Here is a 57671-nt window from a genome sequence, read left to right as displayed (position 1 = left end):
GTGCCGGACGCCGGGGCGCAGGCCGCCGAACTCGCCGCGCGCCGCACGGGCCCGGCCCCGCGCGCGGTGCTCGCCTACTGCATGGCGGCCCCGCTCGCGCACGAGCTGGCCGCGCTGCTCAGCCCGCCCGGAGCGCCCGTACCGCTGGTGCTGTTCGACGGCGAGCCGGGCCGGCCGGAGGCGGTGCGGGACGCGGCCCGTACGGTCGCCGGGCAGTTGACCGGCGGGGCCGCGCAGGCGCTGGACGAGGACGCCGACCTGCTCTCCGACGCGGCCCTGACCGGCCGGCCCGAGGAGGTGATGGCGGCCGTCGAGGACCGGATGAACCGGCTGGCCGCCGAGGTGTTCCGGGACGACGGCTTCGACGAGACGGAAGCCTGGAAGGCCGCGACGCAGGTGTCCGGCTTCTACCTGGACTGGATCGCCCATCTGACCGCTTCCCTGCACACCGCCCGGCCCGCCTGGGGCGGCCGCGTCGAGCACATCCGCACCCCCGGCCACCAGGGCCCGCGGCGCTGGCCGGGCGCGGGCACCACCGAGAACCACCTCGTGGACTGCGGCCGCAACGACCTGCTGCGCGACCCCCGCACCAGGGAGCTGGCCCTCACCCTGCTCGGCCCGCCCACCGCATGACGGGCCCGGCCCCGACAACCGAATCCACCCTGCAGAAGAGGAAGTCCGACGTGTCCGATCCGCGTGACCACGACCCGGCGGACCGACCGCTCTCGCTGCTGGACCTCTTCGCCCGGACCGTGGCCCGGTACCCGGACCGCCGTGCGGTGAGCGACCGGGACACCGTGCTCACGTACCGCGGACTCGACCGGCGCGCGGACGCGGTCGCCGCCCTCCTGGCCGCGCGGGGCATCGGCCCCGGCGACCGGGTCGGGCTCTGCACCGGCCGGTCCGTGGACGTGTTCACCGCCGTCCTCGGCGTGCTGAAGGCGGGTGCCGCCTACGTCGCCGTGGACGACCGCTACCCCGACAGCCGCCGTGACCTGATGCTGACCGTGAGCGGCGCGGCGGCGGTCCTCACCTCCGAGGACCGGGCGCCCCGGCTCGCCGGGCTCGGCACCCTGGTCGTCCCGCTGCCCGCCGCGTACGGCGCCGCCCCCGCCGCCGCGGCCCGGCCGGAACCTGCCGACGCGGCCTGCGTGCTGTTCACCTCCGGCTCCACCGGCACGCCCAAGGCGATCGTGCTGGAGCACCGCAACCTCGTCGCCTTCGCGCTGAACCGCGCCCTGGTCCCGCTCACCGCCGAGGACCGGGTCGGCCAGATCTCCTCGCTCTCCTTCGACCTGTTCCACTACGAGATCTGGAACACCTTCGCGGCCGGTGCCGAGGTGGTCGTGCTGCCGCCGGTGCCCGAGCTGCTGGAGGCCGGGTTCCGCGCCGAACTCACCCGGCTCGGGATCACCGCGATGCTGGTGCCCACCATGGTCGTCAACCATGTCGCCACCGAACACCCGGACGCCTTCGCCCCGTTGCGCGTCCTCCAGGTGGCCGGCGACGTGATCCTCCCGGCCGCCTGCCGGAACATCCTCGGCGGCGGTTTCACCGGCAGCCTGCACAACCTGTACGGCCCGGCCGAGAGCACCACCGCCTGCACCGCCCACCGCGTCACCGCCCGCGACGCCGAGGGGGACGCGATCCCCATCGGCCGCCCCCTCGACGGCGTCACCGCGCACGTGTTCACCGACGGCCGCCCGGCCGCCCCCGGTGAGACCGGTGAACTCCTGATCGGCGGGGCCCAGTTGGCGCGCGGCTACCTGGACGCCCCCGAGCTGACGGCGGAGCGCTTCGTCCAGGACCCCCACGGCACCAGAATCGGCCGGGTCTACCGCACCGGCGACCTGGTCCGGCTGCGCGAGGACGGGGTGCTCGACTACGTGGGCCGGGCGGACGACCAGTGCAAGATCCGCGGCTTCCGTGTGGAACTCGGCGAGGTGGAGCGGCTGATGCGCGCCCTGCCGGGGGTGCGGGACGCGGTCGTGGTGTCCGAGGGCGAGGGCACCGACCGGATGCTGGTGGCCTTCGTGGCGGGCGACGGCCCGCTGGAGGAGACCGCGGTGCGTGAGGCGGCCGAGAAGGAGCTGCCGTTCTTCATGGTCCCCGGCTCCCTGGTGATCCTTCCGGAGATACCGGCCAACCACCACGGCAAACGCGACGTGGCCGCCCTGCTCGGCCTCCTCGCCGAACGCCGCCGCGCCCGCGCCGACGAGGCACCGGCCGCCGCGCTGTCACCCACCGAGCGGTATCTCACCGGGCTGTGGGCGGAGCTGCTCGCCGAACCGGAGATCGGCCGCACCGACCACTTCTTCGAGCGCGGCGGCAACTCGCTGCTCGCCTTCCGCATGAAGATGCGCATCGCCCGCGACCTGGGCGCCGACATCAGCCACCGCACCGTGCTCGCCCACCCGGTGCTGGCCGAACTGGCCCAGGCGGTCGACACCGTCCACGCGGCCGCCGCGCAGCGGTGAGGGACGGACCTGAACCGGCGGTGCCGGCGATCTTGGGGGAGCCGATGACGGGGGAAGAGAGCATGACGGAGCCGCCGGTCCCGGTGCACGGACGCATCCTGCGGCAGGCCCGCAGCGAGCCCGGACGCGTCGCCGTGCGGGACGGCGCTCGGGAGGTGTCCTACGGCAAGCTGGACCGCCTCTCCGGCCGCCTCGCCCGGCGCCTGACCGCCCTCGGGGTGCGCCCGGAGGACCCGGTCGCGCTGTGCCTGCCCGCCGGTGCCGACGCGGTGGTCACCGTGCTCGGCGTGCTCCGCGCGGGCGGCGCCTACGTCCCCCTGGACCCGGCCTACCCGGCCGGACGCCTCCGCTACGTCCTCGCCGACACCGGCGCCCGCTGCCTGGTCACCACCCGGAACCTGCTCGCCGCCGTCGACGGCACCCCCGAGCACGTCGTGTTCCTGGAGGACGTCCTCTCGGCCGGACACGGAGATGGCGATGGATACGGGGCCGAGGACCAGCCGGGCCCCGACGTGGACGTACTGCCCGACAACGCCGCCTACGTCATCCACACCTCCGGCTCCACCGGCCGCCCCAAGGGCGTGCTCGTCCCGCACCGCGCCCTGGCCCACCATCTCCGGGCCACCGCCGGCACCTTCCGGCTGACCCCGGACGACCGGGTCATGCAGTGCCGGTCGCTGAGCTTCGACGCTTCCGTGGAGGAGATCTTCCCGGCGCTGGCCCACGGCGCCACCCTCGTCGTCCGCGCGGACGGGCTGCGCTGCACCCCGCGCGAACTCGTCGACTGGATCGAGGCGGAGGGCATCACCGTCGCCTCCCTGCCCACCGCCTTCTGGCACGCCCTGACCGAGGACGCGGACCTCCTCACCCGGCTCGCCGCCGCGCCCCTGCGGTTCGTGCTGGCCGCCGGGGAGCAGGCGGCCCGTGAGCGGCTGGCCGCGTGGAAGCGGGCCGTCGGCGAACGCGTGGAGTTCTGCAACGTCTACGGCCCGACCGAGGCCACCGTCACCACCACCGTCTACCGCACCGGGCCCGGCTGGGAGCGGGACTGTGCCGCCACCGTCCCCATCGGCCACGCCCTCCCCGGCGTCCGGGCCCGCGTCGTCGACGGCGAGCTGTACGTGGGCGGCGGGGGCGTGGCCCGCGGGTACGTGGGCCGTCCCGCGCTGACCGCCGAGCGGTTCCTGCCCGACCCGTCCGGCGAGCCGGGGGCGCGGATGTACCGCACCGGGGACCTGGTGCGCGAGCGGGCCGACGGACTGCTGGAGTTCGCGGGCCGACGGGACTTCCAGGTGAAGTTGCGGGGCTTCCGGGTGGAGCTGGGCGAGGTGGAGGCCGCGCTCGGGGCCGCGCCGGGGGTCGCGCAGGCGGTGGCGGTGGTCCGGGAGGACGAGCCGGGTGACCGCCGGCTGGTGGGGTACGTGGTGGCCGCCGGGGTCGGTCCGGCGGCGGTGCGGGAGGCGGTGGCCGAGCGGCTGCCGTCGTTCATGGTGCCGTCCGCCGTCGTGGTGCTGGACGCGCTGCCGCTGACGGTGAACGGCAAGGTCGACCGGGCCGCGCTGCCCCGGCCGCGGGTGCTGGGCGCGGGCGTGGAACGGGCGCTGACCGAGGACGAGTCGGCGCTGTGCCGGCTGTTCGCGGAGGTGCTGGGCGCGGACGAGGTGGGTCCGGACGACGACTTCTTCGCGCTCGGCGGGCACTCCCTGCTGGCGACCCGTCTGGTCAACCGGGTCCGGGCCGCGCTCGGCCGGGAGCTCCCGATCGCCGCCGTCTTCGAGGCGTCCACCCCCGCCGACCTCGCCGTACGGCTGGCCGGGGCGCCCCCGGCCGGGCCCGGCCTGGTGCCGCGCGAGCGGCCCGCGGAGCCCCCGTTGTCGTACGCCCAGCGGCGGCTGTGGTTCCTCAACAGCCTCGAAGGGCCCAAGCCCGTCTACAACGTCCCCTACGCGCTCGGCCTCACCGGACCGCTGGACGCGTCCGCGCTGCACCGGGCCCTGCTGGACGTGCTGGCCCGCCACGAGAGCCTGCGCACCGTCCTCCCCGGCGATCTGGGCGAGCCCTACCAGCAGGTGCTCGCACCCGAGGAGGTGCTGCCGGAGCTGGCCGCCGAGGACGTGGACGCCGGTCAGGTGGCCGCCGAGCGGGACGCGTTCGCCGGACGTGCCTTCGACGTCTCCTTCGAACCCCCTCTGCGGGCAAGGCTGTTGCGCGTCGGCCCGGAGGAGCACCACCTGCTGCTCGTCCTGCACCACATCGCCGTCGACGGACTCTCCGTACGTCCGCTCGCCGCCGACCTCGCCGAGGCGTACCGCGCCCGCGTCAAGGGTGACGCCCCGGACTGGACCCCGCTGCCGGTGCAGTACGCCGACCACGCCCTCTGGCAGCGCGACGCGCTCGGCGACCCGTCCGATCCCGGCAGTACCGCCGGCCGCTGCCTCGCCCACTGGCGGGACCGGCTGGCCGGACTGCCCGACCACCTGGAGCTGCCCACCGACCGGCCCCGCCCGGCCCGCGCCAGCCACAGCGGCGGCATCGTGCCGTTCGGGCTGGACGCCGGCACCCACCGGCTGGTCGCCGACCTGGCCCGGCGGCTGCGCGCCACCCCGTTCATGGTCGTGCACGCCGCGCTGGCCGCGCTGCTCACCCGTATCGGCGCGGGCACCGACACCGTCCTCGGCACCCCGGTGGGCGGCCGCGCCGAGCACGAACTCGACGATGCCGTGGGCTTCTTCGTCAACACCCTGGTGCTGCGCACCGACACCGGCGGCGACCCGTCCTTCGCGGACCTGGTGCGCCGGGCCCGCGACACCGACCTGGCCGCCTACGCCCACCAGGCGCTCCCCTTCGAGCTGCTGGTGGAGGCGCTGCGGCCGCCCAGGTCACTGGGCCGCCACCCGCTCTTCCAGACCATGCTCGTCTTCGAGGACAGCCGCCGGGCCGTCTTCGAACTGGACCGGGTCCGCGTCGAGACGACCGAACTGCGGCTGCCCGTCTCCCGGTTCGACCTCGTCTTCGGCTTCACCGAGGAGTTCGCCCCGGACGGCGGCCCCGCCGGGCTGCGCGGCACGCTGGAGTACAGCACCGACCTGTTCGACCCGGTCACCGCCGAACGGCTCACGGGCCGCCTGTGCGCCCTGCTGCGCGACGCCGTCACCGACCCCGGCCGCCCGCTGAGCCGCCTCGCGGTGCTGCCCGACACCGAGCGCGCCCTGCTGCGGACGCTGTCGACCGGGGCCACCGGCACCCGGACCACCCCGGTCCTCGACGCGTTCGCCGCCCAGGTCCGCCGACGTCCGGACGCCGTCGCCGTACGCCATGAGGGCACCGCCCTCAGCTACGCGCAGCTCGACGCCCGCAGCAACCGGCTCGCCCGGCTGCTGCGGGAGCGCGGCGCCGGGCAGGACTCGGTGGTGGCGCTGGCGATGCCGCGCTCGCTGGAGTTCGTGGTCACGCTGCTCGCCGTGGTCAAGGCGGGTGCCGCGTATCTGCCGGTCGACCCCGAGCACCCGGCCGACCGCATCCGCTTCATGGTCGAGGACGCCGCCCCGGTGTGCGTGGTGGCCTCGGCCGAGGTGGCGAGACTGCTGGCGCCGGGTACGGCGACGGTCCCCATGGACCCGGACCTGGACGGCTACGACGACGCGCCCGTCACCCACCCCGGCGGCCTCGCCCCCGGCCGGCTGCTGTACGTCATCTACACCTCCGGCTCCACCGGCCGCCCCAAGGCGGTCGAGTTCCCCGTGGACGCGTTCGAGAACCTGCTCGCCTGGCACGCCCGGGTCATCGGGGACCGGCCGGGCGTGGTGACCGCGCAGTTCGCCTCGCTCGGCTTCGACCCCGCGCCGCAGGAGATCCTCTCGGCGCTGGGCTCCGGCAAGACCCTCGCCGTACCCCGCGAGGAGGTGCGGCGCAGTCCGGCCGACCTGGTCCGCTGGATGGCGCGGGAGAACGTGGCCGAACTCTTCGCGCCCACGGCCGTCGTCCACGGCCTCTGCGAGGAGGCCCTGGAGCAGGGGCTCGGCCTGCCCGCCCTCACCGATGTCGCCCAGGGCGGCGAGCCCCTCACCGTCAGCCCCGCCATGCGCCGCTTCTTCGGCACCGGCCGCCGGCTGCACAACCTCTACGGCCCCACCGAGACCCACGCCGCCACCGCCCACCTCCTCGACGGCGACGCCGCCCACTGGCCCGCCACCTCGCCCATCGGGGTCCCGCTCGACCACCTCACCTGCCATGTCCTGGACGCCCGCCTCGCCCCCGTACCGCTCGGCAGCGAGGGCGAGTTGTTCGTGGGCGGCGCCGGGGTGGCCCGCGGGTACGCGGGGCGGCCGGGGCTGACGGCGGAGCGGTTCGTGCCCGACCCCTTCGGGGAGCCGGGGTCGCGGATGTACCGCACCGGGGACGTGGTGCGGTACCGCCCGGACGGTCTGCTGGAGTTCGTCGGGAGACGGGACTTCCAGGTGAAGCTGCGGGGCTTCCGGGTGGAACTGGGCGAGGTGGAGGCCGCGCTGAGTGCCGCGCCGGGGGTCGGCCAGGCGGTCGCGGTGGTCCGGGAGGACGAGCCGGGGGACCGCCGGCTGGTGGGGTACGTGGTCCCCGCCGAGGCCGACGTCAAGGCGGTCCGGGAAGCGGTCGCCGCCCGGCTGCCGTCCTTCATGCTGCCGTCCGCCGTGGTCGCGCTGGACGCGCTGCCCCTGACGGTGAACGGCAAGGTCGACCGGGCCGCGCTGCCCCGCCCGCGGGTCGTGGGCGGCGGACTGGACGCGGGCCGGGTGCTCTCCGGGGACGAGGCCGAGCTGTGCCGCCTCTTCGCCGAGGTGCTGGGCGCCGACCAGGTCGGTCCGGACGACGACTTCTTCGCGCTCGGCGGGCACTCCCTGCTGGCGACCCGTCTGGTCAACCGGGTCCGGGCCGCGCTCGGCCGGGAGGTCCCGATCGCCGCCGTCTTCGAGGCCCCCACCCCCGCCGCCCTCGCCGTACGGCTGAGCTGACTTCCCGCACACCCGCGCCGGGCTCTTCGACGCCCGCCCTTGTTCGACATGCCGTGATTCGGAGGAACTGTGTCTACCATTTCCCGCCGTCGCGCACGCGGTGGCTCCGTCGAGGTGGACGACGCCTGGCAGGGCCGCACCCTCCCCGCCCTGGTGCGGGGCGACTCCACCACCGACCTGACCGCCTGGCTGGCCGCCAACCGGGCCACCGTGGACCGCCTCGCCCACCGGGCCGGCGCCGTCCTCTTCCGTGGCTTCGGCATCGACACCCCGGAGAAGTTCCGGGCGTTCATGGAGGCCCTCTCCACCGACGTACTCGGCTACGGCGAGCGCTCCTCACCCCGGCACGAGGTCACCGAGGGCGTCTACACCTCCACCGACCACCCCGCCGACCAGCACATCGCCCTGCACAACGAGCAGTCGTACACGCTGGACTGGCCGCTCAGGATCGTCTTCTCCTGCCAGCGCGAGGCCACCTCGGGCGGGCGTACCCCGCTCGCCGACAGCAGGCGGATCCTCGGCCGGCTCTCCGAGGCCACCGTCGAGCGGTTCCGCGAGCGCGGGGTGCGCTACGTGCGCAACTACGTGCCCGGCATCAGCCTCACCTGGCAGGAGGCGTTCCAGACCGAGCGGCGTGAGGAGGCCGAGGCGTACTGCGAGCGCAACGGCATCTCCTGGTCCTGGGTCGACGGCGACCAACTGCGCACCTGGCAGAGCAGGCCCGCGATCCACCGCCATCCGCTCACCGGCGACGAGACCTGGTTCAACCACGCCCTCTTCTTCCACAACTCCACCCTCCCCGAGGAGGTCGGCGACGGCCTGCTGTCGGCGCTGGGCGAGGAGAACCTGCCGTACCACACCTACTACGGCGACGGGCAGCGCATCGAGGACGAGGTGGTCGAGGAGATCCGCACCGCCCACACCGGGGAGACCGTCGGCTTCGACTGGCGGCAGGGAGACGTCCTGGTGGTGGAGAACATGCTCTGCGCGCACGGCCGCGAGCCGTTCGAGGGACCGCGCCGGATCCTCGCCGCCATGGCCGACCCCCGCTCCGCCGCGGACGGTGGGCGATGAGCGTGGGACCCGTACGGCGCGCCCGCCGCACCACCGTCGAACCCGTGACCACGTCCTTCCTGGACGGTGACTTCGGGATGGTCGTCGAGTCCCGGTTCCCCGAACTGGACCTGGTCGGCCATCTCACCGCCAACCGCGAGCAGGTCACCGAGCACCTCGACCGGCACGGCGCCGTGCTCTTCCGGGGCTTCAAGGTGCCGGACCCGGACCACTTCGGCCGCGCCGCCCGCGTCGTCGGCCCCGAACTGCTCGGCTACCTGGAGCGGGCCGCGCCGCGCAACGAGGTCGCCGACAAGGTCTTCACCTCCACGGAGTTCGCCTCCGACCAGACCATCCCGCTGCACCACGAGATGTCGTACTCCCACAACTGGCCCAGCAGGCTGTACTTCTACTGCGACCTGCCCGCCGAGACCGGCGGCGCCACCCCGCTCGCCGACGAGCGGAAGGTCACCCCGCTGATCCCGGCCGAGGTCCGCGAGCGCTTCCAGCGGCACGGCGTGCTCTACGTCCGCAACTACGGCGACGCCCTCGACCTGCCCTGGCACGAGGTGTTCCAGAGCACCGACCGGGCCGACGTGGAGGCGTACTGCCGTCAGTCGGCCACCGGCTTCGAGTGGACCGGCGACGGCGGCCTGCGCACCCGCGCGGTCCGCCAGGTCACCGCCCGGCACCCGCGCACCGGCGAGGAGGTGTGGTTCAACCACCTCCACCTCTTCCACTCCTCCAACATGCCGCCCGAGGTGCGCGAGGCACTCCTGCGCGAGTACGGCCCCGAGGGCCTGCCGCGCAACGTCTACTACGGCGACGGCACCCCCATCGAGGACGAGGTCGCCGCCTTGATCCGCGGGCTGTACGAGGAGGCTGCCGTCTCCTTCCCGTGGCGGCGCGGCGACGTGCTGATGGTGGACAACTTCCTCGCCACCCACGGCCGCGCCCCCTTCACCGGCGAACGCCGCACCCTCGTCGCCATGTCCGACCTCTACGTGAATCGAGACGTCCTGTGACCACGGTCGACAGTTACCGGCTCTCCGCCCAGCAGCGGCGGCTGTGGGCCGACGCCCCGAAGGAGCGCGTCACCGCGCGGGTCCGCCTCGCCGGGCCCCTGGACCCCGAGCGGCTGCGCGCCGCCGTCGCCGCGCTCGTCGCCCGGCACGAGACGCTGCGCCTCGACATCGGCGACCTCACCGGCACCGGGCTGCCCGTGCAGGTCGTCCGCGACGACGCCACCGCCGACGTGCACCCGGCCGACGGCGCCCCGGACGGCGAGGCCCCCGACGGCGAGGCCCCGCTGCGGGTCGTGCACGGGCCGGCCGAACTGGTCCTGGACGCCTCGGCGCTGATCGCCGACCCCGAGAGCCTGCGCGTCCTGCTCACCGAGCTCGCCGCCTGCTACGGCGGCGCCGCCCCGGTGGAGGACGAGGACCGCACCCAGTTCCTGGACGTCGTGGAGTGGCAGAGCGAGCAGGACCGCGCCGACCTGCCCGCCGACCCCGCCGCCCTGACCGCGCTCACCCTGCCCGCCCAGGCCCCCGGCGCCGCCGGGAGCGAGCCGGTGGGGGAGTACCGCGCCGAATGCCCCGCCCCCGACGGCGACACGGAGGCCCGCGCCCTGGCCGCCTGGGTCACCGCGCTCGGCCGGTACGCCGACGCCGGGACCCTGGCCCTCGCCGTCGACGACGACGGCCGGTCCGTGGACGGCACCCAGGGCGTCGTCGGCCCGCTCGCCGCCCCCGTCCGCTGCGAGGTCCCCCGCGCCCTCACCGCCGAGGCCGCCGCCGGACTGCTCGCCGCGATCCGTGCCCGCAGCCTGCGGGTCACCCCGCTGGACCACCCCGTGGCCGCGTCCTTCGCCCACGTCACCGCCGCCGACCCCGGCCCGCTCGCCCCCCTCGGCGCCACCGGGGCCACGCTCGACGCGCCCCGCCCCGAGGCCCCGCTGCACCTGACCTGCACCCGCGACGGCTCCACCCTGCGCCTCGCCCTGCACGCCGACCCCGCCGTGGCCGACCCGGCCGCCGCCGCTCTGCTGCTCGGCGCCGTCACCGCCCAGCTCACCGGCGGCCGCCCCGAGGACGCCGAGGCCGCGCTGCTGGCCGGGTGGGAGGGCACCGCCGTCCCCCTCGGCGAGCGCACCCTGCTCGGCCTGCTGGACGCGGGCGTCACCGGCGCCGACCCCGCGCGCACCGCCGTCGCCGCCCCCGACGCCACCCTGACCTTCGGCGAACTCGACGCCGCCGCCGCCTCGGTGACCGCACACCTGCGGGAACACGGCGTCGGCCCCGGTGACCGCGTCGTCGTCCTCGGCGAACGCTCCGCCGTCACCGTCGCCGCCTTCCTCGGCGTGCTGCGCGCCGGAGCCGTGTACGTCCCGCTCGACCCGGCCCACCCGGCGCCCTGGCTGCGCCGCCTCGCCACCACCGTGGACGCGGCCCTCGCCGTCGCTCCCAAGGGCTCCGCCGCCCTGCGCGGCCTCGTCGGCACCCTGCCCACCCTCGAACTCGACGCGCTCCCCGCCACCGGCACCGCCGCCGAACCGCACCCGGCCGGCCCCGGCGACCCGGCGTACGTCATCTTCACCTCCGGTTCCACCGGCACCCCCCGCCCGGTCGTCGTCGAACACGGCAGCGCCGCCCACCTCTTCGACGCCCTCGAAGCCACCGTGTACGCGGACGCCCCCGAGGACCTGACGGTCGCCGTCAACGCCTCCTTCGGCTTCGACGCCTCCATGAAGCAGCTCGTCCAGCTCGCCGCCGGGCGCTCCCTGTGCCTGGTCTTGGAGGAGACCCGGCGCGACGTGCCCGCGCTGCTGCGCGAACTCGCCGACCGGGGCGCCGACGTGCTCGACTGCACCCCCTCCCACCTGCGGCTCGTCCTCGACCACCGGGAGAGCGGCCAGCGCCTGCCCGGCCTGCTGCTGATCGGCGGCGAGCCGCTGGACGCCGAGCTGTGGCAGCGGGCAGCCACGCTGGAGGGCGTACGCGCCTTCAACGTCTACGGGCCCACCGAGTGCACCGTCGACGTCACCGCCGCCCCCGTCACGCCGGACGGGGGACCCTCCGTCGGCCGCCCCCTGCCCGGCTTCCGGGTGCGGGTGCTGGACGCCGAGGGGCGGCCGGTGCCGCCCGGCATGCCCGGCGAACTGTTCGTCACCGGGCCGCAGGTGGCGCGCGGCTACTGGGGGGACCCGGAGGCCACCGCCGCCCGCTTCACGACCGTGGACGGCGTACGCGGCTACCGCACCGGCGACCGGGTGCGCTTCCTGCCCGACGGCCGCATCGCCCACCTCGGGCGCGCCGACGGACAGCTCAAGATCAACGGCTATCGGGCCGAGCCCGCCGAGATCGCCGCCGTGCTCGCCCAGCACCCGGCCGTCGGCCAGGCCGTGGCCGACTGGCGGGTGGACGAGACGGCCGGCACCGGCACCCTCGTCGGCTACGCCGTGCCCCGCCGCACGGCCGGGCGCCCGCTGAACGTCGAGGACATCGCCGGGATCAACCCGCACGAGACCCGCTACCTGTTCGACGAGATCTTCGTCCAGCAGACCTATCTGCGCGGCGGGATCACCCTGCGCGAGGACGCGGTCGTCGTGGACGTCGGCGCCAACATCGGCATGTTCTCGCTCTTCGTGGACCGGGCCTGCCCCGGCGCCCGCATCCTGGCCTTCGAGCCGCTGCCCGAGGCCCACGCCCGGCTCACCGAGAACCTCCGCCACCGCACCGGCCCCACCGAGGTCTTCGGCTTCGGCCTCTCCGACCGCGAGCAGTCGGCCGCGTTCACCGTCTACCCCGGCTACTCCATGATGTCCGGCCAGGCCGAGTACGCCGACCCCGCGGCCGAGATCGCGCTCGTCCAGACCTTCCTGGAGAACCGGCGCGACGACGAACTCCTCGGCGAGGTCTCCGAGATCCTCGCCGAGCGCTTCACCCCGCGCGAGGAACAGGCCCGGCTGCGCCGGCTGTCCGACGTGCTCACCGAGACCGGGGTCGACCGGATCGACCTGCTGAAGATCGACGTGCAGCGCGCCGAGTGGGACGTATTGCGCGGCCTGGACGACGCGCACCTCGCCCGGGTCCAGCAGATCGCCATGGAGGTCCACGACGACACCGGCGCCGCCCCGCACGGACGGCTCGCCGAGATCGCCGGGCACCTGCGCGGACACGGCTTCGAGGTGTTCTGGGAACAGGACGAACTCCTCACGAGCACCGACCGGTTCACCCTGTGCGCGGTCCGTCCCGAGTACCGTGACGACCCCCGCCCGGCCGCCGAACCGCCCGTCGCCGTGCCGGACGCCGCCCTGCTGCGCCAGTGGCTCGCCCAGCGGCTGCCCGAACCCCTCGTCCCGGCCACCGTGGTCCTGCTGGACGCCCTCCCGCTCACCGTCAACGGCAAGATCGACCGCGCCGCGCTCCCCGCGCCCGAGCGGCCCCGCACCACCGCCCAGCCCGCCACCGCCACCGAACGCGCCCTCATCGGCATCTGGGAGGAGGTGCTCGGCCGGGAGAACATCGGCGTCGACGACAACTTCTTCGCCATCGGCGGCGACTCCATCCGCGCCATCCGGATGCGCGCCGCCGCCGTGAAGGCGGGCCTGTCCTTCCCGCTGCGGGACGTGTTCCGCAACCAGACCGTCCGCGCCCTCGCCGCGGGCATCGAGGGCACCCAGGCCGCGGAACCGGCAGCGGGGGCGCCCTTCGCCCTGCTCGACCCGGCCGACCGGGCGCTGGTCCCGGCGGGCGTGAGCGACGCCTACCCGCTCACCGCCCTGCAGCTCGGCATGGTCTACCTCGGCGAACTCTCCGAGGGCGACGGCCACGCCTACCACGTGGTCACCGTCGACACCGTCCGAGGCCCCTGGGCGCCGGAGGCGCTCGCCGCGGCCGCCGAGGACCTCACCGCCGCGCACGACATCCTGCGCACCTCCTTCGACCTGGCCGCGTTCAGCCGGCCCATGCAGCTCGTGCACGAGCGGGCCACCGTGCCCGTGCGCACCGAGGACCTCACCGCGCTTCCCGAACAGGAGCGGGCGCGCCGGGTGCGCGAGGTCGTGGACGCACAGAAGGCCACCCCGTTCGACTGGCGCGCCCCCATGCTGCGCCTGCACGCCCTGCGCACCGGCAAGGACACCTACGAGCTGGTGCAGACCCACTTCCACGGTGTGCTGGACGGCCTCAGCCTGCACCTGATGACCAGCGAACTGCTGGCCCGCCTCGACCACCACCGCACCGGCACCCCGGCCCCCCGGTCCGCCCCCGTGCTGCCCTACCGGCACCACGTCGAGGCCGAGCTCGCCGCCCGCGAGGACACCGGCACCCGCGCCTTCTGGCGCGACACCCTGGACGGCGTGCACCCGCTGCGGCTCGCCGGGGAACACGTCCCCGCCATCGGCGTCTCCCGCGTGCTGGAACCCGCCGGAGCCACCGCCGACGCGCTGGACGCGGCCGCGCGCCGGGCCGGGGTGCCGGTGAAGTCGCTGCTGCTCGCCGCGCACGTCCGCGCCCTGGCCGCCGCCTTCGGCACCGACGGCTCCGGCGAGGTCGTCACCGGTCTGGTGGTCAGCGCCCGCCCCGCCGAGGAGGGCGGCGACCGCACCCTCGGCCTGTTCCTCAACACCCTTCCCGTCCGCACCGACCCCGGCGCCCCCGAACTGGCCGCCCGGCTCTGGGAGTACGAGCAGTCACTCATGGGCCACCATCTGCTGCCGCTCGCCGACATCCAGCAACTCGCTGCCACGGGACCCCTGTTCGACTCCTTCTTCAACTTCACCCGCTTCACCGGCATCGCCCCCGCCACGGACGGCTCCCGCGTGGTCTCCGAGCACGACGACACAGTGGACGTCGGATTCGCCCTCGCCTCCAACGCCGACCTCGGCCCCGCGGGCGCCCGGCTCGTCGTGCAGTACGACGCGGCCGCGCTGAGCGCCGAGCGGATCGACGCCTACGCCGACCGGCTGCGCGCCGAGGTCGAGGCACTGGCAGCACACCGGGACAGCACGGAGGACGCCCGATGACCATCGTTCCGCGCCACACCCGCCGCCGTACCCCCGCCGCCGCACCCGAGGACGCCCACGGCCCGGACCGGCCGCTGTCCCTGCCGCAGCAGCAGCTCTGGTTCATGGACCGCGTCCAGCCCGGCGGCTCGCTCTACAACCTGCCCGTCGTGCTGCGGCTGCGCGGCGCCCTCGACCTCGGGGTGCTCCAGCGCTGCCTGCGCGACATCGTCACCCGGCACGAGGTGCTGCGCACCCGCTTCCCCGACCGCGACGGTGTCCCCGTGCAGGTCACCACGGCCGGCGCCCATGTGCCGCTGCCCGTGCACGACCTGTCCGCCGCCCCCGTCGACGAGCGCGAGGAACTGCTGCGCAAGCTCGTCACCGAGGAGACGCACGCCCCCTTCGACCTCGCCGAGGGTCCGGTCCTGCGGGCCGCCCTGGTGCGTGCCGGGGCCACCGACCACGTGCTGGTGCTCACCTTCCACCACATCGTCTTCGACGGCTCCTCCTGCGGCGTCCTCCTCGCCGAACTGGGCGAGCTGTACACCGCGCACACCGAGGGCCGCGAGCCCGGACTGCCCACGCTGACCGTCCAGTACGCCGACTACGCCGAGCGCAGCCGCACCGCCGACGTCGGAAGCCAACTGCGGTACTGGCAGGAGCGGTTCGCCACCCCGCCGCCCACCCTTCAGCTCCCGGCGGACCGACCCAGGCCCGCCGTGCAGAGCTACCAGGGCGCCGCTGCCCCCTTCGAGGTGGGCCCGGAACTCACCTCCGCCGTGGAGCGGCTGGCGGAGGAGGAGGGTGTCACCCCGTTCGCCGTCATGCTGTCCGCCTTCTTCGTGCTGCTCGCCCGCTACACCGGCCAGCACGACCTGGCCGTCGGTGTGCCCGTCGTCCGCCGCCCCGAACCCGACCTCGACCCGCTGATCGGCTGCTTCGTCAACACCCTGGCGATCCGCGCCGACGTGGACCCCGCCGCCGGGTTCCGCCCGCTGCTCGCGCGGGTCGCCGAGTCGGTGTACGCGGCCTTCGAGAACATGGAGGTCCAGTTCGACGACGTGGTCCGGGTGGTCGAGCCCGAACGCGACCCCAGCTACTCCCCGCTGGTGCAGGCCAGCTTCGGCATGCTGGCGGCCGGGCAGACCGGCGAGCTGACCCTGCCGGGGCTCACCGCGGAGCTGCTGGAGGACGAGCGGCTCACCTCCAAGTTCGACCTGAGCCTCGACCTCATCCAGAAGGGCGACGGCTTCCAGGGCGAACTGGAGTACGCGACCGACCTCTTCGACGCCGCCACCATGCGCCGCGCCGCCGGACACTGGCTCCGCCTCCTGACCGAGCTGGTCGCCGCGCCCGACGCCCCCGTGGCCACCGTGCCCCTGCTCACCCCCGAGGAGGAGCACCGCCAGCTACGCGCCTGGAACGACACAGCGTTCCCGGTCGGCGAAGAGCCCACCATGCACGCCCTGTTCGAGGCGCAGGTCGCCCGCACCCCGGACGCGCCCGCCGTGGTCAAGGGCGAGGACCGGCTGACCTACGCCGAACTCGACCGCCGCGCCAACCGGCTCGCCCATCTGCTCCGGCGGCGCGGGGTGCGCGCGGAGACCCCGGTCGGCGTCTGCATGGAACGCGGCGTGGACACCGTCGTCGCCTTCCTCGGCGTGCTCAAGTCGGGCGGCGTGTACGTGCCGCTCGACCCCGAGTACCCGCGCGAGCGGCTGGAGTACATGCTGGCGCACGCGGCCGTACCTCTGGTCGTGACCACCACCGACACCCTGCGCGACCTGCCCCCGGTCCAGGGCGCCCTGCTGCTGGACGAGGAGGCCGAACTGCTGGCCGGCCTGCCCGGCACCGCGCCGGACGCCGAGGCCGGCCCGGACAACCTGTCCTGCATGTTCTACACCTCGGGCTCCACCGGCACCCCGAAGTGCGCCATGGTCACGCACGCCAACTACGTGAACTACTTCCGCTTCTGGGAGTCCGCCTACCTGGGCGGCCACCCGATGCGCTCGCACCTGCAGATGACGAGCTTCGCCTTCGACATCTTCATCGCCGACGCCACCCGCGCCCTGTTCAGCGGCGCCAAGCTGGTCGTCGTCCCGCACGAGACGGTCATGTCCCCGCCGGACCTGTACCGGCTGATGGTGGCGGAGGACGTCAACAGCGCCGAGTTCATCACCCCCATCCTGGCCGCGCTCGTCGACCACCTGGAGGAGACCGGCGCCGACCTGTCCTTCCTGGACCTGCTCGTCGCGGGCAGCGACATCTGGTACGCGCGGGACTACATGCGGGTGCGCACCCTGTGCCGCCCCGACACCCAGATCGTCGCCGCGTACGGGCTCAGCGAGACCGCCATCGACAACGCCACCCTGGCCCGCGCGGAGGTCCCCGAGGTCATCGAGGGCATCGTCCCGATCGGCCGCCCCACCGGCAACAACCAGGTCTACGTCCTCAACGACCGCCTCCAGCCCCAGCCCGTCGGCGTGCCCGGCGAGCTGTACGTCGGCGGGGCCGGCGTCGGCCGCGGCTACCACCGGGACGCCTCCCGCACCGCCCAGCGCTATCTGCCCGACCCGTTCTCCGCCGAGCCCGGCGCCCGGCTCTACCGCTCCGGCGACCTCGCCCGGTACCGGCCCGACGGCGTGCTGGAGATCCTCGGCCGGATCGACAACCAGGTGAAGGTCAACGGCTTCCGCATCGAACTGGGCGAGATCGAGTCCGTGCTGCGCGCCCACCCGGACGTGGACAACGCCGTCGTGGTCGTCCACACCGCGAGCGGCACCGGGGAGACCCGCCTGGTCGGCTACGTCACGTTCGTGTCCGCCGCCCGCCCCGACCTCACCCCCTACCTGGTCGACCGGCTCCCCGCCTACATGCTGCCCTCGGTGCTCGTCACCCTGGACGAGATGCCGCTGAACGCCAACGGCAAGATCAACCGGCGTGCGCTGCCCGAACCCGCCTCCGCCGCCGGAGGCGCCACCGCGCGCGGCGGTGCGCCCCGGACCCCGGTGGAGGAGATCCTCGCCGGGATCTGGGCCGAGGTGCTGGGGCTCACCGAGGTGGGCCGGTCGGACAACTTCTTCGCCCTGGGCGGAAGTTCGCTGCTGATGACCCAGGTCGTCTCCCGGATGCGCCGGGTGCTCGGCCGGGACGTGCCGCTGCGCGTCCTCTACCAGCACCCGACCGTGGCCGCCCTCGCCGCCGAGCTGGCCCGCGCGGGCGACGGCCGCGAGGAACGCCCCGTCACCCCGGTCCCCCGGGACCCCGCCGGGCACCCGCTCTCCTACGCCCAGGAACAGCTCTGGTTCCTCGACCGGCTCGGCGAGGGCGACGTCAGCTACAACGTCCCCGAGACGCTCCGGCTGCGCGGCCCGCTCGACACCGAAGCCCTCGCCGCCGCCCTCCAGGCGCTCGCCGACCGCCACGAGGCGCTGCGCACGGTGTACGTACGCGGCACCGCCGGGCGTCCCGTGCAGCTCGTGCGGGACACGGTGAGCGTGCCGCTCAAGCGCGCCGACCTCTCCGGCCTGGACGCCACCACCCGCGACGCCGCCGTACGCGAGCTGATCCGCGCCGACGAACTCCTCCCCTTCGACCTGGAGCACGGCCCGCTGATCCGGGCCACCCTGGTCGCCACCGGCGAGGACGAGCACCTGCTCCTGCTCGGCCAGCACCACATCGCCACCGACGGCTGGTCCTTTGGCGTGCTGCTGCGGGAGCTGTCCGAGCTGTACACCGCGCACACCGAGGGCCGCCCGGCCGACCTCGCCCCGCTGCCCCTCCAGTACGCCGACTTCGCGGTCTGGCAGCGCGACTGGCTGGACGGCGAGGAGGGCCGCAGGGGCCTCGCGCACTGGCGGGAACGGCTCGCCGGTGCCCCCGCCACCACCACGCTGCCCCTGGACCGGCCCCGCACCCCCGCCGTCACCCGCGCGGGCGCCTCCGTCGCCTTCACCGTCCCCGACGATGTGTACGCCGCGCTGCGCGCCTACGGCCGTGAGCGCGGCGCCACCCTGTTCATGACGCTGCTCGCCGCCTTCGACGTCCTCCTCGCCCGCTCCGGCGGCGACACGGAACTCGTCGTCGGCACGCCCGCCTCGGGCCGGACCCGCGTCGAACTCGAGCCGGTGCTCGGCTTCTTCACCAACGTGCTCGCACTGCGCACCCGTGTCGACGACGACCCCGTCTTCGCCGACCTGCTCACCCGCGTCCGGGACACCGCGCTCGACGGCTACGCCCACCAGGACGTGCCCTTCGAGCGCGTGGTGGAGGAGCTGCGCCCGCGCCGCGACCTCGGCCACAACCCCGTGTTCCAGGTGGTGTTCTCGCTCGACGACGCGGGCGGCGACGCCCTCGGCCTGCCCGGCGTCACCGCCGAGGAGGTGCGGCCGGCCTACAGCACCGCCAAGTTCGACCTGGAACTGATGCTGGAGCAGCGCGACGGCACCCTGGGCGGCACCTTCACCTACCGCACCGACCTGTTCGACGCGGCCACCGTCGAGACGCTGTGCGCGGCCTGGCTGCGCCTGCTCGGGCAGCTCGCGGCGGACACCGGGCGCCGGATCTCGGCGTACGAACTGCCGGAACTGGACGCGCTCGGCACGGCGCCCGAGGCCCCGGCGGCACACGCGCCCGCCCCGGTGACGGGACTGCCGGGGCCGGACGGGGAACTGCTGGGCCGGGTGCTGGGCGCGCTGTGGGCCGAGGTGCTGCTCACCGACGCAGCACCGGACCCAGGGGACGACTTCTTCGTCCTCGGCGGCCACTCGCTGCTGGTCACCCAGGTCACCTACGGCATCGAGGACCTGCTCGGCCTCGCCGTGCCCGTGCGGGCGCTCTTCGAGAACCCGACGCTGGGCGCGTTCACCGCCGAGGTGGGCCGGCGCGCCGCCGAGGAGGGCGGGGCGGAGGGGACCGGGGAGTTCGCGGCGCGGCTGCGCGTCCTGGCCGAGCAGATCTGACCGCCCGACCGGGCGGCGCACGACGGGGGAGGAGCACAAGGTGATCGCGGAACTGTTCCGGGACCGGGCGGCCAGGACACCCGGCGCCCTGGCCGTCAGCGACGGCACGACGAGGCTGACCTACGCCGAACTGGCGGCGGCTTCGGAGGAGTTCGCGCGCGGACTGGTCCGGCTGGGTGTGCGCCGGGGAGACCTCGTCGGTCTGCTCGGCGGGCGCTCGGCGGCCGGGGTGGTCGCACTGGTCGGCACGGTGCTCGCCGGAGCCGCCTACCTGCCCCTCAACCCCGGCTGGCCCGCCACCCGGCTGCGGCAGATCACGGACCATGCCCGCCCGCGCCTCGTCGTCGGCGTGCCGGACGCCGGGACGGGATCGGTGCCGGCGGCCGAGGTGAGGGCGGCCGGGCGCACCGCCGCGCCCCTGTCCGAGGGCGCCGGTGACACGCCCCCGGCCTACGTCATGTTCACCTCCGGCAGCACCGGCACCCCCAAGGGGGTCGTCGTCGAACAGCGGGGCGTGCTGCGGCTGGTGTGCGCGTCGGAGCACCCCTGGCTGCCGGTGGGGATGCGGGCCGCGCACGGTGCCGCCCCGGAGTTCGACGCCGCCACGCTGGAGGTGTGGGGCGCGCTGCTGAACGGGGGCTCGCTGCACATCGCCGACGCGGAGACCATGGCCCGCCCGGCCGCGTACGCGGAGTTCCTGCGCCGGGAGCGGATCGAGTTCGCCTGGCTGACGGCGCCCCTGTTCCACCGCATGGCCGACCACGACCCGGCCCTGTTCGCGGGCCTGCGCACCCTGATGACCGGCGGCGACGTCGTCTCCGCGGGGCACGCGGCACGGGTGCTCGCCCGCTGTCCGGAACTGGCGCTGTACAACGGCTACGGCCCCACCGAGAACACCGTCTTCACCACCGTGCACCGCGTCACCGCCCCCGTCCCGGACCCGGTGCCCGTCGGCCGGGCCGTCGCGGGCACCGAGCTGTACGTGTGCGACCAGGCCGGGCAGCCGGTGCCGGACGGCACCGAGGGCGAGCTGTGGGTGGGCGGCGCCGGGGTGGCGCGCGGCTACCTCGGTGACCTCGGGCTGACGGCGGCCCGCTTCCCCGGCGGCCGCTACCGCACCGGCGACCTGGTCACCCGCGAGAAGGACGGCCTGGTCCGCTTCCACGGGCGCGCCGACCAGCAGGTCAAGATCCTGGGCAACCTGGTGGAGCCCGCCGAGGTCACGGCCGCCCTGCTCGCCCTGCCCGCCGTACGCCAGGCCCACACGGTCGCCGTACGCGACGAGGCGGGGGAGGCCCGGCTGAGCGCGTACGCCGTCACCGGCATGGACCCCGGCGCCCTGCGCACGGCCCTCGCCGAACGGCTGCCCCGCTATCTGCTCCCCGCCCACCTCACCGTCCTGGACCGCCTGCCGCTGAACCCCAACGGCAAGGTCGACACCGCCCGGCTGCCCGCACCCCGGACGCACGGGACGCACGAGGACGCCCCGGCGCCGGACGAGCTGACCGGGCTGTGGGCGCGGGTGCTCGGCCAGGACCCGGCGGCCATCGGCCCCGACAGCGACTTCTTCGCCCTCGGCGGCGACTCCGTACGCCTGGGCGTCCTGCTCGACCGGATCGAGGCCCGCCTCGGCCGCAGGCTCGGCTTCCGCCAGGTCTACGCGGCCCCCACCCTGGCCGGGATGCGCGCCCTGCTGGAGCATGCCGGCCAGGCCAGCGCGCCCGTACCGCGCGGCACCGGCCGCACCGGCCCGGCGCACCCCGCCCAGCGCGGGCTGTACGCCCTCTGGCAGGCCGACCCGGACTCGGTCGCGTACAACATCCCCGTACGCCTGGACTTCGGGGCGCCCGTCGGCCCCGAGCGGCTCCAGGGCGCCCTGGACGCCCTGGTCGAGCGGCACGAGGCTCTGCGTACGCGGCTGACCGCCGACGCGGACGGCATCCGGCAGGAGGTCGTCGACGGGGTCACCGTGCGCCTCGAACCCGAGGACGCGGAAGGCGAGTTCGTACGTCCCTTCGACCTCGCCGCGCCCCCGCTGCTGCGCGCCCGCCGCGCCGGTGACCGGGGGCTGCTGCTGGATCTGCACCACGTCGTGGCCGACGGCGTCTCGGTCCGCGTCCTCGTGCGGGAACTGCTCGCCCTGCTCGCCGGAGAGACGCCCGCCCCCGTGCCGCTGCGCTGGCTGGACGCGGCCCGCTGGTGCGCCGGGCGGGACGACGACCTCGGCCCCTGGCTGACCTCGCTCGCCGGAGCACCCGGCGGCGGCACCCTGCCCACCGACCGGCCGCGCCCGCCGCGCCCCACCGACGCGGGCGGCCGGGTGCGGCGCGACCCGGTCGCCGCCGACGCGGTGGAGAAGACGGCCCGCGTGCACGGCACCACCCCGTTCGTGGTGCTGCTCGCCGCCTACGCCACCGCCCTGGCCCGCGTCGGTGGCCTCACCGACCTGGTGGTCGGCACCCCCGTGCACGGCCGCGGCCACCACGAACTCGCCGACGTGGTCGGCATGTTCGTGCAGACCGTGCCGCTGCGCGTCCGGCTGGAGGAGGACACCACGCTCGGCGCCCTGGTGGCGGACCTGCGCGAGAGCCACCAGGACGCCCTGGACCGGGGCGCCGTCCCCTACGACCGGCTGGTGCGCGAGCTGGGCGCGGGCCGGCCCGGACTGCGCGACCCGCTGATCGACGCCTTCTTCGGCCTGCAGAACCTCGACTCCTACGAGTTCGCCGAGGCCGGGCTCACCGCCTCGCTGGACTTCCTCCACCCCGGCACCACCCGGTTCGACCTCAACCTCCAGGTCCACGTCCGCCCCGACCGCCTGGTGTGCGACCTGGAGCACTCCACCGAGCTGTACGAACGGGCCTCCGCCGACCACCTGCTGGACTCCGTCCTGCTGGCACTGGACGAGATCGCCACCGCCCCCGAGGGGCCGGTGCTGCGGCGCCTCACGGCGGGCGCCTACGCCAGCGACGCCGACTTCGACTTTGGAGCAGCACGATGACCACGTTGCGCGGCAGCCAGGCCCTGAACGAGTACCCGGAGCAGACCCGGTACTGGCGGCGGTGGGCCGGGGCGCTCGACGCGGCCACCCTGCTCCACCACGACCTCCTCGCGGGCACCGGCCCCGAGGACCCGGCCACCGGGGTGTGGGAGCAGGACCTCGACACCGAGGCCGTCGCCCGCGCGAGCGCGCTGACCGGTGACGAACCCACGCTGGCCCAGGTGTTCGTCACCGCCGCCGTCGCGGCCGTCGCCGCCACCGAGACCGACAGCGCGCGGGTCTGCGTCCGCACCCGCGCCGGGGACCGGGACTTCCCCGTGCTCGTCGACGTCGGCACCGACACCCGCGCCCTGCTCACCGAGGTCCGCCGCGCCTACCGCGAGGGCGCCGCCCACCTCGACGTGCCGCCCGCCCAGGTGCTGGCCGCCGAGGGCGTCGTCCCCACCGACCTCGCCGTGCTGCCGTACCCGCAGGACACGCTGCCGGACGGGATCACCGCCGGGTTCGCGGTGCGCGGCGGCAGGCTGCGGCTGACCTACCGCGCCGACCTCCTGCTGCCCGGCACCGCACGGCGCCTGGCCGGGCGGTTCGCGCGGGCCCACGCCCGGATCGCCGCCCTCGGCCCGGTGCACGGCACACCGGACCCGGCGGAGACGGAGCTCCTCGCGCGGGCCAACCGCACCGCCCACGGCTACGAACCCGGCACCCTGCTGCACGAGTTCGTCCAGCACACCGCCGCCCGGCACCCGGACCGCCCGGCCGTGCTCGACGGAAGCGGCCTGACCTACGCCGAGTTCAACGCCCGCGCCAACCAGCTCGCCCGGCACCTGCGCGAACTGGGCGCCGCACCCGGTGGAATCGTCGCCGTCGCCCTGCCCCGCAGCCCCGAGGCGCTGATCGCCTTCCACGCCGTGCTCAAGTCGGGCGCCGCCTACCTGCCCGTCGACCCGGCCCTGCCCGAGGCGCGCCGCCGCCACATGGTCACCCACAGCGGCGCCCGGATCGCGGTCGGCACCGACTGCCCCGGCGCCACCCGCCTGGTGGACCCCGCCGACCCGGCGCTCGCCGCGCTCGACGGCACCGACCTGCCCCCGCTCGCCACCGAGAGCGACCTCGCCTACGTCATCTACACCTCCGGCTCCACCGGCCGCCCCAAGGGCGTCATGGTGGAACACCGGGCGATCGTGAACCGGCTGCGCTGGATGCAGCGGCAGTACCCGCTCACCCCCGGCGACGTCATCCTGCACAAGACACCCACCGCGTTCGACGTCTCCCTGTGGGAGATCTTCTGGTGGGCGCTCGCGGGCTGCGCGGTGAGCACCCTGCCCTCCGGCGACGAACGCGACCCGGCCGCCCTCGTCCGCCGGATGACCGAACACGGCGTGACCACCGCGCACTTCGTGCCCTCCATGCTGCAGGCGTTCCTCGCCCACCTCGCCGACGGCACCGCGCCCACCGGGCTGCGCCGGATCTTCGCCAGCGGCGAGGCGCTGCCCGCCGACGCGATACCCGCCCTCGCCCGCGCCTTCCCCGGCCCCGACGCCCCGGCACTGGTCAACCTGTACGGGCCGACCGAGGCCGCCGTCGACGTCACCCACCACGACTGCACCGGCCACGACCCGCGCCGCCCGGTCCCGCTCGGCACCCCCATCGACAACATCCGGCTGCGCGTCCTCACCCGCGACGGCGGCCCCGCCCCGGTCGGCGTGCCGGGCGAGCTGTACCTGAGCGGGGCCGGTCTGGCCCGCGGCTACCTGGGCGCCCCCGGCCTGACCGCCGAGCGCTTCGTGCCCGACCCGACCGCGCCCGGCGAACGCTGCTACCGCACCGGCGACGCGGCCCGCTGGCGGGAGGACGGCACGGTCGAGTACCTGGGCCGGCTCGACGACCAGGTGAAGGTGCGCGGCCACCGCATCGAGCCCGGCGAGATCGAGCACGTCCTCACCGCGCTCCCCGGGGTCACCGAGTGCGCGGTGGCCCTGCACGAAGGCGCCCTGCGCGCGTACGTCGTGTCGGCGCGGCCGGACACGGAGGCCCTGCGCGCGGGGCTCGCCCGGCAGTTGCCCTCCTACATGGTCCCGGCCCGGTTCGTGACCGTGGCGGAGATCCCGCGCACCCCCAACGGCAAACGGGACCTGAAGGCCCTCGCCGCGCTGCCGGCCACTCCGGGCACCGGCCGGGTGGCCCCTCGTACCCCGCTGGAGGAGGAGCTGGCCGGGATCTTCGCCGCCGCGCTCGGCCGGGAGGACCTCGGGGTCACGGACAACTTCTTCGAACTCGGCGGCGACTCCATCAAGTTCATCGGCGTGCTGGCCGCCGCCCGGCGCGCCGGGCTCGACTTCACCTTCCAGGAACTGTTCGCCCACCCCACCGTCGCCCTGCTCGCCCCCCTGGTCCGCCGGGCCGGACCCGACGCGCCCGAGGCACCGGCCCCCTTCGCCGCCCTGACCCCCGCCGACCGGGCCGCGCTGCCCGCCGACGCCGAGGCCGCGTACCCCCTCTCCAGCCTCCAGGCCGGGCTGCTCTACGAGATCGCCACCCGTGACGCCGCCGTCTACCACGACGTCTCCGGCTACCGCTACGACGCCCCGCTGGACCCCGCCCGCTTCCGGCGCGCCGCGACCGAGGCGGCCCGCCGCCACCCGATGCTGCGCACCTCCTTCCACGCAGCCGGCTTCTCCCGGCCCACCCAGGTCGTCCACCGCGACACCCCCGACTGGTGCACCACCGTCGACCTCACCGGCCGGGACCCCGACGCCCAGCGCGCCTACCTGGAGAAGGCGACCGCCGAGGAACTCGCCACCGGCTTCCCCGAGGGCACCGTCGGCCCCGTACGGATGCGGCTGTGCCTGCTCGGCGGCGACCGCCACCACCTGCTGCTCAGCTACCACGCGGCCGCCCTGGACGGCTGGAGCGTCAACCGGCTGCTCTACGACCTGTTCGACCTCTGCTTCGACGCCAGCGCGACCGCCGGCCGGCCCGGCACCGACTACGCGGAGTTCGTCGCCCTGGAACAGCGGGCCGTCGCCTCCGAGGAGGCCCGCGACTTCTGGCTCACCCGGCTCGACGGCGCCGACGCCACCGCGCTGCCCCGCAACCCCGGCGCCGGCCTCGACCCCGCCGAGACCGTCCGCACCCTCGACGTGCCCCTCGACGCCGGCCTCGGCCCCGAGCTGCTCGCCACCGCCGCGCGGCTCGGCGTCCCCGTCAAGTCCGTACTGCTCGCCGCGCACACCGCCGTGCTCTCCTTCGCCGCCGGACGCGACGACATCACCACCGGCTACGAACACAGCGGGCGCCCCGAGCGGCAGGACGCCGAACGCACCCTCGGTCTCTTCCTGAACACCCTCCCCTTCCGCGTCCGCACCGACGCCCCGAGCTGGGCCGACCTGGTCCGGCGGGTCTACGACGAGGAGAGCGCACTCCTGCCGCACCGCCGCTACCCCATGGGCGAGATGGCCCGGCACCTGCGCCGCCCGCTGTTCGAGGCCGTCTTCAACTTCACCCACTTCCACGTCCTCGGCGCCCTGGCCCGTCGCCACGGCGCCCGGCTGCACCGGGTCTCCGTGCACAGCCAGACCGAGTTCCCGCTGCGCGCCGAGTTCTCCCGCGACGCCCTCGACGACACCGTGGGCCTGCAACTCCACTACGACGGCTCGGTGTTCGACCGGGCCGGGGTGGAGCGGTTCGGCGGCTACTACCTGCGCGCGCTGCGCGCCCTGGCCGCCGACCCCGACGCCCCGCCCTTCGCCCGCACCTTCATGAGCGAGGAGGAGCGCGACTGGCTCGCCCGCCACCGGACCGGCCCGGTCCGGGAGGTGCCCGGCACCACCCTCCTCGACCGGTTCGCCGACACCGCCGCCCGCCACCCGGAGCGCACCGCCGTCGGCCACGGCCCCGACACCCTCACCTACGCCGAACTCGACCGCGCCTCGGACCGGTTGGCCCGCGCCCTCACCGCACGCGGCGCCGCACCCGGTGACGTGGTCGCGGTGCGCATGCCACGCGGGCTGCCCTGGGCGGTGAGCCTGCTCGGCGTCATGAAGGCGGGCGCCGTCTACCTGCCGCAGGAACCCGGCGACCCCGCCGAACGCCTCCGGCACGCCGTGACCCGCAGCGGCTGCCGCCACATCCTCGACCCGGCCGAGTACACCGCCCTGCTCGCCCCGCCCGAGACCGGCACCGACTCCGACGGCACCCCGCCCGCGCACCGCCCCGGCCCCGACGACCCGGCCTACGTCATCTTCACCTCCGGCTCCACCGGCGAACCCAAGGGTGCCGTCGTCGAGCACCGGGGGATGCTCAACCACCTCCAGGCCAAGGTGGACGACCTCGCGCTGACCGGTGACGACGTGGTCTCCCAGGTCGCCTCCCAGTGCTTCGACATCTCCGTGTGGCAGCTCGTCGCCCCCTGGCTCACCGGCGGACGCAGCGTCATCCACGACCGGGTGACCGACCCCGCCGACTTCCTGGACACCGTCGTCTCCGAAGGCGTGAGCGTGCTGGAGGTCGTGCCCTCCCTGCTCGACGCCCTGCTGGACACCCTCCGCGCCGCCCCGCGCGAACTGCCCCGGCTGCGCTGGCTGATGGTCACCGGCGAGGCGTTCGCCCCCGCCCTGGCCCGCCGCTGGTTCGCCGCGTACCCCGCGATCCCGGTGGTCAACGCCTACGGGCCCACCGAGGCGTCCGACGACATCACCCACCACATCCTGCGCGCCCCGGTGCACACCGAGCGCGTCCCCGTGGGCGCCCCGGTCATCAACACCACGCTGCACGTCCTCGCCGAGAACGGCACCCCGGTCCCGCCCGGCACCCTCGGCGAGATCCATGTGACGGGCCCCTGCGTCGGCGCCGGATACGTCAACGACCCCGAGCGCACCGCCGCGGCCTTCCCCGCCAACACCCTGGACACCACCTCCGCCCGCGCCTACCGCACCGGCGACCTCGGCCGCTGGCTGCCCGACGGCACCCTGGACTGCGTCGGGCGCCGGGATCAGCAGGTCAAGCTGCGCGGGCACCGCGTCGAACTCCCCGAGATCGAGCAGACGCTGACCCGGATCGAGGGCGTCGACCAGGCGTTCGCCGAGGTCCGCCGGGACGGCGGGCGCACCCTGCTCGCCGTCTGGTACACCGGCGACGCCGAGCCCGGCGCGGGACGGCTGCGCGAGGAGGCCGCCCGGCTGCTGCCCGCCTACATGCTGCCCGACGTGGTCGCCCGGCTGGACGAGGTGCCGCTCAACCGCAACGGCAAGGCCGACCGCAACGCCTTGGCCGCCCGCCCGCTGCCCGCGCTCACCGCCCGCACCCCCGAACCGCCCGCCGACGACACCGAGCGCGCGATCGTCCGGCTGTTCGCCGACGCGCTCGGCGTGCCCGAGGAGTCAGTCGGCGCCGACGACGACTTCTTCGACCTCGGCGGCCACTCCCTCGCCGCGATGGCGGTGGCCGCGCGCTCCGACGGCCTGGTCACCGTGCGCGGACTGCTCCAGGGCCGTACCGCCCGCGCCCTGGCCCGCGGTGCGGCCGGCACCGGCGGGCTGCTGGTGGAGCTGGCCGCCGCTGAGGACCCGGAACTGACCGTGGTCTGCTTCCCGTACGCGGGCGGCTCCCCGGTCGGCTACCTGCCGCTCGCCAAGGCGCTGGAGGACACCGGCCCGGTCCGGTTCCGCGCGCTCGACCTGCGCGAGGAGGGCGTACCCGCCACCGGCGCCCTGCTGCGCGACCTGGCCGCCGAACTCGCCGACGTCACCGGGCCGCTCGTCCTGCTCGGCCACTGCGCCGGCGCCGGAATCGCGCTCGCCCTCGCCCGCGCGCTGCCTTCCCGGCCGCCCGTCGTCCTGGTCGGGCGGGCCCTGAAGTCCACCGATCCCGCCGACCACCCGGTGGCCGAGGTGACCGCCGCCTCCGAGGAGACCGTCGCCACCTGGGTCGTACCCGGCGAGCCCGGCGCCCCCGCGCCCGACACCGGGCCCGCCGTGCTGCGGGCGCTGCGCCGGGACACCGCGCTCGGCAACGCCTTCCTGCGCGAGCTGCTCACCGCCCCGGTCCGCGCCGACCACCCGCTGACCGTGGTCCTCGCGGCCGACGACCCGGTGACCCGCGGCCACGAGGACACCGTCGCCCGCTGGGGCCTGCTGGCCCGCACCCCGCACGTCGTCCGCACCGAGGACGGCGGCCACTACCTCAACCAGTCCCGACCCCACCTGCTGGCCTCCGTCCTGCGACGGTCCGCCGCCGACGGAGCACCGGAGGGCCCGCATGCTGTACGACAGCGCCCATGACGCCGGGGACCCGCACTGCTTCGTGCGGCTCGCCGGGTTCCTGCCGCACGCCGAGACCTGGCTGAAGCTGGAGGCGCAGAACCCGGCCGGCTCCATCAAGATCAAGGCCGCCCGCGCGATGATCACCGCCGCCGAGGAGGCCGGCCGGATCGGCCCCGGCACCCGGCTGATCGAGTCCACCTCCGGCAACCTCGGCATCGCGCTCGCCTCGATCTGCGCGGCCCGCGGCTACCCGATCACCCTGGTCACCGACCCGAACGCCAACTACCGCAGCGTGCAGCAGATGCGGGCGCTCGGCGCCGACGTGGTCATCGTCGACCAGCGCGACGCCAACGACGGCTTCCTCGGCTCCCGCATCGCCCACATCAGCCTCAAGCTCGCCGCCGACCCGGCGCTGGTGTGGCTCAACCAGTACGCCAACCCGGCCAACGTCGCCGCCCACCGCGAGGGCACCGCCGTCGAGATCACCGAGGGGTTCGGGGTGCCCGACCGGCTGTTCGTCGGCGTCGGCACCTCCGGCACGCTGATGGGCTGCCTGGAGCACTTCGCCCGCATCGGCGCGCCCACGGTCGTCGTCGGCGTCGACGCGGTCGGCTCGGTCACCTTCGGCGGCCCCGCCGCCCGGCGGCTCATCCCCGGCCTCGGCTCCAGCCGGGTGCCGGAGATCTTCCGACGCGGCGAACACGGCCGCTACGAACGGATGCTGGTGCCCGAACCGGACGCCATAGTCGCCTGCCGCCGCACCGCGGCCGACCACGGACTGCTGGTCGGCGGCTCCACCGGCACCGTGCTCGCCGCCGTACGCGCGAGCGCGCACCGCATACCGGCGGGCAGCCGGGTGCTGGCCGTCTCCCCGGACCACGGCCACGCCTATCTGGACACCGTCTACGACGACACCTGGGTGGCCGCCCACTACGGCCAGGACTTCCTGAAGGACATCGGGGGGCGGCCGCTGCCGCCCGCCCGGACGCCGGTGACGGCAGAGAGCGAGAGCAGCAAGTGACAGCGACGACACGCCCCTTCACGGTGGTCGGCGGCCGCGCCGTGCGCGAGGCGCTGGCCGGCCACGAGGCGGAGGTGATCGAGCGGGTGCGCGAGGCGTACCTGCTCCACGACGCCGGTGACACCATCAACCCCGACAGCTACTTCCTGCGCTTCCCCGCCAAGCCCGACAGCCGCATCATCGCCCTGCCCGCCTACCTCGGCGGCGACGTGGACGTGGCCGGGATCAAGTGGATCTCCAGCTTCCCGAAGAACACCGGACGCGGCCTGCCTCGCGCCTCGGCCGTCCTGGTCCTCAACGACTACGAGACCGGCTACCCCGTGGCCCTGCTGGAGTCCGCCACGATCAGCGCCGCCCGCACGGCCGCCTCCGCCGCGCTCGCCGCCCGCACCCTGGTGCCGGGCAGGCCCGCGAGCTGGGGCGTGGTCGGCACCGGGGTGATCGCGCGGGAGATCTGCCGGTACCTGACGGCGAGCGGCCTGGGCGCCGGGCGCGTGCACTGCCACGACCTCGATCCGGAGGCGGCCGCCGCCTTCGCGGCCCGCTTCCCCGGCGGCACCGCCACCGGTCTGGACGCGGCCCTCGACGCCGACCTCGTCGTCTTCGCCACCACCGCGCTCGCCCCCTACGTCCCGGCCGACCACCGCTTCAAGCCGGGCCAGGTCGTACTGCACGTCTCGCTGCGCGACCTGGCGCCCGAGACTCTGCTCGACGCCGCCAACCTCTGCGACGACGTCGACCACTGCCTGAAGGCCGACACCTCCCCGCACCTGGCCGAACAGCTCACCGGCGGACGGGACTTCATCACCGGCACCCTCGCCGACGTGCTCGCGGGCCGGACCGCCCCGGACCCGGACCGGCCCGTCGTCTTCTCGCCCTTCGGCATGGGCGTGCTCGACCTGGCCGTGGGCTCCTACGTACTGGACCGCGCCGTCGAGGCGGGCACGGCCACCGAGATTCCGGGGTTCTTCCCGGTGGAAGGCGAATGAACGACATGAGCGACACCCTCAAGCCCGACTGGCTGACCGAGCCCGCCGACCTCAACGCCCTCTCCCCGTACCTGTGGCCGGCCACCGTCGCGCGCGACACCTCCGGCGTCCTCACCGTGGGCGGACTGCGCGTCACCGACCTGGCCGCCGAGTTCGGCACGCCGATGTACCTGTTCGACGAGGACGACTTCCGCGCCCGCTGCGCCGAGTTCCGCACCGCCTTCCACGACTTCGACGTGTACTACGCGGGCAAGGCGTTCCTGTGCAAGGCCGTCGCCCGGATCTGCGCCGAGGCCGGGCTCGGCCTGGACGTGTGCACGCTGGGCGAGCTGAAGACGGCCATCGCCGCCGGATTCCCCGGCGCGCGCATGGTGCTGCACGGCAACAACAAGTCCGCCGAGGAACTCACCACCGCGCTGCGCCACGGCGTCGCCCGGATCGTGGTCGACTCCTTCGACGAACTGGCCCTGCTGAAGGAACTCGCCGCCGACACCGGCGTACGCCCCACCGTGCTGGTCCGCGTCAACGTCGGTGTCCGCGCCGACACCCACGCCAACATCGCCACCGCCCACGACGACCAGAAGTTCGGTTTCTCGCTGCGCACCGGCGACGCCGCCGCCGCGGTGGCCTACGCGCACGACGCCGACGGCATCGAACTCGCCGGGCTGCACATGCACCTGGGCTCGCAGATCTTCGGCATGGACTCCTTCGAGGTCGGCGTCGAACGCATGATGAGGGTCCGTGCCGACTTCATCCGCACCTGCGGCGCCGAACTCCCCGAGGTCAGCGTCGGCGGCGGCTTCGCCATCGCCTACCGCGACCACCACCAGCCCCTCGCACCGGCCGGGATCGCGGACGCCCTGCGCCGCTTCAGCGAGGAGAGCTGCCGCGAACTCGGCGTCGGCGCACCCCGGCTGGCCATCGAGCCGGGCCGCGCGGTGGTCGGCCGCTCCGCCTTCACCGTCTACCGGGTCGGCACCGTCAAGAACGTCGAGGGCCTGCGCGCCTTCGTCTCCGTCGACGGCGGCATGAGCGACAACATCCGCCCGGCCCTGTACGACGGCATCTACTCGGCCGTGCTCGCCGACCGCCACACCACCGCCGAGCCCCGGCTCTCCCGCGTGGTCGGCGTGCACTGCGACGCCGGCGACGTGGTGGTGCGCGACGACTACCTCGCCTCGGACATCCACTCCGGCGATCTGCTCGCCGTGCCCTGCACCGGCGCCTACTGCCGTAGCCTGTCCAACAATTTCAATCACACTCCGCGCCCGCCGGTCGTCGCCGTCGGCGGCGGAACCGCCTCGGTGTGGGTCCGCCGGGAGACGTACGACGACCTGCTCGGCCTCGACCTCGGATAGGACCCGATGTACGGCAACACCCTGGTCTCCTTCCCCTCCGGCGCGCTCACCGGCGAAGCCACCGTCCGCCAAGTGCTGTCCCTGGACGGCTCGTTCGGCGTCGTCTGCGACACCACGCCCTTCCACCCGGTCGACCACACCTGGCCCGACCAGCCGGCCGACCGGGGCGTGCTCACCGCCGAGGGGGAGGCGTACACCGTCGAGGACGCCCTGATCGGCGCGGCGCCCCGCGACGGCTCCGCGCCCCTCGCCGTCGGCCCCGGCATCCCGGTCCGCCGCGGCGAGGAGGGCTGGGACTGGTACGTCGTCCACGTCCTCGCGGCGGACCCCGGCCCGCTCACCGGGCAGCGGGTCCGCCTCGCGGTCGACCCCGAGCGGCGGCGGCAACTGTCCGCCGGGCACACCCTGTGCGAGCTGGTCGGCCTCGCGCTCAACCGGATGCTGGCCCCCCGCTGGTCCAAGGAGGCCAAGCCCGACGCGCTCGGCGCCCCCGACTTCGACAAGCTGGCCATCACCAGCTCCCGGATCTCGGCCCACGGCAGCGTCGACCACTACCGGCTCGGCAAGTCGCTGCGCCGCAAGGGCTTCTCCACCGAGGGTCTGGCCGCCGAGCTGCCCGGGATCGAGGCCGGGGTCAACACCCTGATGGCCGGCTGGGTCGCCGAGGACGCCCCGGTCGGCGTGGCCACCGAGGGGCCCGGCATCGACGCGCTGCGCCACTTCCGGTGCGCCCTCGCCGAGGGGGAGGCGTCGACACCGTGCGGCGGCACCCACGTCACCCGTACCGGCGAACTCGGACAGGTGAAGGTCACGCTGGAACTCTCCGGCGACGGAACGGAACTGCGGATGGAGGCCACGTGCTCGTGAACGGCACCGGCGCGGGAGGACCGGCCGCGCTGACGGCCGCCCAGCGGCGGCTCTGGGTCACCGAACAGTTCAACCCGGGCAGCGACGCCTACCTCATCGACGCCGTCGTCCGCATCGAACCCGGCGCCGACCCCGATCTGCTCCAGGCCGCGCTCGCCGACGTGGCCGCCGCGCACGACGCCTTCCGCACCGAGTTCGGCTGGGACGACGACGGCGACCCCGCCCAGTTCGTCCGCGACGGCGTCGAACTCCCCGTGACCCGAGGGACCGGACCCGCCGCCCCGGCCGACCCCTTCGACCTGGAACGCGCCCCGCTCGTCCGCTTCCGCATGGTGTGCCGGGACGGCACCGCCACCGCGCTCGAACTCACCGCACACCACATCGTCTTCGACGGCTGGTCCCTGGGGATCTTCGTACGCGACCTCGGCCTCGCCTACGACGCCCGCGCCGCCGGGGCCCGGGCCGATCTCTCCGGGCGGCCGGGCATGGCCGGGTTCGCCGAGGCGGAGGCCGCCTGGCTCGCCGCGCCCGAGGGCAAGGAACGGGTCGACGCCCTGGCCGGACTGCTGCGCGGCGCCCCCGAACTGCTCGCCGTACCCACCGACCGGCCGCGCGCCGCCACCGGACCCGACGGCGGCCACGCGGGCGCCGGGCTGCACTTCACGCTGCCCTGGGAACTCGCCGAGGACATCACCGAGTTCGCCCGGGAACGGCGCACCACGCTGAACATGGTGGGGCTCGCCGCGTTCTCCGCCGTGCTCGCGCACTGGTCCGGCACGGACGACATCGTCGTCGGCAGCGCCTTCGCCGGACGCACCAGCCTCGCCGCCGAGGCTTGCGTGGGCTGCTTCATCAACGTCGTCCCGCTCCGGCTCGCCGTCGACACCGCGGCCCCCTTCGACGCCCACCTCGACCGCGTACGGGAGCGGGTGCTGCGCGGCGCCGAGTATCAGGACGTGCCGTTCGACCGGCTGGTGGAGGCGCTCAACCCGCCCCGCTCACTCACCCACAACCCGCTGGTCCAGGTCGCGTTCGGCGTGCAGAACACCGAGCCCGCCCGCTACGACGGCGGGATACGGCTCACCGGCGAACCCGCCCCGGACGACGACGCCGAGGCACGGCTCGACCTCACCCTGTGGCTGGAGGAACGCCCCGAGGGGCTGAAGGCGATCTGGACCTACCGCAAGGACCTCTTCGAGCGGACCACCGTGGCCCGGCTCAACCAGTGGTTCTTCCGCACCCTGCGTCAGGGCTGCCTCGACCCCTCCGCGCCCCCGGCCGCGCCCGCGCGGAGCTGAGCCACCTCCTCCAGCACCGCGACCCGGCCCGCGTACACGCCCTCGGCCCGCGGATGGTGCACGATCACGTCCGTGAAGCCCAGCGCGGCCGCCCGCTCCCGCATCTCGGCGAACCGGGCCGCGCTGCTCAGCGAGTAGCCGGGACACGCGTCCAGCGACAGATGGCGCTGGAAGCCGGGCTCGGGCTTCAGCTCGTCCATGTACCCGGCGAGCCGCTCGACCCCGGCCCACCAGCGGTCCTCGCCGTCCGCGCCCTCGGGGCCGATGGTCACCCAGCCGTCGCCCAGCCGGCGGGCCAGGCGCAGGGTGCGCGGACCGCTGCCCGCCACGATCAACGGCACCCGGGGCCGGCGTACCCGCCCGGAGACCGTACGCGCGTCCACGGCCGTGAAGTACTCGCCCGTGAAGTCGACATGGTCCTCGCGCAGCAGCCGGTCCAGCAGCCCGGTGAACTCCGTCATCCGGTCCACCCGTGCCTTCGGCGACAGCGGGGGGCGGCCCAGCATCACCGCGTCCACATCGGTGGCGCCCGCGCCCACCCCGCACAGGAAACGCCCGCCCGAGATCTCGTCCAGCGCCATCACCTCCCGCGACCAGGGCACCGGATGACGGAAGTTGGGCGAGGTGACGAAGGTGCCGAGCCCGATCCGGGAGGTCACCGCGGCGGCCGCCGCCAGCGTGGCGACCGTGCCCAGCCAGGGTTCACCGGCAAGGCTCCGCCAGGCCAGATGGTCGTACGTCCAGGCGTGGTCGAAGCCCAGCTCCTCCACCGCCCGCCAGCGCGCCCGCGCCTCCGGCCAGGTGTACTCGGGCAGCACCACTACGCCGACTCGCACCGCTCACCCCGCTCCACGGACCGCTCGCTCAGCGTGGTGCTCACATCGATCGGGTGGTACAGGGTGCGGCCCGACTCCCGGTAGCGCCGCCAGCCGTGCTGGCTGGCCAGGCGGTACACGGTCCCGGCGGGAACCCGCCAGATCTCGACGACGTCGGTGACGCTCAGTCCTTGTGGACTTGCCATGTCGGTGGTTCTTCCCTGCTCGGACGGTCAGACGGTGCAGGCGGCGCGCGGGATGAAGGCGTGCCACTCGTGCGGGGCCCAGCGGTGGGCGGGATCGCTGTCGCACCGGATCTCGGACGCCGGCCCGGCGCCCCCGGAGCGCATGTGGGCGACGAGGTTCCCGGCGCACTCCGGCTCCCGGCACGAGCCGACGGACACCTGCCGGGACTGCCCCGGCTGTACGCAGCGCTGCGCCAGCGCCACCGACTCCTCCAGTTCGCCGAGGAGTTCGCCGAGCGCCGGATGCCGGGCCAGCCACTCCAGATGGCGGCGCAGGAACGCCGTCATCTCCCGTATCTCCCGGTTCGGCGCGGCGACCCGGCGTTCGTCGGCGACCAGCGCCGACCAGGACGACAGCACCGACATGAGGGCGGACCGCGCCTCCACGGCCTGGCTGCGCACGGGCAGCGCGGCCGTGCGGGAGTTCCCCGAGACACGGACGAGGGACCGGGCGCTGTCGGGGGCGAGGGCCTGCTCCGCCTCCGCGTACAGCCGCGGCAGCCGGGACAGGGTGGACAGGAGCGCGTCGAAACAGGGCGCGCACAGCGTGCCGTGCGGGCGGTTTCCGGCCGTCACGTCCGACCGGATCAAACGGCGGCAGCCCACGCAGGTGTGGATCGGAGGCATGACACATCAGTCCCTGATGTTCTCGGGTGTCCGCTCGCGTGCGGACACGCCAACGGGAATCGGGAGAAAAGGGCGGAGCTCTGGAAGGGAGTTGTTCCGCGCTAGGTACGGGGGAGTGCTGAGGATTCGGCGCGCCGCGCGTCGATCAGCCGGACGACATCCGCCAGTCGGGGATTCGCCAGCAAATCCTTCTGCGGGACCCGGACTCCGAGATCGCGTGATATCCGCATCTGCATCCGGAACGCCATGAGGGAATGCCCGCCGAGCTGGAAGAAATCCGCATCTCGCGTGATTTCCCCCGTGCCGAGGAGTTCCTCCCACAACCGGGACAGATAAGTCTCGGTACCGCTCGCGGCATCCACCGCGGTGGCCGCCTTCCGGCGGGGCGCGGGGTCGGTCAGCGCCACCGCCGCCCGGTCGACCTTGCCGTTGACCGTGCGCGGCAGTTCCGGCAGGGGCAGAAAGCGCGCGGGCCGCATGTACGACGGCAGATCGCGCCCGGTGTGCTCGTGCAGCGCCCCCGCCTCCACCGGCTCGCCGCCGGTGGTGGTGAACGCGCACACCAGCCGCTCGTCACCGGGCCGGAAGGTGTGCACCCACACCACCGCGTCGCTGACCTGGGGATGGTCGCGCACCACAGCCTCGATCTCGCTCAGCTCGATGCGGTGGCCGCGCAGCTTCACCTGGAGGTCGGCCCGGCCGTGGTAGCGCAGAGCGCCGTCCGGCCGGGTGCTCACCACGTCGCCGGAGCGGTAGTAGCGGGCGGGCCGCTCCCCGTCGGAAGCGGTGACGAACCGCTCGGCGTCCAGCTCCGGACGCCCCAGGTAGCCGCGGGTGACCTGTGGTCCGGCGAGCCACAGTTCACCCCGCTCGGCGTCCCGGCCGTCCTCGCCGACCACGCGCGCGCGGAAGCCGGGCAGCGGCCGGCCCACACAGGAGTCGTCCCCGGCCAGGTCCTCGGGCGTGACCTCGTGGTACGTCGCGTGGACGGTGACCTCGGTGATCCCGTACATGTTGACCAGCCGGGGCGCGGCCAGGCCGTACCGGGCCGCCCAGGGCCGCAGCAGACCGGGCGTCAGCTTCTCGCCGCCGAACACCACGTAGCGCAGGGCGGGCAGTTCGGTGTCCGAGGCGAGTGCCGTGGCGGAGAGCGCGGCGAACGCGGTCGGGGTCTGGTTCAGCACCGTCACCCCCCGGTCGGCGACCACCGCCAGGGTGCTCTCGGCGGACCGGGCCGTGTCCTGCGGGAGGACGACCAGCCGGGCACCGGTGGCCAGCGCGCCCCACATCTCCCAGACGGCGAAGTCGAAGGCGAGGGAGTGGAAGAGCAGCCAGCGGTCCTCGGGCGTGAAGGTGAACAGCCCGGAGGCGGCGCCCAGCAGGGCGGTCACCGCCTCGTGCGTCACGGGTACGCCCTTGGGGCGGCCGGTGGTGCCGGAGGTGTAGATGACGTAGGCGGTGTCCTCCGGCGCCGGGGCCGGGGCCGTCCCGCCCGGCGGGGCCGGGGGAGCGGTCCGCAGCAGGTCCAGGTCCCGCTCGGAGAGGACCGGCAGGCCGGTCGCGCCGGTGTCGTCGGCGGCGCCGATCAGCGCGGACGCGGCGCAGTCCTGAAGGATGAAGGCGTTGCGCGAGGGCGGATTGCGCACGTCCAGCGGGACGTAGGCCGCGCCCGCCCGGACGATGCCCGCGATCGCCGCGATCGCGCCGGGCCCCGGCGCCAGTCGTACGGCCACCCGGTCACCCGGCCGTACCCCTCGCTCGCCCAGCGCGGCGCGGACGGCGTCGGACCACAGGTCCAGCCCGGCATAGGTCAGTCGGTCGTCCCCGCACTCCACCGCGACGCTGTCGGTTCTGGCGCGGAATGAATGCAGTAACGCGTCGACAAGGGTCCCGCCTCCTCGGTGTTCTTCCTCCAAAAGCGGCGCACTGCCGTCCAATGTTGCCCCCGTTTTAATCTCTGTGAAGAGGATGGCCGAAGGTCGGGACGGCAAGGCCGTCCCGTGTTGACTATCTGCCGGAAAAGCGGTGGTCAGGAGATGTGTCCCACATCGTGCGGCAGCCTCCTTGCCGGTGACGTGAATTCCTGGAGTCCGAGGATTTGTTCTCCACCCTAGGGCGGGTGAATATTCCAGGGCAAGAGCCTTTGCGCGGTCTGTTGGGACGGACACATGTGAAGGGATAAGGCAACGGTATTCACGGTTTCCGCGTCGCCGGAGGTCCGGTCGGCCGGCACGGCCGGAGCCCTCGCGCGGCGGCGGACCCGGGCCGGGGTGGGGGTGCCGGGCGGGAGGTGTGGATGGGGGTGGGCGTGCCCCGCGTCGAGGTCCGTCTCGGGCCCACAGTAGCCCACGGGTGCCAACTCCGGCTGTGCCCCGATCGGTTGAACCGGTCACTCGGAAGCGCCCGCTCCGTCCTCCTGGAGCGCCGAGGCGAGCAGAAAGCCCAGGTGGGTGCGGTTGTGCGCCCCGAGCTGAGTCATGAGCTTGGCGATGTGCTGGCGGCAGGAGCGCTCGCTGATGCCCAGGTGCCGGGCGACGGCCGCGTCCTTGGGCTCCTCCAGCAGCAGCCGGGCGATGGCGCGCTGCATGTCGGAGATGACGAACCCCTCCCGGCGGCTGGCGTAGGCCGAGGCGAACGGCACGGCCACCCGCCAGGCCGTCTCGAACGCGCTCACCAGGAACGACACCACGCCCTGGTGGCTGATCCGCAGCACTCCGGGACCGTCGTGCGCGGGCGCGAACGCCGTGCGCCGGTCGAAGACGATGAGCCGGGGAAACAGGGTGTGCAGCGTACGTACCTCCGCGCCCGCCTCCGTCAGCCGCTCCACGTACGCCTCCGTGGCCGGGTTGAAGCGGGCGCTGTGCTGGTAGATCGTGCGCATCCGCACCCCCCGCGCCAGCATCGCCATGTCCCGGTGCTGCGCCTGGTCCAGCACACCGACCGGCCGCGGGCCGCCCGGCTGGGCCGTCAGCACCTCCGTACGGCAGTCGAGCGCCTGCTCCTCCAGTACCGCGTCGATGTCCCGGGCGTCCACGGTGAGCAGCTCCCCGGAGCGGTCGCCGGACCGCCGCTCCGCGTCCCGCACCTCCCTCAGCGCCGCGAACTCCCCTTGGACGGACTCGATCTGGGTCTGCGCGTCCCGCACCGCACGCCGCAGCGGGGGTACCGCGCGCGCCTCGGCCGCCTCCAGCAGGCGGCGGGTGTACACGCCGGGGCGGCCGGGTTCGGGTACCAGCAGGTCCAGTTCCTCCAGCCGGCGGATCGCGCGCTCGGCGAGCGGTCCGGGCAGGTCGAGGTCACGCAGCAACTCGTCGCGGTCACAGGCACCTTGCCGGAGTGCCACGGCGTACAGCAGTCGCATGGCGTGGGTGACCGCGTCCAGTCCGCTTTCGTCGTTTACCTCATGTTTGGTTGTCATTCATTCAGCCTTCCGCATCCGGCAGTGCCTATCCATGATCCGTCGCGGACATGGCGGCCACACCCTCCCGGTGGCAAGGATCGAGTCCGGATTTCGGACACGAGATTCCGACAACGGGGAGAGAACGGGCACATGAGTACGCCCATGGGGTGTGTGATCACCCTTTTCAAGCAATCGACCGCGCCCGCACCGGTACCGGTGCGAGCGGCGCGGCCTTCCAGGACAGCACGCGGTGGACGCCGATCCGGCGCGGGCCAGGCCGTCGCGGCCGCCGACACCGGCTGGGGGTGAGCGGCGGCACCGACCGCCGCCGCAGTTGGCCCCTCCACCAAGGAAAGACATGGCACTGGACACACGCGCCCTTCTGCTGCTCGTCCGCGTCGGGTGCCTGCGCGAGCAGGCCCTGCGTTCCTGGACCGCCCGCCCGGACCTCGATCTGGCGCTCGCCGAGAGCGCCACCGCCGCCTACCTGCGCCTGGCCGACCGCCAGGTCCCGCTCTCACCGGAGCGGCCCGCCGAGGAGATCTACGAAGCCTGCCGCGCCCAACTGGCCGCCGCACCCGGCCGCAAGGGCGTCATCGGCTTCCTCGACTCCACCCTGCCCGTGGTGGCCCGCCTCGCCGAGGAGTTCGGCCTGCCCGGCTGCCCGCCCGAGACGCTGCGCAACCTGACGGACAAGACGTGGGCCCGCGCCCGCCTCGCCGAATGCTCCGTCCCGGGCCCCGAGTTCCGGGTGCTGGACGCCACGCTGACCGGGACCGGCGAACGCGCGCGGGCCATGGCCGGCCTGGCCTACCCCTTCATCCTCAAGCCCGCCGACTCCTCCGCGGGCCGGGGCGTGATCCGCGTCGCCGGACCGGAGGAGACCGACGACGCCTGGGAGCACGCGGCCGCCTTCACCAAGAACGGCACCCTGCTCGCCGAGGAGGAACTGTTCGGCGACGAGATCAGCGTGGAGACGCTGACCGTCGACGGCCGTACCGTCGTCCTCGCCCGCACCGAGAAACTCGCCACCCGCGACGACTCGTTCGTGGAACTCGGCCAGGCCGTGCCCGCCCGCCTGCCCGGCCCGCTCGCGGAGCGCGTCGAGGAGGTGGCCGTCGCCGCGCTCAAGGCCGTCGGCTTCGACCACGGCATCGCGCACACCGAGATGATCCTCACCGCGGACGGTCCCCGCATCGTCGAGGTCAACCCCCGCCCCGCGGGCGACTGCATCCTCGACCTCGTCCACCTCACCACCGGCACCGACGTGTACGGCCTCGCCGCCGACCTCGCCCTCGGCGAGCCGCTCGACCTCGACGCGCTGGCCGCCGCCCGCCCCGCGGGCGGTGCCGCGATCCGCTTCCTCACCGCCCCGGCCGGGGTCGTACGCCGGATCGACGGCGTGCCCGAGGCCGCCGCGCTGCTGGACCCGGCGCGGGAGCGGCTCGTGCTGCTCACCCGCCCCGGCGACGTGGTCGAACCCGTCACCACCAATCTGCACCGCCTGGGCTACGTCCTCACGGTGGGCCCGGACACCGAGACCGCCGTGGCCCGCGCCGAGCGCGCCGCCGCCCTGGTCGGCATCGTCACGTCCCCGCCCGCTCCCGGTGAGCCGCCCGTCCGGCGGCTGCCCAGCTCCGAGTGCTGGACCTGAGCCGGTGACCACACCCTCGTACCCAAGGAAGACCATGCGATCCCCCGACTCCTGCTGGCTGGCGAGCGGACCGCGCTGGACGGGCGGCAGCACGCCCGTGCCGGGCCGTGCCGACGTCCTGGTGCTCGGCGCCGGTGTCATGGGCTCGACGCTCGCCTACTGGCTCGCCCGCGCGGGCCGCGCGCCCCTTGTCGTCGACCGCAACGACAGCCCCGCCGAGGGCTCGTCCGGCCGCAACGCCGGACGCGTCATCCAGGGCGGCAACGCCCAGCACGCGCCCGCCATCGACCGGATCGGCCACGAGCAGGCCCTCGCCGTGTACCGCGCCACCCTCGTCAACCGCGACCTGGTGCGCGAGGTCACCGCCCGCGAGGGCATCGACGCCCACCACACCACCACCGCCAAGCTCGACCTCACCGACAGCGAGGACGAGGCGCTCGAACTCAAGCGGACCGCCGACGCGCTGTGCGCCGACGGCATCGCGGCCGAGTGGCTCGACCTGCCCGAGGCCCGCCGGGTCTTCGGCACCGACCTGCCCGACACCGTCCTCGGCGGACTGCACCGCCCCGACCAGGACGCCGTGCACTCGGTCGGCTACGTGCGGGGCATCGCCGACGCAGCCCGCCGCCACGGCGCCACGTTCAGCCTCGGTGTCACCGCGACCTCCCTGGAGCGGACGGACGACGGCGCCTGGCGCGTCACCACGGACGCAGGCGAGGTCGTCGCCGAGCAGGTCGTGGTCGCGCTCAACGCCTGGACCGGACGCCTGCTGCCCGAGTTCGACGACCTGATCACCCCGGTGCGCGGCCAGCTCGTGCAGACCGCGCCCGTGTCCTTCCGCATCCCGCAGTGGGGCCTGGACCGGGGCCTGGTCTACGGCGGCCAGAACCAGGACGGCTCCCTGCTCCTGGGCGGCCTGCGCACCACCGTGCCCCACCGCGACGAGGGCATCGCGCTGCCCGCCGACGACAACACCCCGGCGTTCTCGCCGGAGTTGGCCGACCGGCTCGCCACCGCGCTGCCCGCCCTGCTGCCCGGCACCGCGGGCGTGCCCGTGGTGCGCGCCTGGAGCGGCGTCATGGCCTTCACGCCGGACCGCTGCCCCCTCGTCGGCGAGCTGCCCGGCCGTCCCGGACTGTGGGTCATGGCCGCCTTCAGCGGACACGGCATGCCCTACTCCCAGGTCGTCGCCGAACAGCTCGCCGAGCGCATCCAGGGCGGTGCCGGAGCGGGCATACCGGCGGCCTTCGACCCGGCCCGATTCCTGTGAGGGCGCCGATGAGGGACCTCGCACCCGAGCCGCTCGCCCGGCCCGCCGACCCGGCCCGCCCGCACGGCGGTTCGGGCTCCGACCTGCCCCTGCTGGTGATCGGCGCCGGCCCCAAGGCCATCGCCCTCGCCGTCAAGGCCAAGGTGCTCCGGGAGGCCGGGCTCGACGCGCCCGAGGTGGTCGCCGTCGAACGCGACCGCACCGCAGCCCACTGGCGGGAGGGCCACGGCTGGACCAACGGCCGCCAGAGCCTGGGCACCCTGCCCGAGAAGGACCTCGGCTTCCCCTACGACGCCACCGCCTGGGGCGACCCGCACGACCCGCTCGTCTCCGAGATCGTCCGCCTCACCACCGGCTACGGCTGGGCCGGACACCTGATGAGCCGCGGCGGCTACGCCCGCTGGGTCGACCGGGGCCGCCCCCAGCCCAGCCACCGCGAATGGGCCGACTACCTCGACTGGGCCGCCCGCGAGGCCGGACTGCGCGTCGTCACCGGCGAGGTGCACAGCGCCGAGGCGGACGACGACGGCTGGACCCTCGGCCACACCGCTCCCGGCGGCCACGGCACCGTACGCGGCCGGGGCCTGCTGGTGTCCGGGCCGGGACCGTCCGGCACCGCGCTCACCGCCGACGACGACCGGGTGCTGGACACCGCCGGCTTCTGGCGGCTGGCCGTCGCCGGACTGCCCTCCGCCGTACGGCACGTGGTGGTCGTCGGCTCCGGCGAGACCGCCGGGACCGTGGTCCGCGAACTCGCCGTCGCCCAGGAGCGCGAGGTCACCGTCGTCACCCCGCGCGCCGCCCTCTACAGCCGCGGCGAGAGCCCCTTCGAGAACCGCTACTACAGCGACCCCACCGGCTGGACCGCGCTCACCGAGAGCGACCGCAGGGAGTTCATCCGGCGCACCGACCGCGCCGTCTTCTCCCTCGACGTCCAGCACGACCTGGCCCGCACCGCACGGGTGAACTGGTGCCCCGGCCGCGCCACCGGCACCCGCCCCGGCGCCCCGGTCGCACTCACCTACGAGTACGGCGGACGCCCCGGCGTGATCGAGGCCGACCTCGTGGTGGACGCCACCGGCGGGGACCCGATGTGGTTCACCGGCCTGCTCGGCCCGCGCGCCCGCGCCGCCCTCACCGCGGCAGTCGGCGGCACCCTCACCCGTGCCGCCGTGGAAGGCGCCATCGACCGTTCCCTCGCCGCGCCCGGCCTGCCCGTACCGCTGCACCTGCCCAACCTGGCGGCCCTGGCCCAGGGCCCCGGCTTCCCCAACCTCAGCTCCCTCGGCCTGCTCGCCGACCGGGTCCTGCGCGCCCACGTCCCGCCGAGGTCCCCGGCGGACCTCGCGGTGGCCTGCGCCGGAACCGGCCGGACGAGCGCGCCGGCCCCGTACTACCGAGGAGACGCGTGATGGCCACCGCCGTCCCGGCCGGGCACGAGCCCGCCGACACCGACTTCGTCCAGTTGCTCTTCACCGACATCGCCGGACGGCTGAAGTCGCTGGAGATCCCCGCCGCCCGCTGGGACGCGGTACGCGCCGACGGCTGGACCGTGGACGGCTCGGTCCTGCTCGGGTTCGGCGACCCCGACCACAGCGACCTGCGGCTCGTCCCCGACCCGGACACCTTCGTCGTCCGGCCCTGGACCACCCCGGCCGGACGCACCGTCGGCATGGTCTTCTGCGACGTGCGCGACGCCCAGGGCCGCCCCTTCGCCGCCGACCCCAGGGCCGTGCTGCGCCGCGCCGTGGAGGACTCCGAACGCCGGGGCCTGCGGCCGGTGTTCGGCGTCGAGGCCGAGTTCTACCTGCTGCGCGAGTCCGACCCCGGCACCCTGCACCCCTCCGACCGGGGCGGCTACTGGGACCTGGGCGAGGCCGAGGAGGCCGACGAGGTCTGCCGCGACATCAGCGAGGCGCTGGACCGGATGGGCCTGACCGTCACCGGCCACCACCACGAGGTGTGCCCCGGCCAGCGCGAGATCGTCTTCCTGCACGGCGACGCCCTCACCACCGCCGACCGGCTCCTGCTGCTCAAGCACACCGCCCGCGCCATGGCCCGCCGCCGGGGCCTGAGGGCCGTCTTCATGCCCAAGCCGCTCGCCCACCTCTACGGCAACGCCCTGCACGTCCACGTCTCGATGCGCGGCACCACCGACGACCGCCCCCTCTTCCACGACGCCGACGACCCGCAGGGCATGTCCGCGCTCTTCCGCGCGAGCCTCGCCGGAGTCCTGGACCACGCCCCCGCGCTCACCGCGCTCGGCAACCCCACCGTCAACTCCTACAAGCGGATGGTCCCCGCCTCCGGCACCCCGGTGCACGTCACTTGGGCCCGGCACAACCGCTCCACCGCCTTCAAGGTGGTCGGCGACCCGGCCGTACCCGACTCCACCCGGCTGGAGCTGCGCAGCCCCGACCCGGCCGCCAACCCGCACCTGCTGTTCGCCGCCGTCCTCGCCGCGTTCGCCGACGGCGCGGAACGCGGGCTGAAGCTGTCCGACGCCTGCGAGGAGCCCGCCGACACCCTCGGCGCCGCCGAACTCGCCGCCCGCGGCATCGCCCCGCTCCCCACCGACCTGCCCACCGCGCTGCGCGCCCTCGACGAGGACACCGTCGTACGCGGCGCCCTGGGCGACCTCGCCGCCACGGCCCACGACCGGCACTGCCGCGCGGACTTCAACGCCTGGCACCGCGTCGTCACCCCGTGGGAGGTGGAACGGTACGCGGATTCCGTGTGAGCATCCCCCGTCGCACCCGCGCACCCCACCACGGAGGAACCCCATGCAGCGCACCGTCACCACGCCCGAGGGTCCGGTCGGCGTGCCGTCGCCCGACCACGAGTGGACCGTCCTGTTCTTCATCACCGAGCCCGGCATCGGGGAGCGCGTGCCCGAACTGGGCGGCTGCACCACCGGTCTGTGCTCCGCCCGCGACGCGGCCGCCCGGTTCGCCCGCGCCGACGCCCGCGTACTCGGCGTCAGCGCCCACGCGCCCGGCGAGCTGGCCGGCTTCGCCGCCGAACGCGCCCTCGGCTACCCCCTGATCGGCGACAAGGACCTCTCCCTCGGCCGCGAACTCGGCGTGCCCGAGGTGCACGCCGAGGGCCGGGCCCTGTTCGAGCGCGCCGGAGTCGTCCTGGACCGCACCGGCACCGTCCGCTCCCTGATCCACCCCGTGCCCGACCCCGAGCGCCACGCCGAACTGGTCCTCGAGGAACTGGCCCGGCTCACCGGTGAGGGCGGGCATGACTGACCTGCCGTCAGGTCGCGGACCGGGCCGGATACGCGCCCTGCTGCCGGAGCGGGGAGCGCCCCGCGCGCTCGCCCTGTCCACCCTCGTGGGCCAGACCGGCAGCGGGCTCCTCCTCCCGGTCAGCGCGCTGTTCTTCACCCGCTCGGTCGGCCTCTCCGCCGCCCAGGTCGGCGTCGGCCTCGCCGTGGCCGGGCTGACCGGCCTGGCGGCGGCCGTCCCGGCGGGCCGGATCGCCGACCGCTTCGGCGCCCGCGGCACCTACGCCGCCGCCCTCGCCGGACAGGCCCTCGCCACGGCCTCGTTCGCGCTGGTCCACTCCCTGTGGGCGTTCATCGCCGTCACCTGCGTCGCCGCCGTCGCCGAACGCGGCGGCGCGGCCGCGCGGGGCGCCGTCATCAGCAGCGTCGGCGTCGGAGAGGCGCGGGTACGGCTGCGCGCCCTGCTGAAGTCCGTCACCAACGCCGGTCTGAGCATCGGCACCGCGCTCGCCGCGTTCGCCCTCGCGGCCGACACCCGCGCCGCCTATCTGACCGTCCTCCTGCTCAACGCCGGCGCCTACGCCGTCGCCGCGCTGCCCCTGCGCAAGGTGCCCCCGGTCCGCCCCGCGCCCACCGGCCCGGCCGCGCCCGCCCGCCGCACCGTCCTGCGGGACCGCCCCTACGCCCAGGTCACCCTGGTCTGCGGACTGACCAGCATCCACTACGACGTGCTGTCCCTCGCCCTGCCACTGTGGATCGCCGACCACACCAGCGCCCCCGAGTGGACCATCTCCGCCGTGGTGCTGGCCAACACGGTGCTGGTCGTCCTGCTCCAGGTGCCGTTCTCCCGGGGCACCGGGGACGTGGACACCGCCGCGCGCGTGGTCCGCCGCTCCGGCTGGGTGCTCCTCGCGGGCTGGGCCGCCATCGCCTGCGCCGTCCTCGCCTCCGCACCGCTCGCCGCGCTGGGCCTGCTGCTCGTCGGCATGACCCTGCACACGGCCGGCGAACTCTGGCAGTCCGCAGGCAGCTACGGCCTCAGCTACGAACTCGCCCCCGACGGCTCGCACGGCGAGTACCAGGGCTTCTTCTCCCTCGGCCGGGGCGTGACCGGTGTCGTCGCCCCGCTGGCGCTGACCACGCTCTGCCTCGCCCCCGGCCCCGACTGGCGCCCGGTGGGCGGCTGGCTGCTGCTGGGCGCCGTCGTCGCCCTGGTCGCCTCCGCCGCCCCGTACACCGCACGCCGGGCCCGGCCCGTCCCCGACACCCCCGGTACCCCCGCCGTCCCACGGGTCACCAAGGACCCGGCGCTCACCCAGGAATCCGTATGACCGACACCGGCCCCGCGGCCGCCCGGACCGTCCTCGTCCTGGGCGGCGGCACCCGGCTGCCCAAGGCTCTGCGCGCCCACGGCTGCCACGTCGTCTACGGCGGCACGCTCGCCGAGTTCGGCCCCGGCCACCGCGACGCCTGCGACGAGGCGCTGCTGCTGTCCGACGACGACGGCGAAGCCTGGCTCGACCGGGCCGTGGCCCTGCACAAGGCGGTCCCCTTCGACCGGGTCGTCACCGTCCGCGAACGCTTCCTGACCACCGCCGCCCGCATCCGCGACGCCCTCGGTCTTCAGGGCGACCCGCTGCGGACGGTGCTGCTGCTCAAGGACAAGGCGCTGATGCGCGAAGCCCTCGCGGACGCGCCGGGCACGCCCGCCGTCCGGGCCGCGCTGATGCGGGCGCCGCGCGACGTGGCCGCCTTCGCCGCGCGTGCCGGGCTGCCCGTCGTGCTCAAGCCGCGCGACGGCTCCGGCAGTCAGGGCATCCAGGTCCTGCGGGAGGCGGCCGACGTGGAGCGGGCCGCCCGGCTGGTCGCGGCCGTGCCGGACGCGCTGCTCGCCGAGGAGTTCCTGGACGGGCCCGAGTACAGCGTGGAGTCCTTCTCCCGCGCCGGGGAGCACGAAGTGCTGGCCGTCACCGAGAAGTTCACCGGTGACAACGCCGTGGAGATCGGCCACGTCGTCCCCGCCCGCATCGACACCGCCCGGTACGAGGCGCTGGCGGCCGCCACCCGGAGCCTGCTCGACGCGGTGGGTCTGACGGAGGGGCCCGCGCACACGGAGATCATCGTCACCCCGCGCGGACCGCGCGTCGTGGAGTCCCACAACCGCCCCGGCGGCGACGGCATCATCGACCTCGTACGCGAGGTCACGGGCGCGGACGTACGCGATCTGCTGGCCGCCCATGTGGCGGGAGCACGGCCGCCCGCGCGCAGCGGTGCCGCGGGCGCCGCCGCCACCTGGTTCCTGACCGCGCCGCCCGGCCTGGTCACGGAGGTCACCGGCTGGGAGGCGGCCGAGGCGAGCCCCGGCGTGGTGGACACCGACCCCGACGTCGCCCCCGGGGACACGGTCGCCGAACTGCGCGGCTCGGACGACCGCTGCGGCTCGGTGATCGCGACCGCGGACACCCCCGACGAGGCCCTCGCGCGCGCCCGCGCCGCCGCCGCCCTGGTCCGCATCACGACCCGGCCCGCGCCGGCCGAGGAGACGCCCGCCCCATGACGACCGCCCCGCCCACCACCCTCACCGCCCGCTACCTGGCTGGCCCCGGACGCCGCCCGCTCGCCCTCCGCGACCCGGACCCGGCGCGGCTGGACCTCGTCCACCGGGCCCTGGAGGACCGCTTCCTCACCCGGCCCGCCTTCCTCACGGCCGAGGAGGCCGGACAGCTCGAAGCCGACCTCAACGGTGTGACCGACCTGCTGTTCACACTGCCCGAGCGGCTCTTCGACGGCGACCCGCACGCCTTCGCCGCAGCGGTCGGACTGCGCCCCGAACAGTCCCGCCTGGCCCTGCGGCCCCCGGTGCCCGAGCCCGCCCGCATCGGCCGCGCCGACCTCTACCGGGACCGGTCCGGCTTCCGCATGCTGGAGTTCAACATCAGCAGCGCGCTGGGCGGCCTGCAGATCCCGGAACTGAACCGGCTCACTTTGGCCGACCCGGAACTGGCCGCGTTCGTCACGCGGGAGGACCTCGGCTTCCCCGACCCCGTCGCCGTGCTCGCGGGGCAGATGCGCCAGGCCGCGGGCCGGACCGGGGAGACCTGCAGGGTCGCCCTCATGGACTGTCCCGACGGCTACCGCGGCACCGAGCCGGAGATCACCGCGCTCGCCGGGCTGCTCGCCCCGCACGGCATCGAGGCGTACGGCTGCCACACCGGCCAGGCCCGCGAGTCGGGCGGCCGCCTCCTCGTCGACGGCCGCCCGGCCGACCTGGTGTACCGCTACTTCACCCTGGGCGAGCTGACCGCCGACGCGGCCACGCTGCGGGAGGCCGAGGCCCTGCTCGACCTGTTCGCGCGCTGCGGCGTCCCCCTGCTGTCCCCGCTGCGCACCTCCATGCACGGCAACAAGCGCGCGCTGGCCCTGCTCCGGGAGGACCGCTGCCAGGACACCCTGGACGCGGGGGAGCGGGACCTCGTACGCCGCCTGCTCCCGTGGACCCATGAACTGCGCCCCGGCACGGCGCGGATCGACGGTAAGCCGGCCGACCTGCTCGCGTACTGCCGGCGCCACCGCGAGCGCCTGGTGCTCAAGCCCGCGCACGGCCTCGGCGGCTCCGGCACCGTGCTGGGCCGCAGCGTGGACGACGCGCGGTGGGCGGCGAGCCTGGAGCGGGCGCTGGTCACCCCGCACATCGTGCAGGAACTGGTCACCCCGCTCCCGGAGCCCTTCCCCGAGGAGGGCACCGGCGAGCCCGCCCCCTGGGTGCTGAACTGGGGAGCCTTCCTCATCGGCCGCAGCTACGCGGGCGCCTTCCTGCGCGGTCTGCCCGCTGCCCGCGCCGACGTCATCTCCTACGCGGCCGGCGCCCACGCGGGCTGCGCCTTCCAGCAGCGCTAGGGCCTGTCTTCCGGATCTTGCCGCGGTCGCGGGGTCTGGCAGACCCCGCTCGGGTCGGCCGGAAGGCGCCGTAGGTCCGCGTCGGCCCGATCCGGAAGAAAGGCCCTAGCCGAGCAGGTACACCGCCACGGCCGCCGCCACCACGACGGCGGCCAGCACGAACACCGTGCGGCCCTTCCGCCCCGGGCGCGCGGGAGCGGCGGTGTCCTCCTGGAGGGGGGCGCGCGAGATGACCGGGGCGGCGTCGTCCGGGGCGTAGGCGTCGCCGTGGACGACGTCCGCGACCACGACGGACACGTTGTCGTTGCCGCCCGCGCCGAGGGCCAGCTCGACCAGCCGGTCGGCGGCGTCGTCCCGGCCGGGTATGCCGAGCGCCACGGCCAGGTCGGACTCGGCCACCAGATCGCTCAGCCCGTCCGAGCACAGCAGGAAGCGGTCGCCGGGCAGCGTCTCCAGACGGAACAGCGCGGGGCTCAGCGACTCCCCGCCCACCAGCGCCTTCGTCACCATGGACCGCTGCGGATGCGCGAGCGCCTCGGCCGCGGTGATCCGGCCGTCGTCCAGCAGGGTCTGCACCAGGGAGTCGTCACGGGTCAGCAGCACCAGCTCGCCCGCGCGCATCAGATACGTGCGGGAGTCCCCGACGTTGGCCACGACGAACTGGTCGCTGTCGGCCTCCATCAGGACCGCCGTGATGGTGGTCCCCATCCCGTCCAGCTCCGGCGAGGCGCGCACCGCCCGGGCGATGGCCAGGTTCCCGGCGAGTATCGCCTCGCGCAGCGCCTCCATGGGCTCCGCCCGCGTCCGCTCCGGTCCCAGCTCGGCCATGTGCGAGATGACGACGGAACTGGCCACCTCGCCGCCGGCATGCCCGCCCATCCCGTCCGCCACCACCAAGAGATGCGGCGCCGCGTACACGGAGTCCTCGTTGACTTCGCGGACAAGTCCCTTGTCGCTGCGGATGGTGAACTGGAGGGTCAGAGACATGTGTTCTCCTGGCTGGCGGAGCCGATCCGGCGACGACGTCTTCCACCGCGGCGGGACGGAAAAGGAGGGGGAGAAGAGACAAGGAAGAGGGCGTCCGGGCACACCACACCAGACTCACCCGAGTGTCTTCGCCCCAGGTGAGGAAGTCAAGTGAGCCCCTGTCAGGGCGAGTTGGGCCACGCCGGATCTTGAGCACGCGGCCCCCGGACCGCCGCGCCCCAGCTCTGTTTGCGGGCCGGTCGGGCCTGTGACACCTTCGCTGTGGGGGCACTCCGCACCTGATGATTGTGGCGCCGACATGACAACCTCGCGTGTTCCGCTGTCGATCCTCGATCTCGTACCCGTGGCCTCGGGCACCGACACTTCCACCGCGCTCGATCAGTCGGTGGAACTGGTCCGGCTCGCGGACGCGCTCGGTTACACCCGGTACTGGTACGCCGAGCACCACAACGTCGCCACCTTCGCGTCCTCGGCGACGTCCCTGCTCATCGGCCGGGCCGCCGAACACAGCAAGCGCATCCGGCTGGGCTCCGGCGGCGTGATGCTGCCCAACCACAGCCCGCTGATGGTCGCGGAGTACTACGGCACGCTCGCCGAGATGTACGGCGACCGCATCGACCTCGGCCTCGGCCGCGCACCGGGCACGGACCCGACGACGGCCGCCGCGCTGCGCCGGGGCGGCGCGGCCACCGACACGTTCGTCCAGGACGTCGTCGACCTGCACCGCTACCTCGGCTCCCCCGACGGCGAGGGACCCGAGGTGCGGGCCGTGCCGGGCCAGGGCACCGAGGTCCCCCTGTGGATGCTGGGGTCCAGCCTCGACGGCGCGGCCGTCGCCGCCTATCTCGGACTGCCCTACGCCTTCGCCTCCCACTTCGCCCCGCAGATGCGGCACGAGGCGCTGGAGCTGTACCGCTCGCGCTTCTCGACGGAGTTCCCCACCGCCGAGATCAGGCAGCCCTACGCCATGGTCGGCGTCAACGTCCTGGTCGCCCCCACCGACGACGAGGCGCACTACCTGTTCACCACCGCCCAGCAGCTGGCCGCAGGCATCTACACCGGTCGGCGCGGCCCGCTACGGCCCCCGGTCAGAGACCTGGGGACAGTGATCGGACCCGAGGTCGCCCGGTTCGTGGACGACTTCCAGGAGGTACGCGCGGTGGGCTCCCCGGAGACGGTCGTCACCGAGCTGGAGGCGCTGGTCGCGGACCTGAGGGCCGACGAACTCATCATCACGACCTACACCCACGACCCCGCGCACCGGGCCCGCTCGTTCTCGCTGCTCGCCGACGCCTGGGGACTCGGCCGGTCCGACTAGGCGTCACTCCGACGCGACGGCGTCGATCAGCTCCGCTCGCCCTCCTGCCAGTCCCGCCAGCGGATGCGCGGCTTGTCCAGCACCTCGCCGAGCGTCCCCCACTCGTCGCGGCCCAGCCGGGTCAGCGGGCGCAGCCGCCCGATGTCCGGGAGCCCGTCGTCCGCGAGCATCTCCTCGCTGACCACCGCGTGGACCACCCGGCCGAACACCACCGTGGAGTCGCCCAGCGTGAGCATGCTGTGCAGCACGCACTCCAGCGCCGCCGGGGAGGCCGCGACCCGCGGCGGCTTCACCCGCAGCGAGGGTTCCTGTTCGAGGCCGACCGCGTCGAACTCGCTCACCTCGGACGGGAAGTCCGTCGCGGTGTCGTTGATCTCCCGGAACAGCCCCTCCGGCGCCAGGTTGACCACGAACTCCCCGGTCTCCTCCACGTTCCGCAGCGAGTCCTTCCGCGTCACGGAGGTGAACTGCACGATCGGCGGCTCCACGCAGGAGACGGAGAAGAAGGAGTGCGGTGCGAGGTTCGGCCGGTCCGGGTGGTCCTTGGACACGGTGGAGACCCACGCGATCGGCCGGGGAACCACCACCGAGGTGAGCAGCCGGTAGAAGGCGCGGGGGCCCATGGCCGAGGGATCGAAGTCGGTGCGCATGATCCCCAGTATTCAGTGCCGCCCGGCCCCTAGCACTCGATGATGTTCACCGCGAGCCCGCCCCGCGCCGTCTCCTTGTACTTGACGCTCATGTCCGCGCCCGTCTCCTTCATGGTCTTGATGACCTTGTCGAGGGAGACCTTGTGGGAGCCGTCGCCGCGCATGGCCATCCGGGCGGCCGTGACGGCCTTCACCGAGGCCATGCCGTTGCGCTCGATGCACGGGATCTGGACGAGGCCGCCGACGGGGTCGCAGGTCAGGCCCAGGTTGTGCTCCATGCCGATCTCGGCGGCGTTCTCCACCTGCTCGGGGGAGCCGCCCAGCACCTCGGCGAGCGCGCCCGCCGCCATGGAGCAGGCGGAGCCCACCTCGCCCTGGCAGCCGACCTCGGCGCCGGAGATGGAGGCGTTCTCCTTGAAGAGCATGCCGATCGCGCCCGCGGCCAGCAGGAAGCGGACCACGCCCTCCTCGTCCGCGCCGGGCACGAAGTTCATGTAGTAGTGCAGCACCGCCGGGATGATGCCGGCCGCGCCGTTGGTGGGCGCGGTGACCACGCGGCCGCCCGCCGCGTTCTCCTCGTTCACCGCCATCGCGTACAGGGTGATCCACTCCATGGAGTGCGCGAGCGCGTTGCCCTCGGCGCGGAGCTGGCGGGCGGACATGGCGGCGCGGCGGCGCACCTTCAGGCCGCCCGGCAGGATGCCCTCGCGGGACATGCCGCGGGCCACGCACTCGCGCATCACCCGCCAGATCTCCAGCAGGCCCTCGCGGATCTCCTCCTCGGTGCGCCAGGCCCGCTCGTTCTCCAGCATCAGCGCGGAGATCGACAGACCGGTCTCCTTGGTGAGGCGCAGCAGCTCGTCACCCGTGCGGAAGGGGTACTTCAGCACCGTGTCGTCCAGCACGATCCGGTCCGCGCCGACCGCCTCCTCGTCCACGACGAAGCCGCCGCCGACCGAGTAGTACGTCTTGGTCAGCAGCTCCGCGCCCGAGGCGTCGTACGCCCACAGCGTCATGCCGTTGGCGTGGTAGGGCAGGGTCTCGCGGCGGTGCAGGACCAGGTCGTCGTCGTAGGAGAAGGCGATCTCGTGCTCGCCGAGCAGGCTGAGCCGGCCCGCCTTCCTGATCGCCTCGACCCGGTCGTCTGCGCCCTCCACGTCCACCGTGCGCGGGGAGGCGCCCTCCAGGCCGAGCAGCACCGCCTTCGGGGTGCCGTGGCCGTGGCCGGTGGCGCCGAGCGAGCCGTACAGCTCGCAGCGGACGGCGGCGACGGGGTCCAGCAGGCCCTCGTTGCGCAGACGGCGGGCGAACATGCGCGCCGCCCGCATCGGGCCGACCGTGTGGGAGCTGGACGGGCCGATGCCGATCGAGAACAGGTCGAAGACCGATACGGCCACGGTGACTCCTCAATACGAACAGGTACAAAAAGGTGGTGCGGACACAGCACGGGTGCCCCGCCCACCGGCAGTGGGCGGGGCACCCGGATGACACGTACGGGGTACTACTCGCCCAGCGTCGGATACAGCGGGTGCTTGTCCGCCAGCACCCGCACGCGGGCCGCGAGCGCCTCCGCGTCGTAGGACGGCTTCAGCGCCTCGGCGAGCACGTCCGCGACCTCGGCGAAGTCCTCGGCGGTGAAGCCGCGGGTGGCGAGGGCGGGCGTGCCGATCCTCAGGCCCGAGGTGACCATCGGCGGCCGCGGGTCGTTCGGGACGGCGTTGCGGTTGACCGTGATACCGACCTCGTGGAGGCGGTCCTCGGCCTGCTGCCCGTCGAGCTCCGACTCACGCAGGTCCACCAGGATCAGGTGCACGTCGGTGCCGCCGGAGAGCACGTTCACCCCGGCCTCGCGGGCGTCCGGCGCGGTCAGCCGCTCGGCGAGGATACGGGCACCCTCCACCGTACGACGCTGGCGCTCCTTGAAGTCCTCCGAGGCCGCGACCTTGAAGGAGACCGCCTTGGCGGCGATCACGTGCTCCAGCGGGCCGCCCTGGAAGCCGGGGAAGACCGAGGAGTTCAGCTTCTTCGCGAAGTCCTTCTTCGCCAGGATGATGCCGCCGCGGGGGCCGCCGAGCGTCTTGTGCGTGGTGGAGGTCACCACGTCCGCGTACTCGACCGGGTTCGGGTGCAGACCCGCCGCGACCAGACCGGCGAAGTGCGCCATGTCCACCCACAGGTAGGACCCGGCCTCGTCCGCGATCCGCCGGAACTCCGCGAAGTCGAGCTGACGCGGGTACGCCGACCAGCCCGCGATGATCACCTTCGGGCGGTGCTCCTTGGCCAGCCGCTCGACCTCGGCCATGTCGACCAGGCCGGTCTCCTCGTCCACGTGGTACGCGACCACGTCGAACTGCTTGCCGGAGAAGTTCAGCCGCATCCCGTGGGTGAGGTGGCCGCCGTGCGCCAGGTCGAGCCCGAGGATGGTGTCACCGGGCTGGGCCAGCGCGAACAGCGCCGCCTGGTTCGCGGAGGCGCCGGAGTGCGGCTGGACGTTCGCGTACTCGGCGCCGAACAGCTCCTTGAGCCGGTCGATGGCGATCTGCTCGGCCACGTCGACGTGCTCGCAGCCGCCGTAGTAGCGGCGGCCCGGGTAGCCCTCGGCGTACTTGTTGGTCAGGACCGAACCCTGTGCCTCCATCACCGCGAGCGGTGCGAAGTTCTCGGAGGCGATCATCTCCAGGGTCGACTGCTGGCGGCGCAGCTCGGCGTCGACCGCGGCGGCGATCTCCGGGTCCAGCTCGTGCAGGGGCGTGTTCAGGACAGTCATACGGCTACTGGCTCCTCAGCCTGCGGTGTAGGCGGTGTACTCGTCGGCGGAGAGCAGGTCGTCCGGCTGGGCGGCGACGCGCACCTTGAACAGCCAGCCGCCCTCGAAGGGCTCGGAGTTCACCAGCGACGGGTCGTCCACCACGTCCTGGTTGACCTCGGTGATCTCACCGGAGACGGGCGAGTACAGCTCGGAGACCGACTTGGTGGACTCCAGCTCGCCGCAGGACTCGCCCGCGGTGACCTCGTCGCCGACCTCGGGAAGCTGCACGAAGACCACATCGCCGAGCGCGTTGGCCGCGTGCTCGGTGATGCCGACCGTCGACGCGCCGCCCTCGGCGGCCGACAGCCACTCGTGCTCCTTGCTGTAGCTCAACTGCTGCGGGTTGCTCATGACCTGAATTCTCCTGTACGCGAGGACGTGCTCGTCGGGGGAAAAGGGCTCGAACCGCTGAAGAGCGGGTGAAATGTGCGCAGGGTCACGCCGGGAGACGGCCGGACCCGGTGCCAGTGTCTACTTGGCGCGCTTGTAGAAGGGCAGCGCCACGACCTCGTACGGCTCGTGGCTGCCCCGGATGTCCACGCCCACACCGGTGCTGCCGGGGGCGGCGTGCGCGGCGTCGACGTAGGCGATGGCCAGCGGCTTGCCGAGGGTGGGGGAGGGGGCGCCGGAGGTGACCTCGCCGATCACCGCGCCGTCCGCGACGACGGAGTATCCGGCGCGCGGCACCCGGCGGCCCTCGGCGATCAGGCCGACCAGGACGCGCGGCGGCTGCGCCTCGGCGCGCTCGGCGGCCTTCGCCAGTGCCTCGCGGCCGACGAAGTCGCCCTCCTTGCCGAACTTGACCACGCGGCCGAGACCGGCGTCGAAGGGGGTCAGCTCCGTGGTCAGCTCGTGCCCGTACAGCGGCATGCCCGCCTCCAGGCGCAGGGTGTCCCGGCAGGACAGCCCGCACGGCACCAGACCGGCGGCGGTCCCGGCCTCCAGCAGCGCCTGCCACAGCTTGGCCGCGTGCTCGGGCTTCACGAACAGCTCGAAGCCGTCCTCGCCGGTGTAGCCGGTACGGGCGATCAGCGCGGGGACGCCCGCGACGGTGCCGGGCAGCCCGGCGTAGTACTTCAGGCCGTCCAGGTCGGCGTCGGTGACCGCCTTGAGGATGCCGGGGGACTCCGGGCCCTGGACGGCGAGCAGCGCGTAGGCGTCGCGGTCGTCGCGGACCTCGGCGTCGAAGCCGGCCGCGCGCTCGGTCAGCGCGTCCAGCACGACCTGGGCGTTGGAGGCGTTGGCCACCACCATGTACTCGGCGTCGGCGAGCCGGTAGACGATCAGGTCGTCCAGGATGCCGCCGTCGGCCCGGCAGATCATGGTGTAGCGGGCACGGCCGACACCGACCGAGGCGAGGTCGCCGACGAGGGCGAAGTTCAGCAGGGCGGCCGCATCGGGGCCGGTCACCGTGATCTCACCCATGTGCGAGAGGTCGAACAGGCCGGCCCGCGTGCGCACCGCCAGGTGCTCGTCACGCTCGGAGCCGTAGCGCAGGGGCATGTCCCAGCCGGCGAAGTCGGTCATCGTCGCGCCGAGCGAGCGGTGCACGGCGTCGAGCGCGGTGCGGCGCGGGGCGGTGGAGTCGGTGCTGCTCATCGGTCGTCTCCCAGGGCGATGGGTCCCCCGCGCGGACGGAGCCGGACGCGGGCGAGGAACGTTCCTCCCCATCTGTCATCGGAACCTGAGAGGTTCGCCATGACCCGCACGGTCACGGCTTGCACCTTGGGTGGAGCCACTGCCGTCAGCGGCCCGCTTTTCAGATGTGCCTCGCCCGCGCGGTAACGGTGCCTGAGAGATTCAAGGGAGGGACTTGCTCCTTCGGCGCCCCGGATGGGGACTCTCCCGCGCGGATTCAAGCGGCCGGTATGCAGTTGGCGCGCACATCATCGCACGGCACGGCCGGGCCCTGAAGGGCCCGCCGGCTGTGACATGCCTGTAGCCGTTCGGGGACCCGACCGGCGCCCCGGCGCATTACCTTCTCTTTACATAAGTTGGGCAGGGGATGACCTGAGCCCACAGGGGGAGGACGATCACGGTGAACAGAACCACGGTGTACGCCACGACCACCGGCATCCCGGTGCCGCAGCAGCCCTCGGTGCCCGCCCACGAGCGCCGGGCCCAGTGGCCCGCGCCGGTCGTCCGCGACCTGCGCGGCCGCACCGGCGGCGGCCCCCGCACCCTGCGCTTCGGCCCCCACGACCTCGCCGTCGTCACCGGCCTGCCCGGCAGCGGCAAGTCCACCCTGATGCGCCGTACGGTGCCCGGCCACCGCGTCGACTCCCAGGACGCCCGCGACCGCTGGGCCGCCCGCCTCCCCGCCGCCCTGCCCTACGCGCTCTACCGCCCCCTGGTCCGCCTCGCCCACTACGCCGGACTGCGCCGCGCCCTCGGCACCGGCGAGGGCGTCGTCGTGCACGACTGCGGCACCCAGCCCTGGGTCCGCTCCTGGCTCGCCCGCGAGGCCCGCCGCCGGGGCGG

Annotated in this window: 35 protein-coding genes and 2 riboswitches (2 of these 37 cut by a window edge); of the genes, 24 read left to right on the top strand and 11 right to left on the bottom strand. The window is 74.4% G+C overall.

Features of this window, described 5'->3' with window-relative positions; genetic code table 11:
• The 14 genes from HEK131_RS24375 to HEK131_RS24310 all read left to right on the top strand — a co-directional run.
• On the top strand, window positions 1–633 hold the 3' portion of the coding sequence (locus tag HEK131_RS24375; RefSeq protein ID WP_244337029.1) for a hypothetical protein. The gene continues 123 nt to the left of window position 1, outside the view; the window shows 633 of its 756 coding nt (coding positions 124–756); its start codon lies beyond the left edge, outside the window; the stop codon is at window positions 631–633.
• Between the two features lie 50 nt (window positions 634–683).
• Window positions 684–2477 (top strand): non-ribosomal peptide synthetase, encoded by a 1794-nt coding sequence (locus HEK131_RS24370; protein ID WP_244337028.1) that lies wholly within the window; start codon window positions 684–686, stop codon window positions 2475–2477.
• A 62-nt stretch (window positions 2478–2539) separates the two neighbouring features.
• Entirely contained in the window at window positions 2540–7465 is a 4926-nt protein-coding gene (locus tag HEK131_RS24365) for a non-ribosomal peptide synthetase (protein WP_244337027.1), read from the top strand.
• Between the two features lie 69 nt (window positions 7466–7534).
• Window positions 7535–8539: a TauD/TfdA family dioxygenase gene (locus HEK131_RS24360; RefSeq protein WP_244337026.1), complete on the top strand. Its 1005-nt coding sequence runs from the start codon at window positions 7535–7537 to the stop codon at window positions 8537–8539.
• Window positions 8536–9543 carry a TauD/TfdA family dioxygenase gene (locus tag HEK131_RS24355; RefSeq protein WP_217461777.1) on the top strand — a complete coding sequence of 336 codons (1008 nt, stop codon included), beginning with the start codon at window positions 8536–8538 and terminating at the stop codon, window positions 9541–9543. Before HEK131_RS24360 ends, HEK131_RS24355 begins: the two co-directional genes overlap by 4 nt.
• Entirely contained in the window at window positions 9540–14546 is a 5007-nt protein-coding gene (locus HEK131_RS24350) for a non-ribosomal peptide synthetase (protein WP_244337025.1), read from the top strand. The genes HEK131_RS24355 and HEK131_RS24350 overlap by 4 nt, the downstream gene beginning before the upstream one ends.
• Window positions 14543–19489: a non-ribosomal peptide synthetase gene (locus HEK131_RS24345; RefSeq protein ID WP_244337024.1), complete on the top strand. Its 4947-nt coding sequence runs from the start codon at window positions 14543–14545 to the stop codon at window positions 19487–19489. The genes HEK131_RS24350 and HEK131_RS24345 overlap by 4 nt, the downstream gene beginning before the upstream one ends.
• Window positions 19490–19529: 40 nt before the next feature.
• On the top strand, window positions 19530–22490 hold the full coding sequence (locus HEK131_RS24340) for an amino acid adenylation domain-containing protein (RefSeq protein ID WP_244337023.1): 2961 nt from the start codon (window positions 19530–19532) through the stop codon (window positions 22488–22490).
• Window positions 22487–28771, top strand: coding sequence for a non-ribosomal peptide synthetase (locus HEK131_RS24335; protein WP_244337022.1), 6285 nt, complete (start codon window positions 22487–22489; stop codon window positions 28769–28771). Before HEK131_RS24340 ends, HEK131_RS24335 begins: the two co-directional genes overlap by 4 nt.
• Window positions 28749–29774 carry a 2,3-diaminopropionate biosynthesis protein SbnA gene (gene sbnA, locus HEK131_RS24330; RefSeq protein ID WP_217461772.1) on the top strand — a complete coding sequence of 342 codons (1026 nt, stop codon included), beginning with the start codon at window positions 28749–28751 and terminating at the stop codon, window positions 29772–29774. The genes HEK131_RS24335 and sbnA overlap by 23 nt, the downstream gene beginning before the upstream one ends.
• Entirely contained in the window at window positions 29771–30763 is a 993-nt protein-coding gene (sbnB, locus tag HEK131_RS24325; protein WP_244337021.1) for a 2,3-diaminopropionate biosynthesis protein SbnB, read from the top strand. Before sbnA ends, sbnB begins: the two co-directional genes overlap by 4 nt.
• A complete protein-coding gene (gene lysA, locus HEK131_RS24320; protein ID WP_432215672.1) occupies window positions 30760–32121 on the top strand; it encodes a diaminopimelate decarboxylase in 1362 nt (453 codons plus the stop codon). Before sbnB ends, lysA begins: the two co-directional genes overlap by 4 nt.
• Window positions 32122–32127: 6 nt before the next feature.
• Window positions 32128–32988 carry a metal-dependent hydrolase gene (locus tag HEK131_RS24315; RefSeq protein ID WP_244337019.1) on the top strand — a complete coding sequence of 287 codons (861 nt, stop codon included), beginning with the start codon at window positions 32128–32130 and terminating at the stop codon, window positions 32986–32988.
• Window positions 32985–34286: a condensation domain-containing protein gene (locus HEK131_RS24310; RefSeq protein WP_244337018.1), complete on the top strand. Its 1302-nt coding sequence runs from the start codon at window positions 32985–32987 to the stop codon at window positions 34284–34286. The genes HEK131_RS24315 and HEK131_RS24310 overlap by 4 nt, the downstream gene beginning before the upstream one ends.
• Here the strand turns inward: HEK131_RS24310 and HEK131_RS24305 are convergent.
• The 5 genes from HEK131_RS24305 to HEK131_RS24285 form a co-directional block, all read right to left on the bottom strand.
• Complete coding sequence (locus tag HEK131_RS24305; RefSeq protein ID WP_244337017.1) at window positions 34235–35122, bottom strand: LLM class flavin-dependent oxidoreductase; 888 nt, start codon at window positions 35120–35122, stop codon at window positions 34235–34237. The genes HEK131_RS24310 and HEK131_RS24305 overlap by 52 nt on opposite strands.
• A complete protein-coding gene (locus tag HEK131_RS24300) occupies window positions 35107–35307 on the bottom strand; it encodes a helix-turn-helix domain-containing protein (RefSeq protein WP_217461766.1) in 201 nt (66 codons plus the stop codon). Before HEK131_RS24300 ends, HEK131_RS24305 begins: the two co-directional genes overlap by 16 nt.
• Window positions 35308–35334: 27 nt before the next feature.
• Entirely contained in the window at window positions 35335–35922 is a 588-nt protein-coding gene (locus tag HEK131_RS24295) for a hypothetical protein (RefSeq protein ID WP_217461765.1), read from the bottom strand.
• Window positions 35923–36074: 152 nt separating this feature from the next.
• Window positions 36075–38141: an amino acid adenylation domain-containing protein gene (locus tag HEK131_RS24290; RefSeq protein WP_279614273.1), complete on the bottom strand. Its 2067-nt coding sequence runs from the start codon at window positions 38139–38141 to the stop codon at window positions 36075–36077.
• 221 nt (window positions 38142–38362) lie between these two features.
• A complete protein-coding gene (locus HEK131_RS24285; protein ID WP_244337015.1) occupies window positions 38363–39391 on the bottom strand; it encodes a LuxR C-terminal-related transcriptional regulator in 1029 nt (342 codons plus the stop codon).
• A gap of 340 nt (window positions 39392–39731) precedes the next feature.
• On the opposite strand from HEK131_RS24285, the gene HEK131_RS24280 reads away from it, so the two are divergent.
• Genes HEK131_RS24280 through HEK131_RS24245 form a run of 8 tightly spaced genes read left to right on the top strand, consistent with a single transcriptional unit; the run spans window position 39732 to window position 49426 of the window.
• Window positions 39732–41027 (top strand): ATP-grasp domain-containing protein, encoded by a 1296-nt coding sequence (locus HEK131_RS24280; protein WP_244337014.1) that lies wholly within the window; start codon window positions 39732–39734, stop codon window positions 41025–41027.
• 34 nt (window positions 41028–41061) lie between these two features.
• Complete coding sequence (locus HEK131_RS24275; RefSeq protein WP_244337013.1) at window positions 41062–42297, top strand: NAD(P)/FAD-dependent oxidoreductase; 1236 nt, start codon at window positions 41062–41064, stop codon at window positions 42295–42297.
• Between the two features lie 8 nt (window positions 42298–42305).
• Entirely contained in the window at window positions 42306–43709 is a 1404-nt protein-coding gene (locus HEK131_RS24270) for a SidA/IucD/PvdA family monooxygenase (protein ID WP_244337012.1), read from the top strand.
• Window positions 43709–45037, top strand: coding sequence for a glutamine synthetase family protein (locus HEK131_RS24265; RefSeq protein WP_217461759.1), 1329 nt, complete (start codon window positions 43709–43711; stop codon window positions 45035–45037). Before HEK131_RS24270 ends, HEK131_RS24265 begins: the two co-directional genes overlap by 1 nt.
• Before the next feature lie 43 nt (window positions 45038–45080).
• On the top strand, window positions 45081–45551 hold the full coding sequence (locus HEK131_RS24260; RefSeq protein ID WP_244337011.1) for a redoxin domain-containing protein: 471 nt from the start codon (window positions 45081–45083) through the stop codon (window positions 45549–45551).
• Window positions 45544–46860 carry an MFS transporter gene (locus tag HEK131_RS24255; protein WP_244337010.1) on the top strand — a complete coding sequence of 439 codons (1317 nt, stop codon included), beginning with the start codon at window positions 45544–45546 and terminating at the stop codon, window positions 46858–46860. The genes HEK131_RS24260 and HEK131_RS24255 overlap by 8 nt, the downstream gene beginning before the upstream one ends.
• Window positions 46857–48086, top strand: coding sequence for an ATP-grasp domain-containing protein (locus HEK131_RS24250; RefSeq protein ID WP_244337009.1), 1230 nt, complete (start codon window positions 46857–46859; stop codon window positions 48084–48086). Before HEK131_RS24255 ends, HEK131_RS24250 begins: the two co-directional genes overlap by 4 nt.
• Entirely contained in the window at window positions 48083–49426 is a 1344-nt protein-coding gene (locus HEK131_RS24245; RefSeq protein WP_244337008.1) for a hypothetical protein, read from the top strand. The genes HEK131_RS24250 and HEK131_RS24245 overlap by 4 nt, the downstream gene beginning before the upstream one ends.
• A gap of 105 nt (window positions 49427–49531) precedes the next feature.
• On the opposite strand, the gene HEK131_RS24240 is transcribed toward HEK131_RS24245, so the two are convergent.
• Window positions 49532–50413, bottom strand: a complete 882-nt coding sequence (locus HEK131_RS24240) for a PP2C family protein-serine/threonine phosphatase (RefSeq protein WP_244337007.1) — start codon at window positions 50411–50413, stop codon at window positions 49532–49534.
• A gap of 298 nt (window positions 50414–50711) precedes the next feature.
• Between HEK131_RS24240 and HEK131_RS24235 the strand changes: the two genes are divergently transcribed.
• A complete protein-coding gene (locus tag HEK131_RS24235; RefSeq protein ID WP_244337006.1) occupies window positions 50712–51731 on the top strand; it encodes an LLM class flavin-dependent oxidoreductase in 1020 nt (339 codons plus the stop codon).
• Between the two features lie 26 nt (window positions 51732–51757).
• On the opposite strand, the gene HEK131_RS24230 is transcribed toward HEK131_RS24235, so the two are convergent.
• The 5 genes from HEK131_RS24230 to gcvT all read right to left on the bottom strand — a co-directional run bounded on the left by HEK131_RS24230 (window position 51758) and on the right by gcvT (window position 56789).
• On the bottom strand, window positions 51758–52381 hold the full coding sequence (locus HEK131_RS24230) for a flavin reductase family protein (RefSeq protein WP_244337005.1): 624 nt from the start codon (window positions 52379–52381) through the stop codon (window positions 51758–51760).
• Window positions 52382–52410: 29 nt separating this feature from the next.
• The gene (locus HEK131_RS24225) at window positions 52411–53778 is read right to left on the bottom strand and encodes an L-serine ammonia-lyase (protein WP_217461749.1); all 1368 of its coding nucleotides are present in this window, start codon (window positions 53776–53778) and stop codon (window positions 52411–52413) included.
• A gap of 104 nt (window positions 53779–53882) precedes the next feature.
• Window positions 53883–55148, bottom strand: coding sequence for a serine hydroxymethyltransferase (glyA, locus tag HEK131_RS24220; RefSeq protein ID WP_217461748.1), 1266 nt, complete (start codon window positions 55146–55148; stop codon window positions 53883–53885).
• Between the two features lie 15 nt (window positions 55149–55163).
• On the bottom strand, window positions 55164–55541 hold the full coding sequence (gcvH, locus tag HEK131_RS24215) for a glycine cleavage system protein GcvH (protein WP_217461747.1): 378 nt from the start codon (window positions 55539–55541) through the stop codon (window positions 55164–55166).
• 120 nt (window positions 55542–55661) lie between these two features.
• The gene (gene gcvT, locus HEK131_RS24210; RefSeq protein WP_244337004.1) at window positions 55662–56789 is read right to left on the bottom strand and encodes a glycine cleavage system aminomethyltransferase GcvT; all 1128 of its coding nucleotides are present in this window, start codon (window positions 56787–56789) and stop codon (window positions 55662–55664) included.
• Between the two features lie 62 nt (window positions 56790–56851).
• Window positions 56852–56959: riboswitch (glycine riboswitch) on the bottom strand.
• Window positions 56960–57048, bottom strand: a riboswitch (glycine riboswitch).
• Between the two features lie 174 nt (window positions 57049–57222).
• Between gcvT and HEK131_RS24205 the strand changes: the two genes are divergently transcribed.
• A protein-coding gene (locus HEK131_RS24205; RefSeq protein ID WP_244452133.1) for an AAA family ATPase crosses the window boundary here: on the top strand, window positions 57223–57671 show its 5' portion. It continues 226 nt past the right edge of the window; the window shows 449 of its 675 coding nt (coding positions 1–449); its start codon is at window positions 57223–57225; its stop codon lies beyond the right edge, outside the window.

The sequence above is a fragment of the Streptomyces seoulensis genome (assembly GCF_022846655.1).
Lineage (GTDB): Bacteria > Actinomycetota > Actinomycetes > Streptomycetales > Streptomycetaceae > Streptomyces.
The sequence above is the reverse complement of the archived record's forward strand: the minus strand, read 5'-3'. Positions and strand labels throughout refer to the sequence as shown.

Bases quoted from the DNA above. Each gene is read 5' to 3' on its own strand.
- HEK131_RS24365 (WP_244337027.1), top strand. From the start codon at position 2,540: ATGACGGAGCCGCCGGTCCCGGTGCACGGACGCATCCTGCGGCAGGCC.
- HEK131_RS24355 (WP_217461777.1), top strand. From the start codon at position 8,536: ATGAGCGTGGGACCCGTACGGCGCGCCCGCCGCACCACCGTCGAACCC.
- HEK131_RS24345 (WP_244337024.1), top strand. From the start codon at position 14,543: ATGACCATCGTTCCGCGCCACACCCGCCGCCGTACCCCCGCCGCCGCA.
- HEK131_RS24335 (WP_244337022.1), top strand. From the start codon at position 22,487: ATGACCACGTTGCGCGGCAGCCAGGCCCTGAACGAGTACCCGGAGCAG.
- sbnA (WP_217461772.1), top strand. From the start codon at position 28,749: ATGCTGTACGACAGCGCCCATGACGCCGGGGACCCGCACTGCTTCGTG.
- lysA (WP_432215672.1), top strand. From the start codon at position 30,760: ATGAACGACATGAGCGACACCCTCAAGCCCGACTGGCTGACCGAGCCC.
- HEK131_RS24315 (WP_244337019.1), top strand. From the start codon at position 32,128: ATGTACGGCAACACCCTGGTCTCCTTCCCCTCCGGCGCGCTCACCGGC.
- HEK131_RS24300 (WP_217461766.1), bottom strand. From the start codon at position 35,307: ATGGCAAGTCCACAAGGACTGAGCGTCACCGACGTCGTCGAGATCTGG.
- HEK131_RS24285 (WP_244337015.1), bottom strand. From the start codon at position 39,391: ATGACAACCAAACATGAGGTAAACGACGAAAGCGGACTGGACGCGGTC.
- HEK131_RS24280 (WP_244337014.1), top strand. From the start codon at position 39,732: ATGGCACTGGACACACGCGCCCTTCTGCTGCTCGTCCGCGTCGGGTGC.
- HEK131_RS24275 (WP_244337013.1), top strand. From the start codon at position 41,062: ATGCGATCCCCCGACTCCTGCTGGCTGGCGAGCGGACCGCGCTGGACG.
- HEK131_RS24270 (WP_244337012.1), top strand. From the start codon at position 42,306: ATGAGGGACCTCGCACCCGAGCCGCTCGCCCGGCCCGCCGACCCGGCC.
- HEK131_RS24265 (WP_217461759.1), top strand. From the start codon at position 43,709: ATGGCCACCGCCGTCCCGGCCGGGCACGAGCCCGCCGACACCGACTTC.
- HEK131_RS24260 (WP_244337011.1), top strand. From the start codon at position 45,081: ATGCAGCGCACCGTCACCACGCCCGAGGGTCCGGTCGGCGTGCCGTCG.
- HEK131_RS24255 (WP_244337010.1), top strand. From the start codon at position 45,544: ATGACTGACCTGCCGTCAGGTCGCGGACCGGGCCGGATACGCGCCCTG.
- HEK131_RS24250 (WP_244337009.1), top strand. From the start codon at position 46,857: ATGACCGACACCGGCCCCGCGGCCGCCCGGACCGTCCTCGTCCTGGGC.
- HEK131_RS24245 (WP_244337008.1), top strand. From the start codon at position 48,083: ATGACGACCGCCCCGCCCACCACCCTCACCGCCCGCTACCTGGCTGGC.
- HEK131_RS24240 (WP_244337007.1), bottom strand. From the start codon at position 50,413: ATGTCTCTGACCCTCCAGTTCACCATCCGCAGCGACAAGGGACTTGTC.
- HEK131_RS24235 (WP_244337006.1), top strand. From the start codon at position 50,712: ATGACAACCTCGCGTGTTCCGCTGTCGATCCTCGATCTCGTACCCGTG.
- HEK131_RS24230 (WP_244337005.1), bottom strand. From the start codon at position 52,381: ATGCGCACCGACTTCGATCCCTCGGCCATGGGCCCCCGCGCCTTCTAC.
- glyA (WP_217461748.1), bottom strand. From the start codon at position 55,148: ATGACTGTCCTGAACACGCCCCTGCACGAGCTGGACCCGGAGATCGCC.
- gcvH (WP_217461747.1), bottom strand. From the start codon at position 55,541: ATGAGCAACCCGCAGCAGTTGAGCTACAGCAAGGAGCACGAGTGGCTG.
- gcvT (WP_244337004.1), bottom strand. From the start codon at position 56,789: ATGAGCAGCACCGACTCCACCGCCCCGCGCCGCACCGCGCTCGACGCC.